37 protein-coding genes and 2 riboswitches are annotated in these 47169 nt (G+C 74.0%); of the genes, 19 read left to right on the top strand and 18 right to left on the bottom strand.

Annotation, left to right across the window (positions count from 1 at the left end):
• Positions 1 to 84 precede the first annotated feature (84 nt).
• From ACWGKI_RS12080 to ACWGKI_RS12065, 4 genes are all read right to left on the bottom strand, one after another.
• Positions 85 to 375 (bottom strand): WXG100 family type VII secretion target, encoded by a 291-nt coding sequence (locus ACWGKI_RS12080; RefSeq protein ID WP_380245418.1) that lies wholly within the window; start codon positions 373 to 375, stop codon positions 85 to 87.
• Positions 376 to 481: 106 nt separating this feature from the next.
• Positions 482 to 1195 (bottom strand): HD domain-containing protein, encoded by a 714-nt coding sequence (locus ACWGKI_RS12075; protein WP_452187229.1) that lies wholly within the window; start codon positions 1193 to 1195, stop codon positions 482 to 484.
• Between the two features lie 101 nt (positions 1196 to 1296).
• Complete coding sequence (locus tag ACWGKI_RS12070; protein ID WP_452187227.1) at positions 1297 to 2937, bottom strand: sensor histidine kinase; 1641 nt, start codon at positions 2935 to 2937, stop codon at positions 1297 to 1299.
• Entirely contained in the window at positions 2934 to 3668 is a 735-nt protein-coding gene (locus ACWGKI_RS12065; RefSeq protein ID WP_380245415.1) for a response regulator transcription factor, read from the bottom strand. The genes ACWGKI_RS12070 and ACWGKI_RS12065 overlap by 4 nt, the downstream gene beginning before the upstream one ends.
• 128 nt (positions 3669 to 3796) lie before the next feature.
• On the opposite strand from ACWGKI_RS12065, the gene ACWGKI_RS12060 reads away from it, so the two are divergent.
• Entirely contained in the window at positions 3797 to 5035 is a 1239-nt protein-coding gene (locus tag ACWGKI_RS12060) for a winged helix DNA-binding domain-containing protein (RefSeq protein WP_452187224.1), read from the top strand.
• A 7-nt stretch (positions 5036 to 5042) separates the two neighbouring features.
• Here the strand turns inward: ACWGKI_RS12060 and ACWGKI_RS12055 are convergent, their stop codons facing one another.
• The 5 genes from ACWGKI_RS12055 to ACWGKI_RS12035 all read right to left on the bottom strand — a co-directional run bounded on the left by ACWGKI_RS12055 (position 5043) and on the right by ACWGKI_RS12035 (position 13168).
• On the bottom strand, positions 5043 to 5657 hold the full coding sequence (locus tag ACWGKI_RS12055; protein ID WP_380243967.1) for an NYN domain-containing protein: 615 nt from the start codon (positions 5655 to 5657) through the stop codon (positions 5043 to 5045).
• 210 nt (positions 5658 to 5867) lie between these two features.
• The gene (locus tag ACWGKI_RS12050; protein ID WP_380243968.1) at positions 5868 to 6623 is read right to left on the bottom strand and encodes a PspA/IM30 family protein; all 756 of its coding nucleotides are present in this window, start codon (positions 6621 to 6623) and stop codon (positions 5868 to 5870) included.
• A 118-nt stretch (positions 6624 to 6741) separates the two neighbouring features.
• Positions 6742 to 8820 (bottom strand): TPM domain-containing protein, encoded by a 2079-nt coding sequence (locus tag ACWGKI_RS12045; RefSeq protein WP_452187222.1) that lies wholly within the window; start codon positions 8818 to 8820, stop codon positions 6742 to 6744.
• Between the two features lie 122 nt (positions 8821 to 8942).
• Complete coding sequence (locus ACWGKI_RS12040; protein WP_452187220.1) at positions 8943 to 10622, bottom strand: DNA repair helicase XPB; 1680 nt, start codon at positions 10620 to 10622, stop codon at positions 8943 to 8945.
• Positions 10623 to 10726: 104 nt separating this feature from the next.
• Entirely contained in the window at positions 10727 to 13168 is a 2442-nt protein-coding gene (locus ACWGKI_RS12035) for a helicase-associated domain-containing protein (RefSeq protein WP_452187218.1), read from the bottom strand.
• Positions 13169 to 13426: 258 nt separating this feature from the next.
• Here ACWGKI_RS12035 and ACWGKI_RS12030 point away from each other — a divergent pair, with 258 nt between their 5' ends.
• The 3 genes from ACWGKI_RS12030 to ACWGKI_RS12020 all read left to right on the top strand — a co-directional run bounded on the left by ACWGKI_RS12030 (position 13427) and on the right by ACWGKI_RS12020 (position 18055).
• On the top strand, positions 13427 to 13810 hold the full coding sequence (locus ACWGKI_RS12030; protein WP_380243972.1) for a cold-shock protein: 384 nt from the start codon (positions 13427 to 13429) through the stop codon (positions 13808 to 13810).
• Between the two features lie 64 nt (positions 13811 to 13874).
• Entirely contained in the window at positions 13875 to 14786 is a 912-nt protein-coding gene (locus ACWGKI_RS12025; protein WP_452187216.1) for a DUF3027 domain-containing protein, read from the top strand.
• The gene (locus ACWGKI_RS12020) at positions 14783 to 18055 is read left to right on the top strand and encodes a sacsin N-terminal ATP-binding-like domain-containing protein (protein ID WP_452187214.1); all 3273 of its coding nucleotides are present in this window, start codon (positions 14783 to 14785) and stop codon (positions 18053 to 18055) included. Before ACWGKI_RS12025 ends, ACWGKI_RS12020 begins: the two co-directional genes overlap by 4 nt.
• A 44-nt stretch (positions 18056 to 18099) precedes the next feature.
• Here ACWGKI_RS12020 and ACWGKI_RS12015 read toward each other — a convergent pair whose 3' ends face one another.
• Positions 18100 to 18357, bottom strand: coding sequence for a DUF2530 domain-containing protein (locus ACWGKI_RS12015; RefSeq protein ID WP_380243975.1), 258 nt, complete (start codon positions 18355 to 18357; stop codon positions 18100 to 18102).
• A gap of 226 nt (positions 18358 to 18583) precedes the next feature.
• Here ACWGKI_RS12015 and ACWGKI_RS12010 point away from each other — a divergent pair, with 226 nt between their 5' ends.
• The 8 genes from ACWGKI_RS12010 (at position 18584) to ACWGKI_RS11975 (ending at position 28950) form a co-directional block, all read left to right on the top strand.
• Positions 18584 to 20092, top strand: coding sequence for a sugar transferase (locus ACWGKI_RS12010; RefSeq protein WP_452187213.1), 1509 nt, complete (start codon positions 18584 to 18586; stop codon positions 20090 to 20092).
• An 83-nt stretch (positions 20093 to 20175) separates the two neighbouring features.
• Positions 20176 to 21639, top strand: a complete 1464-nt coding sequence (locus ACWGKI_RS12005) for an NCS2 family permease (protein ID WP_452187211.1) — start codon at positions 20176 to 20178, stop codon at positions 21637 to 21639.
• A gap of 142 nt (positions 21640 to 21781) precedes the next feature.
• Positions 21782 to 22177: a glycerol-3-phosphate cytidylyltransferase gene (gene tagD / locus ACWGKI_RS12000; protein ID WP_380243978.1), complete on the top strand. Its 396-nt coding sequence runs from the start codon at positions 21782 to 21784 to the stop codon at positions 22175 to 22177.
• 199 nt (positions 22178 to 22376) lie between these two features.
• Entirely contained in the window at positions 22377 to 24266 is a 1890-nt protein-coding gene (locus tag ACWGKI_RS11995) for a glycosyltransferase family protein (RefSeq protein ID WP_452187209.1), read from the top strand.
• A 13-nt stretch (positions 24267 to 24279) separates the two neighbouring features.
• Positions 24280 to 25527, top strand: coding sequence for a UDP-N-acetyl-D-mannosamine dehydrogenase (gene wecC, locus ACWGKI_RS11990; protein WP_452187207.1), 1248 nt, complete (start codon positions 24280 to 24282; stop codon positions 25525 to 25527).
• 122 nt (positions 25528 to 25649) lie between these two features.
• Complete coding sequence (locus ACWGKI_RS11985; protein ID WP_452187205.1) at positions 25650 to 27104, top strand: glycosyltransferase; 1455 nt, start codon at positions 25650 to 25652, stop codon at positions 27102 to 27104.
• On the top strand, positions 27091 to 28095 hold the full coding sequence (locus ACWGKI_RS11980; protein ID WP_452187203.1) for a glycosyltransferase family 4 protein: 1005 nt from the start codon (positions 27091 to 27093) through the stop codon (positions 28093 to 28095). The genes ACWGKI_RS11985 and ACWGKI_RS11980 overlap by 14 nt, the downstream gene beginning before the upstream one ends.
• A gap of 12 nt (positions 28096 to 28107) precedes the next feature.
• Positions 28108 to 28950 carry an ATP-grasp fold amidoligase family protein gene (locus ACWGKI_RS11975; RefSeq protein ID WP_452187201.1) on the top strand — a complete coding sequence of 281 codons (843 nt, stop codon included), beginning with the start codon at positions 28108 to 28110 and terminating at the stop codon, positions 28948 to 28950.
• Here the strand turns inward: ACWGKI_RS11975 and ACWGKI_RS11970 are convergent.
• From ACWGKI_RS11970 to ACWGKI_RS11955, 4 genes are all read right to left on the bottom strand, one after another.
• Positions 28940 to 30520 (bottom strand): DUF6270 domain-containing protein, encoded by a 1581-nt coding sequence (locus tag ACWGKI_RS11970; protein WP_452187199.1) that lies wholly within the window; start codon positions 30518 to 30520, stop codon positions 28940 to 28942. The genes ACWGKI_RS11975 and ACWGKI_RS11970 overlap by 11 nt on opposite strands.
• Entirely contained in the window at positions 30517 to 31659 is a 1143-nt protein-coding gene (wecB, locus tag ACWGKI_RS11965) for a non-hydrolyzing UDP-N-acetylglucosamine 2-epimerase (protein WP_452187231.1), read from the bottom strand. Before wecB ends, ACWGKI_RS11970 begins: the two co-directional genes overlap by 4 nt.
• A 61-nt stretch (positions 31660 to 31720) precedes the next feature.
• Positions 31721 to 32695, bottom strand: coding sequence for an ABC transporter ATP-binding protein (locus ACWGKI_RS11960; protein WP_452187197.1), 975 nt, complete (start codon positions 32693 to 32695; stop codon positions 31721 to 31723).
• Positions 32682 to 33515, bottom strand: coding sequence for an ABC transporter permease (locus tag ACWGKI_RS11955; RefSeq protein ID WP_380243231.1), 834 nt, complete (start codon positions 33513 to 33515; stop codon positions 32682 to 32684). The genes ACWGKI_RS11960 and ACWGKI_RS11955 overlap by 14 nt, the downstream gene beginning before the upstream one ends.
• Before the next feature lie 166 nt (positions 33516 to 33681).
• Between ACWGKI_RS11955 and ACWGKI_RS11950 the strand changes: the two genes are divergently transcribed.
• Positions 33682 to 34995 (top strand): UDP-glucose dehydrogenase family protein, encoded by a 1314-nt coding sequence (locus ACWGKI_RS11950; RefSeq protein ID WP_452187194.1) that lies wholly within the window; start codon positions 33682 to 33684, stop codon positions 34993 to 34995.
• 23 nt (positions 34996 to 35018) lie between these two features.
• On the opposite strand, the gene ACWGKI_RS11945 is transcribed toward ACWGKI_RS11950, so the two are convergent.
• Complete coding sequence (locus tag ACWGKI_RS11945; protein ID WP_452187192.1) at positions 35019 to 36647, bottom strand: glycosyltransferase family 4 protein; 1629 nt, start codon at positions 36645 to 36647, stop codon at positions 35019 to 35021.
• Positions 36644 to 37951, bottom strand: coding sequence for a glycosyltransferase family 4 protein (locus ACWGKI_RS11940; RefSeq protein WP_452187191.1), 1308 nt, complete (start codon positions 37949 to 37951; stop codon positions 36644 to 36646). Before ACWGKI_RS11940 ends, ACWGKI_RS11945 begins: the two co-directional genes overlap by 4 nt.
• A gap of 123 nt (positions 37952 to 38074) precedes the next feature.
• On the opposite strand from ACWGKI_RS11940, the gene ACWGKI_RS11935 reads away from it, so the two are divergent.
• Together ACWGKI_RS11935 and ACWGKI_RS11930 are read left to right on the top strand one after the other, a co-directional pair.
• Positions 38075 to 39154, top strand: a complete 1080-nt coding sequence (locus ACWGKI_RS11935; RefSeq protein ID WP_452187189.1) for an LCP family protein — start codon at positions 38075 to 38077, stop codon at positions 39152 to 39154.
• A 167-nt stretch (positions 39155 to 39321) separates the two neighbouring features.
• Positions 39322 to 40668 carry an MFS transporter gene (locus ACWGKI_RS11930; RefSeq protein ID WP_452187187.1) on the top strand — a complete coding sequence of 449 codons (1347 nt, stop codon included), beginning with the start codon at positions 39322 to 39324 and terminating at the stop codon, positions 40666 to 40668.
• Positions 40669 to 40719: 51 nt separating this feature from the next.
• Here ACWGKI_RS11930 and ACWGKI_RS11925 read toward each other — a convergent pair whose 3' ends face one another.
• Positions 40720 to 41550 carry an MHYT domain-containing protein gene (locus ACWGKI_RS11925; protein WP_380243225.1) on the bottom strand — a complete coding sequence of 277 codons (831 nt, stop codon included), beginning with the start codon at positions 41548 to 41550 and terminating at the stop codon, positions 40720 to 40722.
• Between the two features lie 157 nt (positions 41551 to 41707).
• Positions 41708 to 42892 (bottom strand): phosphoserine transaminase, encoded by a 1185-nt coding sequence (gene serC / locus ACWGKI_RS11920; RefSeq protein WP_452187185.1) that lies wholly within the window; start codon positions 42890 to 42892, stop codon positions 41708 to 41710.
• 143 nt (positions 42893 to 43035) lie between these two features.
• Between serC and ACWGKI_RS11915 the strand changes: the two genes are divergently transcribed.
• The 4 genes from ACWGKI_RS11915 to ACWGKI_RS11900 all read left to right on the top strand — a co-directional run bounded on the left by ACWGKI_RS11915 (position 43036) and on the right by ACWGKI_RS11900 (position 47122).
• Entirely contained in the window at positions 43036 to 43755 is a 720-nt protein-coding gene (locus ACWGKI_RS11915) for a metal-dependent transcriptional regulator (RefSeq protein WP_380243223.1), read from the top strand.
• 114 nt (positions 43756 to 43869) lie between these two features.
• A riboswitch (cyclic di-AMP (ydaO/yuaA leader) is annotated at positions 43870 to 44064 on the top strand.
• A gap of 3 nt (positions 44065 to 44067) precedes the next feature.
• Entirely contained in the window at positions 44068 to 44859 is a 792-nt protein-coding gene (locus ACWGKI_RS11910; protein WP_380243222.1) for a C40 family peptidase, read from the top strand.
• Between the two features lie 217 nt (positions 44860 to 45076).
• A riboswitch (cyclic di-AMP (ydaO/yuaA leader) is annotated at positions 45077 to 45237 on the top strand.
• Positions 45238 to 46044 (top strand): C40 family peptidase, encoded by an 807-nt coding sequence (locus tag ACWGKI_RS11905; protein WP_380243221.1) that lies wholly within the window; start codon positions 45238 to 45240, stop codon positions 46042 to 46044.
• Positions 46045 to 46177: 133 nt separating this feature from the next.
• The gene (locus ACWGKI_RS11900; RefSeq protein WP_380243220.1) at positions 46178 to 47122 is read left to right on the top strand and encodes a universal stress protein; all 945 of its coding nucleotides are present in this window, start codon (positions 46178 to 46180) and stop codon (positions 47120 to 47122) included.
• Positions 47123 to 47169: the final 47 nt, after the last annotated feature.

Raw genomic sequence — 47169 nt, 5'->3', positions numbered from 1 at the left:
GGGCCCCCCGGGGCACACCCTCTCGGGGCGCGGCCACCCCCGGTTGGGTGGCCGGCCCGCCGTCGTCGTCGCCAGGGCTAGAGGTCAGCGGGTGGCGAAGAGCCGCGTGGCCTGGGCCTCGGCGTCGGCGTAGGTGCGCGACGCCGACGACAGTGCTGCCGTCACTGCGTCGAGCGCCGCCTCGACCTGGGTCTGGGTGGCCTGCCATTGACCCATCACGCCCGCGAACTGCGTCGCGGCGCCACCGTGCCAGCTCGCCTGCAGGTCTTGCAGGTGCCGCATCATCGCTCCGACCTCGGAACGGATCGCCGTCACGGACCCGTTCACCGCCGCGCCCGCCTGCGCGACCCGCTCGCTGTCGACCTCGTACCGCACGTGTCCTCCTTCGTCGCCGTACCCCGTCCGGGGATGCCGGGGACGACGCTACGGAGCGCGGAAGGGCGGCCGGACGCGCCGTCCACAGGCTGTGGACGAGGGTGCGTCAGGAGGCGGACGACTCCGCCTGCTCGGGCAGCCGGCGCCGCTCCTTGAGGAGCCGGTGCAGCTCGCCGTCGAGGTTCTGCCGCGCGGACTCCTCCCACGCCGCCCCCATCGGGCTGCGGTAGAGGGACTGCCGCTGCAGCAGCTTCTGCAGCACGCGGATGCGGGCGTCGAGGTAGTCCGGGAGCGGGATGTGCGAGTACTCTGCCCGGACGTTGGCCATGTACTCCTTGTAGCGCTGCGGCTCGGCCGCCAGCATCGCCAGGTCGGCGTCGTTCAGCACGGCCGAGTCGACGTCGTCGGGCAGCGGCTTGTGCCGGTCGATCGAGTCGACGAGACGCGCGGTGCGCTCCACGGCCGCGGCCGGCAGGCCCAGCTCGGACAGCTGGGTTCGCGCGAGGTTCGCGCTCACCGTGGTCTGCTCGCCGCCCTGGGTCGCCTGCGCGACCTTGCGCGTCGCGTCGAAGACGGCGCCGTGGTACCAGGCCGCCAGCCGGACCAGGTCGGGCTCGTGCGTCTCCTGGGACAGCTCGTCCACGCGGTGCAGGACGTCGGCCAGGTGCCGCAGGTTGTGGAAGTGCCGGTCGGTACCGGACCACCGGTCGAGGAGGTCCTCCCCGACGGAACGGATCGCCGCCTCGTCGGCCGTGGCACCCGCACCGTGACAGGTGCGGACGAACGCGGAGAGGAACCACTGGGGCGCGTCGGCGCTCATGACGCCCATCGCAATCAGACCTTCGGTCGCCGGACTCGGACTGTCGTCCTCCGCCAGACTACGACTGCGCGCCGACATCGCACGCGGCCCGTTCGCGCCGGTCAGGCGGACGAGGACGACGCGCCATCGTAGCCGCCCGCCGGCGGGAGCAGAACTCGCACCGTCATGCCGCCGCCCGGGGTCTCCTGCACGGACACGTGCCCGTGGTGCGCGCCGACGATCGCCGCGACGATCGCCATCCCCAGACCGGACCCGCCGGACTCGCGGTTGCGCGACGAGTCGGCCCGGTAGAACCGCTCGAACACCCGGCTGGCCTGCTCGGGCGTGATGCCGGCGCCGTGGTCGCGCACCTCCAGGACGGCGGAGCCGTCGGGTGCGCGGCCGACGGCCAGCTCGGCGGGGGAGCCTGCCGGTGTGTGTCGTGCCACGTTCCCCACGAGATTGGTGAGCACCTGGCGCAGGCGGTCGGCGTCGCCAGTGACGACCAGGTCCGACGGCGGGGCGGCGCCGGGCGCCAGGCCCGTCACGGTGACCGCACGCGTCGGGTCCAGGGCATGCAGGTCCTGGGCGGCGTCGCGGGCCATCGTGACCAGGTGCACAGGCTCGCTGCGCATCGGTCGGCCCTCGTCGAGGCGGGCCAGGACGAGGAGGTCGTTGACGAGCGTGCTCATGCGCCGCGCCGAGTCCTCGATGCGGTCCATGGTGTCGTCGACCTTCGCGGGCGTGTCCAGGGCGCCCAGGCGGTAGAGCTCTCCGTAGCCCTTGACCGTGGCCAGCGGCGTGCGCAGCTCGTGGCTCGCGTCGGAGACGAAGCGGCGCATGCGGCGCTCCGACTCCTCCTGGGCGGAGAACGCCCGCTCGATCTGCGCCAGCATCGTGTTCAGCGACGCGGACAGCGAGCCGACCTCCGTCGACGTCGGGCGCTCGGGCACGCGCTGCGACAGGTCGCCCGCGGCGATCTCCGCCGCCGTCGTCTCGATCTCCCGCAGCGGCCGCAACGAACGGTGCACGAGGACGAACGAGATGGCGCCGCCGAGCAGGACGATGCCGAGCGCCGAGAACATCAGGGAGCGCGTGAGGTACGAGACGGTCTGCTGCACACCCGCCAGGGGCAGCGCGACGTACACCGACTGCTGCGTGGACGGGCTCACGAAGCCGACCGCCTGCCACTGCGCCGGGTCCGTCCCGCCCGAGGAACCGACCGTGAACGGGACCGCCTTGCGGGCGGCGACCTCGTTCAGGTCCTCCACGGGCAGGTCGGGCGAGCCGTAGCGGTCGAGGTTGTGCTCCCAGGCGTACGGGTTGCCGTCGACACGCGTGTCGAGCTTCCCGTCGGCGTCGTGGATGGCGACGTAGTACTCGGTGGGCAGCCGCGGCTCGACGTCGGACGGCTGGTTCACCGCGAGGCTGGCGACGCTCTTCGCCGACTGGCGCAGCTGGTCGTTGGTCTGCTGGATCAGGTAGCCGGAGACCAGGTTCCGCGTCAGGACGGCGGCCAGCATCAGGCCCGCCGCCAGCACGAGGACGGTGATCGCCACGAGCCGGGTGCGCAGCGGCAGCCGCTCGACCCACGTCCAGCGCGACCGCCGGGCGGGACCCGGTCCGTGGTCCGCCGGAGACGCGGCCGTGCGGGGGTCCGCGGGCAGCGCCCGGCCGTCCGCCGTCGTACCGGCCGGACCGGTCGCGACGGCGGGAGTCTGGGCCGTCGTCGCCCTCGGGGCGCCGGGCGCGGGCGACGTCATCGCGCCTGCGGCGCCCGGAGCAGGTAGCCGACGCCGCGCTTCGTGTGGATGAGCGGGGGCAGCGTGACGTCGCCGCCGTCGGGCCCTGCGACGGTGAGGTTGTCGATCTTGCGGCGCAGGTAGGAGATGTAGGACTCGACGATGTTGGCGTCGCCGCCCCAGTCGTACTGCCACACGTGGTCGAGGATCTGCGCCTTGGACAGCACCCGGCCCGCGTTGAGCATGAGATACCGCAGGAGCTTGAACTCGGTGGGGGAGAGCTCCACCTCGAGGCCGGCACGACGCACCTCGTGCGAGTCCTCGTCGAGCTCGAGGTCGCCCACGCGCAGGACCGCGTCGTCCTCGGGCTCGCCCGCGTGGGTGCGGCGCAGCACCGCGCGGATGCGGGCCACGACCTCCTCCAGGCTGAACGGCTTGGTCACGTAGTCGTCGCCGCCCACGGTGAGCCCCTGCACCTTGTCCTGCGTGTCGTCGCGGGCGGTGAGGAACAGCACGGGGGTGTGCCGGCCCGTGGAGCGCATACGGCGGGTCACGGTGAAGCCGTCCATGTCGGGCAGCATCACGTCGAGCACGACCAGGTCGGGCTCGACGTCACGGACGAGCTGCAGCGCCCCGTTGCCGTCGCCTGCGGCGTGCACCTCGAACCCTGCGAACCGCAGGGAGGTGGACAGCAGCTCACGGATGTTGGGCTCGTCGTCCACGACGACGAGGCGTGCCTCGGGTGCGCTCATGATGTCAGTGTGCGACCGAGGTCTGAGCGTTGCCTGGGAACGGCCTCGGACGGGCTCGGACGGGCTCGGACGGGCATCGCGTCCTTCGCGCGGGCCGTCGTGTGGGTGGCGCACCCGACGATGGGAGGGTGCGGATCACGGGAGAGCAGCGGCGGCGGCGCCTGGTGGTGCGGCAGCTCGCGCTCGGGGGAGACGGGCCGGGAGCGGCGCGGACGCCGGAGGACGTGACGCGCCGCCTGGTCGCGCTGCACGCGACCGAGGCGCCCAGCGTCCACCTCGCCGTGCTGGCCAGGGTGCCGGGGCTGGGGCTCGACGACGTCCGGGAGGCGCTGTTCGTGCGGCGCAGCCTGGTCAAGGTGCTCGGCATGCGCCGCACGATGTTCGTCGTGCCCCGGGACGTCGTGCCGGTGGTCCACGCCGCGGCGGCCGCCGCCGTGGCGCGGAGGCTGCGGACGCGGCTGCTCAAGGAGCTCGCGACGCTGCCCACCGACCCGGACGTCGACGACCCGGTGGGGCTGCTCGCGGCGGCAGAGGCGCAGGTGCACGCCGCCCTCGCTCAGGGGCCGCTCGACGGTGCCCAGCTCTCCCGGGCGGCGCCGCTGCTGCGCACCGCGTTCCTGCCCACCACGGACAAGTCGTGGGACGTGCGCCGCACCATGACCTCGCAGCTGCTGTCGGTGCTGTCGGCCGAGGGCACCGTCGTGCGCGGGGAGCCGCGCGGCGCCTGGACGTCGCCTCGGCACGTGTGGTCGCCGATGAGCGACTGGTTCCCGGACGGTGTCCCCGTGCTGGACGAGGACGCCGCGCGCGTGCAGCTCGCGCGGGCGTGGCTGGAGGCGTTCGGACCCGCCACCGTGGCCGACCTGCGGTGGTGGACCGGCTGGAACCTGGGGCAGGCGCGTCGCGCCGTCGGCGCGCTCGACGTGCGCGAGGTGCAGGTGGAGGTCGGCGCCCCCGGGGCGGACGCCGTCGTCGCCGACGGCGTGATGCTGCGGTCGACCGACCTGGACGCGGACCTCGACCCGGCGCTGGACGACGTCGTGGCCGGGCACGCCGCGCTGCTGCCCACGCTCGACCCGACCACGATGGGCTGGACGGCCCGGGACTGGTACCTCGGCCCGCACCGGCCGCGGCTCTTCGACAGTGCCGGCAACGCGGGCGCCACCGTGTGGTGGCAGGGCCGGGTCGTCGGGGCCTGGGCCGTGCGGCCCGACGGCGACGTCGTGTGGCGTCTGCTCGAGGACGTCGGGGCCGACGGCGAGGCTGCCGTCGCCGCCAAGGGCGCGCGTCTGCGCGCAGCCCTCGGCGGCAGCAGCTTCCGGCCGGGGTACGTGACCCCGCTGTACCGGGAGCTGCTGGCCGGGTGACCTGCCGTCAGAGGTAGCGCAGCGGGTCGAACTCGTCGAGCGGGATGATCCGGACGCGCGGGAGCGACGTGGTGAAGGCGTCGGCGTCGCCCTCGAGGTCGAACATCTCCAGCCCGCGCTCCGTGAGCTGCGTGAACTGCCCGTTCACGAACTCGCGGAAGGCCAGCAGACCGACGCGGCGCTCGTCGCCGAGCAGCGCCTCGATCTGCGGCAGGAAGTCGCCGTCGTGGCTCGCGAGGAGCACGTCGCCGTCGCGGTCCGCCAGCGCCTCCAGCGTGCGCTGGATGCCGACGTCGACCACCTTCTCCGTGCCCGACGACGCCAGCGGGATGGGCTTGTAGCCCATGGCCAGCAGCGCCTGCACGAACGCCATCGGCATCTGCCCGCTGCTCGCGTTGAGGAAGAACAGCGGGACGACGTCCTGCTCCCACAGCTTCTGAGCGAACGTCGAGATGCGGTCCCAGCGCGGGCGCTCCTCCGGGTTCGGTCGCCGGCCCAGCACGTTCATGCCGAGAGTGGCGTCGATGTTCTCGCCGTCGACCAGGAGGTAGGTGCGGCGCGCAGCGGGCTCGACGGGGGAGGGCACGCTCGCCGGGCCCGGGGCGGTGAAGGCGGGGGACATGCTCCTCAGCGTATCGGCACCACCCGCCCCGCCGAGGTAGTTCCGGAAGTGCCGAGGTAGTTCCGGCCCGCAGAACTACCTCGGCTGGGGTTGAACTACCTCGGCGAGGTTCGAACTACCTCGGCAAGGGTGGGACTACCTCGGCGAGGTTCGAACTACCTCGGCAAGGGTGGGACTACCTCGGCAAGGCTGGAACTACCTCGGCAGGGGTCAGGCCTGGCCGGTCGAGGGGTTGATCTGCGGTGCCGGGGCGCTGCCGGCCTTGAGCGCGGCGAGGCGGGCCTCGAGCTCGATGTCGGCGTCCGACGCCTCCAGCTCGGCGAACTGGGCGTCCAGGGACGACGCGGCGACCTCCGCCTGGCCCATCGCCATCGCCTCTTCGCGGCGGACGGTCTCCTCGAAGCGGGAGATCTCGCTCGTCGGGTCGAGGACGTTGATCGAGCTGATCGCGCCCTGCACGGTCTGCTGCGCCTGGGCCGCCTTCTGGCGGGCCACGAGCTGGTCGCGCTTGGACTTCAGCTGGCCCAGCTTGTCCTTCATGGCGGCGAGGCCGGCCTTGAGCTTCTCCACGGTGACGCGCTGCTGCTCGATCATCGGCTGGGCGGTGCGCACCTCCGTCTCGGCGTCGAGCTGCTTGCGCAGCGCCACCTTGGCGAGGTTGTCGAACTTGTCGGCGTCGACCGGGTTTCCGGCGGCGCGGTACTCGTCGGCCTTGCGCGACGCGGCGAGCGCCTTCGTGCCCCACTCGCTCGCGGCGGCGACGTCCTCGTTGTAGTCCTGCTCGGCCAGGCGCAGGTTGCCGATCGTCTGGGCGATGGCCTGCTCGGCCTCGGCGATGTTGCTCGTGTAGTCGCGCACCAGCTGGTCGAGCATCTTCTGCGGATCCTCGGCGCGGTCCAGCAGTGCGTTGATGTTCGCCTTCGCGAGCTGGCTGATGCGCCCGAGGATGCTCTGCTTCTGCGTCATGGTCGTGCTTCCTTCCGTCGCCCTGCTGAGGTGGTGTTCGAGGTCACGTGCCTGCCAGAACGCCTGCCGCCCTGGCCGAGTTCCGTCGGGGCAGAAGCCTCCCCGGCGCCAGCCTCCGTCAGAACCTGCCGCCCCGCGAGCGCCCGCCGCGGCCGCCTGCCCCACGACCCGCCCCGCCGCCGCCGAAGCCGCCGCCGCCGAAGCCTCCGCCGAACCCGCCGCCGTAGCCGCCGCGGCGACGCCCGCCACCGAGCCCGCCACCGAGCCCGCCGCCGATGCCACCCCCGGAGCCGCGCAGGACGGAGTCGAGCAGGATGCCGCCCAGCACCATCCCGCCCACGTTGGACCCGCCCGGGCGGCCGCCCTGGCCCATGTCCCACGACGCGGTGTCCTGCTCCGCGGCACGTGCTGCCTGCGCCGCGTACCGCTCGGCCTGCTGCGCGCGCTCCAGGGCCGCCGCCGGGTCCTGCGCCTGGAGCGACCGCGCCTCGGCGACGAGCCGTGCGGCCTCGGCGAGCCGGGTCCGTGCCTCGGGCCCGACGGCGCCGCGACGGGTGTCGACGTAGTCCTGCGTCGCACGGACCTGCGACTCCGCGCGACCCAGCGTGTCGCGCAGGAGCGCACGGGCGCGGGCGTCGGACTCCGCCTTCTCCCGGGCGGGCGCGAGCGCGGCGTCGAGCGCCGCCTCCGCCGCGGTGAGGCGGTGCAGCGCAGCGAGCGGGTCGCCGCCGGTGCGGGCGTCGCGTGCCTGCGCCATCGCCGCCTGCGCCTCCGTCAGCGCGGCGGCGAGGGCGCCGCCGTCCGCCCCGCCGTCCGGCCCGCTGCCGGCGGGGGCGAGCCGGGCCGCGTCGGCCACGTCCTGACCGATCGAGGCCAGCCCCTTGTCGAGGTCTGCTCCCGCCGACGCGAGCTCCGCGCCGGCGCGGTCGACGGCGTCGAGCAGGGTGGCGGCCTGGCCGAGGGCGTTCTGCGCCGCCCGGAGGTGCGCGACCGCCGTCGCCCGGGTGCGGCCGGTGAGCGCGGCGCGCCCGGTGGCCAGCGCCTCCCGCGCGTGCGCCACCAGGGCCGTCGCCTGGTCGGGGTTGGCCCGGACCGACGCCAGCGCCGACGTCGGGTAGGTCGCCGCGAGCCCGGCGAGGGTCTCGCGCGCGAGGGGGACGCGGGCCTCGATCTCGCCGGAGCGCTGCTCGGTCCCGTCGAGCAGCTCGGGCGCGCGCTGCTGGAGGGCTCGTAGCTCGTCGAACGCGTCGGTCTGCGCGTCCAGCGACGTGCCGGCGCGCTCGCACAGCCGCAGGATGCCGGTGAGCAGCTCGCGCCGGCGGGGCTCGTCCTCGGGCTGGTCGTCGTCCAGCTCCTGGCGCAGCCGGAACGCCTGTGCGACGTCGCCCTTGGCGGCCTCGAGCGCGGAGGCGAACTCGGTGGTGGCCTCCAGCCCGAACTCCGCCTGCGCGAAACCGAGCTCCTGCTCCGAGGTGCGCACGGCGTCGTCGATGCCGACGAGGGCGGCGCCGACGCGACGCTCGAGCTCGTCGGTCGGCAGGGCGGCGGTCTCGTCCGCCGGGGCGGCCGGGCCGGTCCGGGCCCCTGCGGCGCGGCGCGAGCGGAACCAGAGCCAGCCGCCCACGAGGACCAGGGCGAGCACCCCGAGGCCGAGGACGGTGCCCCAGGGCACGCCCCCGCCGGACCCCGAGGTCGCCCCGGTGCGCACGGTGTCGGCCGCCGCGACCGCCGCGCCCGCCCAGTCGCCGTCGCGCAGGTGGTCCTCGACCGTCTCCTCGACGGCGTCGAGCTGGGCGTCCGTGACACCGGCGTTGTTGTCCACCGACAGGCCGTAGACCTCGTCCTCGGTCGCGACGGCGAGCAGGAGGTCGTCCGCGCCCAGCGCCGCGTGGTTCGCGGTGGCGTTGGCCCAGCTGGGTCCGTCGGCGCCGTCGAACGAGTCCACGTACACCACGAACAGCTGGTAGGGGGTCTCGTCCGCGAGGCTGTCGAGCGCGGACTGCACCTCGGCCTCGTCACCGGCGTCGAGCACGCCCGCGGCGTCGGTGATCTCGTCGTCGAGCTGGGTCAGGGGAGGGACGGCGGAGGCGCTCGTGGCGGGCAGCGTCGCGCCGGCGAAAGCCAGCAGGACGGCGGCCGCGCACGCGCCGACGGCCGCGACGCCGCGGCGTCGACCGGCGGGAACAGGGGGATGCACGACCCGATCGTGTCGCGCCGACCCGGGCGACGCAATCGCGGTCCGGGTGCGACGGACGATCGACGGCGACGAGCGACGAGGACCGTCGATCCGCGAGACCGGACCGGCCACCAGCACCGAGGTCAGGCCACGGTGTCCAGGTCCTCCGCGTCGAGGATGCGGTACGCGTACCCCTGCTCGGCGAGGAACCGCTGCCGGTGGGCGGCGAAGTCCTGGTCCACGGTGTCCCGGGCGACCACGGCGTAGAAGTGCGCCGTCCGCCCGTCGGCCTTGGGGCGCATGACGCGGCCCAGCCGCTGCGCCTCCTCCTGGCGGGACCCGAACGAGCCGGAGACCTGGATCGCGACCGACGCCTCGGGCAGGTCGATGGAGAAGTTCGCCACCTTCGACACCACGAGCCGGCTGATCTCGCCGGAGCGGAACGCCTCGAACAGCCGCTGGCGCTCGCGGACCGTCGTCGCGCCCGTGATGAGCGGGGCGTCGAGGTGCGCGCTGAGCTCCTCGAGCTGGTCGAGGTACTGGCCGATGACGAGCACCTGGTCGTCCGGGTGCTGCGCCACGATCCGCTCGACGACACGGTTCTTGCCCGGCGCGCAGGCGGCGAGACGGTACTTGTCCTCGGGCTCCGCTGTCGCGTACAGCATCCGCTCGTGCTCGGGCAGCGTGAGGCGCACCTCGACGCAGTCGGCCGGCGCGATGTAGCCCTGCGCCTCGATGTCCTTCCAGGGCGCGTCGTACCGCTTCGGCCCGATGAGGCTGAACACCTCGTCCTCGCGCCCGTCCTCCCGCACCAGGGTGGCGGTGAGGCCGAGGCGACGACGCGCCTGCAGGTCCGCCGTCATGCGGAAGATGGGCGCGGGGAGCAGGTGCACCTCGTCGTAGAGGACGAGGCCCCAGTCGCGCGCGTCCAGCAGCTCGAGGTGGCTGTACACGCCCTTCCGCTTCGTCGTGAGCACCTGGTACGTCGCGATCGTGACGGGCTTGATCTCCTTGCGGGAGCCCGAGTACTCGCCGATCTCGTCCTCGGTGAGGGTGGTGCGTCGCACCAGCTCGTCGCGCCACTGGCGGGCGCTGACCGTGTTGGTCACGAGGATGAGGGTGGTGGTGCCGCTCTTCGCCATCGCGCCCGCGCCGACGATCGTCTTGCCGGCGCCGCACGGGAGCACCACGACGCCGGAGCCGCCGTGCCAGAAGCCGTCCACCGCCTGTGCCTGGTACGGGCGCATCTCCCACTCCTTGGGCTCCTCCGTGGGGGTCCGGGGGTGGGTGGGGGAGGCGAGGGCGATCTCGTGCTTCTCGCCGTCGACGTACCCGGCGAGGTCCTCCGCGGGCCAGCCGAGCTTGACCAGCACCTGCTTGAGGTGGCCGCGCTCGGACGGGTGCACGACGACGGTCTGCTCGTCGATCCGTTCGCCCACCAGCCCGGCGGTGCGCTTGGACTTCAGCACCTCCGCGAGCACCGCGCGGTCGCTGGCCTCCAGCACGAGCCCGTGCGTCGGGTGGGTCGCGAGCGTGAGCCGGCCGTAGCGGCCCATCGTCTCGGCGACGTCGACGAGCAGGGCGTGCGGCACCGGGTAGCGGGAGTACTCGATGAGCGTGTTCACGACCTGCTCCGCGTCGTGCCCGGCGGCGCGCGCGTTCCACAGCCCCAGGCTCGTGAGCCGGTAGGTGTGCACGTGCTCCGGCGCACGCTCCAGCTCCGCGAAGGGCGCGATGGCGCGGCGCGCGTCGTCGGCGCGGGGGTGGTCGACCTCCAGCAGGATGGACTTGTCGCTCTGCACGATCAGCGGACCGTCGGTCATGCGGTTCCTTCCGTCAGCCTGCCGGGCACTGCCGAGCACGGGTCGCGATCGGTGTCCGGCATCCAGGCGTTCCTAACACCGTGCTCGGCGGTTTCTGTTCCGGCTCAGCCGTCCGCCGGCTCGACGGCGGCGATGCGGTGCACGGCGACGGTGAGCTCCGCCTCCCGTGCCGGGTCCAGGGCGCGCAGCCGACCGCCGTCGAGCCGCAGCGGCCGCAGCGCGCGCCGCTCCAGCGTGCCCGACGCGCCGACCATCTCGATCCAGACGAGCCGGCCGTCGCGCAGGGCGTCGTGCAGGGTGGCGAGCGCGTCCCCGGGCTCGACGGTGCGGCGCCGTCCTGCGCCGTCGGGGCGTGGCGCCGGGGGGCCGGCCGCCGCCGGGGCAGGTCCGGGCCGGCGCCCGGCGAGGCGGTCCACCGCCGTCTCGTCGCCCGAGTCCGCAGCGCGCAGCCGGGCGACCAGGTGGGCGCGGGCGTCGTCCGTCGTCACCTCCGGCTCGGCCGACGGCCCGCGGCGCGCGTCGCGGGGGCCGCGGTCGAGCCGCGGCGGGCGACGCAGGCGGGTGCTGAGCACACGGCCGTCGGGGCCTTCGACGGCGGACAGCAGGCCGCGGGCACGCAGCGCGTCGTGCAGCTCGGCGGCGGGCACGGACGAGGCGAGCACCGTGGGGGCGAGCCGGACCAGCCCGAGGTGCGCGAGCCGGGGGTCCGCCGCGAGGCCAGCGAGCACCGTCGGGTCGGCCGCGCGCACGTACGACCCGGCCGAGCCGACGCGCAGCGACTCGTGCCGTCGGGCCGTGTCCCGCACCAGGTACTCCAGCGGCTGCGGCACCGGCACCCGGGACCGCCGGGCCAGCGCGTCCAGCAGCTCGTCGGCCGTGGTGCCGTGGTCCAGCGCCCGCGTCACGGACGACGGCGAGAAGCGCACCGTCGTCGCCGCGCCGCGCGACTCGACGTCCGCGGACCGCTCCAGCAGCAGCGCCAGCGCCTGCGACGGACGGCCCGGCACGATGCCGGTGAGGTCGCCCTGCAGGAGCACCTCGTCCACCTCTGGCGGCAGCGCGCCGCGCATCGCCTCCGCGAGGACGCCGGGCGGGTGCGGCACCCCGGCAGGGCCAGGGCCGTCCGGGTGCGCGAGGAGCGCCGCCCCGGGGCCGGACAGCGCGCCTGCCCCGGTCACGCCGAGCAGCGCCGCCTCCGCGAGCAGCCCGGCCACCGCCTGCTCGGGCGGCACCGTGCGCGGGGCGTGCCAGCGCAGCACCGCCATCACCGCCCCGGAGTCCAGGGCCGTACCCGGCTGGGCGGCGAGCACCTCCAGCACCTGCCGCCGCAGCCGCGGCACCCACCCGCGGTGCAGGTCGGGGGACAGGGGCGCCCGCAGCGTGCCCTTCTCGTCGCGCGACCCGACCAGCCACGGCGTGCGGCGCGACCCCGCCCACGCGGCGGCCAGCACGGCCCAGCGCTCGGCGTCGTCCATCGGCTCCCACATGTCGGCGACGGTCGTGGGGCGGTACGACGGCGGGGCGTCGCCGTCGTCGGCCACCACGCCGGCGGCGGCAGCCAGCTCGACGACGAACGCCGCGTCGCCCTCGTCGGCACCGATCGCCTGGGCGGTGCGCCGCAGGTCGCGCACGCCGAGCCCGCCGCTGCGCAGCACCGCGGGAGCGGTGTCGTCCCACGCGGCGACCAGGAGGTCGACGCGGCGGACGAGGTCGAGGGCGGCGCTCGCCGCCTCCGCGTCGGCCACCTCCTGCGGGACGTCGCGCCCGTCGGGCCGCGGCGCCGACAGCTCGGGCGAACGGTGGGTGCGGCCGTCGCGCAGGGCCAGGCCGACGTCGCGCGGCAGGGCGACGTGCCGGGCGTCCGTGCGCAGCAGCAGGCGTGCGTCCACGAGGGCGTCGACCGCCGTCCGGGCCGGCGTGCCGGGCGCGGGGACGAGGCCGATCGGCGGCCCCCACGCCAGCGCGTCGAGCACCTCGCGGCTGCCCCGCGGCAGGTCGGGCAGCGGCGTCCCGTCCCCGTCGGGTCGGGACGCGCCACCGTGCCGGACCGGGCCGAGGCCGGCGGGGTGCGGGCCGAGCACGTCGTCCAGCCCGGGGGCGGGGCGCAGGTCCGGGTGCCCCGGCGCGCCGGCGTCCCACAGGAGCGCGGCGGTCAGCGCGTCGTCGAGGACGCGCTCGACCAGGGACCCGGCGTCGTCGGATCCCTGCGCCGCGGCGTCGTCGGCCCCGACCGCGTGCCGCACGTCCCCGGGTGTCACCGGACCGCCGGGGGCGAGGGCCACGACCGCCTCGAGCACCTGCAACGTCTGCGCGTCCGCGTGCGCGAGCGCCCGTTCCAGGGCGGTGCGGCTGGACGCGCGGGCGGCGAGGGAGCGCAGGGTGGACGGCGACGGCGTGGCGAGGTCCGGGCGCGCTCGGAGCAGCGCGAGGAGCGCGTCGTCGTCGCGGGTGCGGACCGCCTCGGTGAAGGTGCGGGGCGCTGCCGGGTCGCCGGCGCCGTCCGCGACGTCGGCCTCCGCGGTGCTCCGGGGCGACGTGGTGGCCATCTGATCGATGCTACGCGCCGCCCCACGACGCCGAGCAGGCGGTTCAGCACGGAATGCGCGGTGAGAAGGTGGACAACCACCTGTTCGGCGGCGTGGCGCGGGCGTCCGGCGGCGGGTCCCGGACCGATGCGGCGGTCGGTCGCACCGGCCGGTAGCCTGAGCCTCTGGCTCGGCGCCGTCCACGGACGGGCGCCGGCCGGATCAGGCTCCGCGCACCGGCGCGGCGTCGCAGTCGACGACGAGCACGAAGAGGTTGAGGTGCCCACCGGCAAGGTCAAGTGGTACGACGCGGAGCGCGGGTTCGGCTTCATCGCCAGCGAGGACGGGGGAGAGATCTTCCTGCACGCCTCCGCGCTGCCGACGGACGTGAGCGGCGTCAAGCCGGGCGCCCGGGTCGAGTTCGGGGTGGCCGACGGCCGCCGCGGACCCTCGGCGCTCGCGGTGAAGCTGCTCGACCCCGCACCGTCGGTGGCCAAGGCCAGGCGCAAGGCGCCTTCCGAGATGGCCGGCATCGTCGAGGACCTCATCAAGGTCCTCGACCACACGGGCGACCAGCTGAAGCGGGGCAAGTACCCCGAGGCCGCGACGGGCAAGCGCGTCGCGACGCTGCTGCGCGCCGTCGCGGACGACCTCGACTCCTGACCGGCACGCCCGCCCGGCCGAGGGCCCGAGACGAGGACATGACGAGCACGAAGAGGACCACGACATGGTGACCGCCGCCGCTGACGCCCCTGCCCGCACGACGCGGGTCAGCTCCCGCGCGCGCAAGGACGCGGTGCTCCTGGGCGCCGTCGACCAGGCCCGCGAGGCCGCGCAGGAGGGCGCGTCGTCGCCGTCCGACGTCGGCGAGCACCTCGGTGCGGTCGCCGAGGGCGAGCGCCTCATGTCGCACCGGTTCGCCGCCACGATGCCGGGCTACCGGGGCTGGCACTGGACCGTCACGCTGGCGCGCGTGCCCCGCGGGAAGGTCGCGACCGTCTGCGAGGTCGAGCTGCTGCCCGGGGACGACGCCCTGCTCGCGCCGGCCTGGCTGCCCTGGTCCGAGCGCCTGCGCCCGGGCGACATCGGCCCGGGCGACACCCTGCCGTTCCGGGCCGACGACCCGCGTCTCGAGCCCGGGTGGAAGGCCACCGGCGACGAGGAGCTCGACTCGGTCGCGATCGACGAGCTCGCCCTCGCCCGCGAGCGGGTGCTGTCGCCGCAGGGCCGGGACGAGGCCGCGGAGCGCTGGTACCGCGGTTCGCGCGGCCCGACGGCGCCCGGCGCGGTCGCGTCCCCGGCGGAGTGCACCACGTGCGGCTTCCTCGTGCCGCTGCAGGGGCCCCTCGGCCAGCTCTTCGGCGTCTGCGCCAACGCGTGGTCGCCCGACGACGGCAAGGTCGTGTCCCTGGACCACGGCTGCGGCGCGCACTCCGAGACGGACGCGCCGCACCCGCCGAGCGACTGGCCGGCCGACGCGCCCCTGATCGACGAGCTCCGCGTGGAGGCCGTCGCGGTCTCCCGCCGCACGCCGCGGGCCGACGGGGCAGCCGCCGGAGACGGCACGACCGACGCCGCGGAGGCGACGGCAGAGGCGACGGAGGCGGAACCCGCCTCCGGACGTCCCGACACCGAGTGACGGGCGACGTCTTCGAGACCTCCGCCCTGCGGCGCGCGGTCACGGAGGCGTGGCTCGGCTCGGGCACGCGCTTCCGGGAGGACGCGAACGCGGAGGAGGACCACGCCCGCGGCTACTACCGCGACCGTGTGGTGGTGGAGCTCGCGCAGAACGCCGCGGACGCCGCGGCCCGCGCGGACGAGTCGGGGCGGCTGCTGCTGCGGCTCACCGAGCTCGGTGACGACGACCCGCGCGGGGTGGCGACGCTCCTCGCCGCGAACACCGGCGCCCCGCTGACCGCCGAGGGCGTGGCCTCGCTCGCATCCCTCCGCGCGTCGGCGAAGGCGGCCGAGGGCCCGGAGGTCGGCCGCTTCGGCGTCGGCTTCGCGGCGGTGCGCGCGGTGGCGGACGAGATCACGGTGCGGTCCCGGACGGGGGGCGTCCGGTTCTCGCTCGACGCGACGCGCGACCTGCTGGACGACGTCGCGCCTCCGGGGACACCCCTGCACGACGCGGTCGCGGGACGCGGCGACGACCTGCCCCTGCTGCGGCTCCCGTTTCCGGCGCCGGCCCTGGCGGACGACGCGGGCCTCGATGCCGACCTCGACGTCGGCTCCGTCGACAGCGCGGGCGACGGACCGCTCGCCACCGTGGTGGAGCTCGTGCTGCGGGACGCGGACGCGCTCGCGTCGGTGCGTGCGCAGCTCGACGCGCTCGACGACGCCCTGCTGCTCGCCCTGCCGGCGCTCGCCTCGGTCACCGTCCGCAGCGACGACCGGACGCGCGTCCTCGCCGACCTGGAAGAGCGGTGGGCGGTGCTGCGGCGCACGGGCGCGGTCGGCGACGGCGACGTGGCGGACCTGCCGCGCGAGCAGCGCCGTCCGCGCTGGTCGATCGCCTGGGCGGTCCCGCGCCCCGACCGTTGTGGGTACGAGAACGGCGAGAATTCCACCGCCGATTCCGACCATTTCCGTACCCACAACGAGGCGGGGGGCGTGCTGCACGCGCCCACGCCGACCGACGTGCCGCTGTCGTTCCCGGCGCTGCTCGTGGCCTCGTTCCCCGTGGACCCGGGCCGCCGCCGCGTGCTGCCGGGGCCGCTGACCGACCGGCTCGCGGCCGAGGCCGGGCGGGCGTACGCCGACCTGCTCGCAAGGCTCGCGCCCGAGCGCGGTGCCGACGTCCTGGACCTCGTGCCGGGCGGCATGCCCGCCGGCGACCTGGACGCCGTCGTCCGCGACACGGCCCTGGAGGCGCTGCGGTCCGCCCCGCTGCTGCCCGCCCCGCGCGGCACCGACGAGACCGACGAGACCGACGAGACGGTCGACGGGAGCGTCGCGAGCGCGGTCGCCCCGGCCGACGCCACCGCCCTGGTCGGCGCGGCCGGCGACGACCCGCGCCTGGTCCGGGTGCTGGCCGGGGTGGTGCCCGGCCTCGTGTCGCTCACCACCGCGCAGCAGGGCGTGGCCCGCCGCCTCGGCGCGACGCCGACCACCCTCGCGGACGTCCTCGCCGAGCTGCCCGGGGGTCTCCCCCCGACACGCTGGTACACGCTGTGCGAGGCGCTCGAGCCGTACACCGGCGACGCGGGGGTGCTCGAAGCCCTCGCGGGAGCACGGGTGCCGCTCGCCGACGGGCGCACCGCCTCGGGGGTGCGGGGCACGGTCGTGCTGCCGGAGGACGACGACGACCCGGCGCTCGCCGCGGTCGCCCGCACCCTCGGCGTCCGGGTGGTCCACCCCGACGCGGCGCACCCGATGCTGGTGCGGGCCGGGGCCACGTCCACGAGCCCGCGCGACCTGCTGGACGACCCGGGCGTGCGCGCCCTGGCGCTGGCGGCGTCGGAGGCGCTGCTCGACGGCGCGGCCGACGTGCCGCAGGCGCCGGGCGCCGTCGGCGTGCCCACGCTGGTCGGGCCGGTGGACGTGAGCCCGGGGGAGGTGGTCCAGAACGTGTTGGCGCTGGCCAGGCTCGCGCTGGCGACCGGTGGCGACACGTTCCCGTTCTGGCTCGGGGAGCTGCCCGTGCCCACCGAGGACGGCATGCGCCCCGCGCGCGAGGCCGTGCTCCCCGGTTCGTGGGCGGCGGAGGCGATGCCGGGCCTGGCACCCGTGACGCGCGCTGCGCTGGCCTACTACACCGCACCGTTGCTGTCGGCCGTGGGCGTGCGGGCCGACGTCGGGGTCTACCGCGTCGCGGACGTCCTCACACCCGACCCGGTGGACCCGGAGGCGGAGCACGGACCGGACGACCCCGCCGGGTGGCTCTCGGGCTGGGACGACTACCTGCGCTTCCTCGCCGACCGCGTCGGCCCCGGCGTGGACGTCGGCGACGTCGACGCGGTGCCCGACCTCGACGCCGTCGACCCCGGCGAAGCCGACGACGACGACGCCGACGACGCAGGTGCCGACGGTGCCCCGGACGACGTCGCGGCACCCGACCCCTGGGCCGACGTGCTGGCCGCGCTCGTCGCGGACCCCGACGCGCGCCGCGCCCTCGTCACGCCGGTGGCGGGCGCGCCGTCCTACACGGCCTGGTGGTTGCGCGACCGCCTCGGCGCCCCGTTCGCCGCGCACGACGGCGTGCCGCTGCTGCCGCCGACGCCGCCCGCCGTTGCCACCCTCGACCCGGAGGCACGACGCGCGCTCGGCGTGGTCGACGGCCTCGACCGGCTCGACCCGCTCGACTGGCCGGCCACGCTCGACCGCCTGCCCGAGGCCGGCACCTCCGTCCCCCTGCCGGTCGCGCTGGGCGTGTGGCGCGGGCTCGCGGGGGTGGCGGTGCGGCTCGCGCCGGGCGCACGGGCCAGCGCGCTCGACCCGCTGCCGGACCGGCTGCCCGCACTCGACGCGAGCGACGTCGTCGTGCGCCGGGCCGACGACATCGAGGTGGCCGGCACCGCGCGCTGGGCCGTGCTCGGGGCGGTGCTGCCCGTGCCCGAGGCCGAGGTGGGGGCCGTCGCCGACCTCCTCGACCTGCCCGTCGTCGGCGAGGACGGGCTGCCCGCGCCCGACGGCCCCGGCCGGGAGCGGGCCCTCGACGAGCGTGTCGCCGCGCTGGACCCCCGGCTGCCGCGCGTGTGGTTCGAGCACGGTCGGCTGTCCGTCGCCGGCGGCCCGGTGCCGTGGTGGGTGGACGCCGAGGGGCGCGCGCACGCCACCGACCGCGCCGGGCTGGCCGCGGCGCTCGCGGACCTGCTGGGGCGGCCGGACCGCGCCGCGCTGCTCGCCACCGTGCTCGCCGCGCCGGAGCGCGCCGCCGAGCTGTGGGTCACCACCGCCTGGGGCTGACCAACCGAGGGCTGACCAGGACCGAGGGCCGGCCCGGACCGGGCTCAGCCCTCGCCGCGGTACTCCCCGCGGTGCCGGCGCTCCCAGACCAGGCCGGCGCCGCCGAGGAGGATGCCGGCCACGCAGGTCACGACCGCCTCGACGGTGCCGCGGTCGAGCATGAACATCGCGAGCGTCGCGACCAGGGCGACCGCCCACAGGCCGATGCCGCCGAGCATCACGCGCCGCAGGTCCACGCGCAGGGGCGGGGGGCCGGGACGGCGCTCCTCAGGATGGGTCAGCAGGCGGACGAGCGAGGGCACCCGCCCAGTCTATGGCCCCGGGCGGCGATGTCCCGGGGCACCCTCGCCATGACGCGGACCGACGGCTGAATTGCGGGTGAAACTGCAGGTCAGAGGGTGAAAACGCGACGGGTGAAAGGCGGGGTGAAAGGGCCCGGAAAAGGGATCCGCGGGCCGCTCGACGCTCCTACCTTGGTGACGCCGCCGTGCGAGGGCACGACGCGCAGCCCGGAGGGAGGAGGCCGCCGTGATCACCGTCCCGGACACCGGCCAGCCCGTCCGGTCGCGCGCCGCGGCAGCCCGGGCCGCGAGCCTCAAGGCGGTGCGGGACTCGTTCCGCGCCGGGTCCTGGCAGGCCTCTTACCGTCGCCGCCTGGTCCGGACCGACGTCGTCGTGGTGGTCGCGACGGCGGCCGTCGCCGCCACCGCGCGAGGCCTCGCCGTGCACGACAGCATCACGCCGTGGGTGCTCGGCGACCAGGTGCTGTCGGTCGTCGTCCTCGTGACCGCGTGGCTGGCGAGCCTGTGGATCGCCCGCGCCTACGACGTGCGGGTCTTCGCGTCCGGGCCCGCGGAGTACCAGCGGGTCTTCGACGCGTCGTGGCGTCTCGTCGCGCCGCTCGCGCTCCTGGCGCTCCTGGTCGCCCGGCCCGGCATCTCCACGTTCCTCCTCGTCGCCGTGCCGACCGGCGTCATCGCCCTGCTGACGGGCCGCTGGCTGTGCCGCGGCTGGCTGCACCGGCAGCGGCAGAAGGGCGGGTGCGTCACCCTCGTCCTCGCCATCGGGCTCAAGGACCAGGTCGAGCGGCTCGTGCACGAGCTCAACGACCGCACCTCCGGCTACCGTGTCGTGGGCGCGTGCACGCCGACGTCCGACGACCTGCGGCCCGGTGAGGAGATCCTCGGCGTCCCGGTGGTGGGCGACCTGCGCACCGCCGGCACGATGGCGGCCCAGGTCGGCGCGGACTGCGTGGCGGTCAGCGGCTCGGACGCCATCACCGCCGACGTCGTGCGCCGCCTCGGCTGGGAGCTGGAGCCGGTGGGCGTGGACCTCATGCTCACCGCCGAGCTGGCCGACGTCGCGGGTCCCCGCATCACGATCACGCCCGAGCAGTCCGTGTCGCTGCTGCACGTCGACGCGCCGCGGTTCACCGGCCCGCGGTACGTGTTCAAGTCCGTCGTGGACTGGACGGGCGCCGCGCTCATCACGATGCTCCTGCTCCCGGTGATGGCGGTCGTCGCCGTCGCCGTGCGTGCCACCAGCCGCGGACCCGTGCTGTTCCGCCAGGCCCGCGTCGGTCGCGACGGCCGCACCTTCGAGATGCTGAAGTTCCGCAGCATGCGCCTGGGTGCTGACCGCGAGCGGACCGTGCTCACCGGGCCGAGCGACGGCTCGGGCGTCCTGTTCAAGCTGCACGACGACCCGCGCGTCACCGCCGTCGGACGCGTGCTGCGCCGCCTGTCGCTGGACGAGCTGCCGCAGCTGTTCAACGTGCTCGCCGGGCAGATGTCGCTCGTCGGGCCTCGACCGCCGCTGCCGGCCGAGGTGTCGCAGTACGAGGCCCGCGTGCGGCGGCGGCTGCGCGTCAAGCCGGGACTCACGGGCCTGTGGCAGGTAGGCGGCCGCTCCGACCTCTCCTGGGAGGAGGGCGTGCGGCTCGACGTCTTCTACGCCGAGAACTGGACGGTCTTCGGCGACCTCCTCATCCTGGCCCGCACGGCGAAGGCCGTGGTCACGGGCCGCGGGGCGTACTGAGGGCTCGACCCGCACTGTGAAATCCGTGTCACCAGACGGTTTCCGTGCCGGAGGCCTTCACAGGATCTGGCACGATTCTGCCCATGGCGAACCAGACCACCGCGCCGCCGCAGGGCGAGCTGAGCGCGATCGACCGCTTCTTCAAGATCACTGAGCGAGGCTCCACCATCGGCGGGGAGATCCGCGGCGGCCTGGTGACCTTCTTCGCGATGAGCTACATCATCGTCCTCAACCCGCTGATCATCGGCACGGTGCAGGACGGCACCGGGCAGGTGCTCGGCGGCGGCGCCGACGCGACGCCCGAGACGCTGGGCATGGTCGCCGCCGCGACCGCGCTCGTCGCCGGCGTCGCGACGCTCGTGATGGGCGTGTTCGCGAACTACCCGCTCGGCCTCGCCGCCGGCCTCGGCCTCAACGCCGTCGTCGCCTACTCGATCGCCAGCATCGACAAGGTCACCTGGGCCGACGCCATGGGCCTCGTCGTGATCGAGGGCATCATCATCCTGGTGCTCGTGCTCACCGGCTTCCGGGAGGCGGTGTTCAAGGCCGTCCCCGTGGAGCTCAAGACCGCGATCAGCGTCGGCATCGGCATGTTCATCGCGCTCGTCGGGCTGGTGAACGCCGGCTTCGTCGTGCCGGGCGAGGGCACCGTCGTCGAGCTCGGCGACCTCGGCACCTGGCCGATCCTCGTCTTCGTCGTCGGTCTCGTGCTCACCATCGTGCTGTTCGTGCGCAAGGTGCGCGGCGCCATGCTGGTCGCCATCGTCACGGCCACGGCGCTCGCCGTCGTGCTGGAGAACACGCTGCACATCGGCACCAAGGCGGGCGGCAACCCGCACGGCTTCAACCTCAACGCACCCACGTTCAGCGGCGTCGTCACGACGCCGGACCTCGGCCTGATCGGCCAGTTCTCCCTGCTGGGCTCGTTCCAGAACATCGCGGCCGTGTCCGTGGTCCTCATCGTGTTCTCGCTGCTCATCGCGGACTTCTTCGACACGATGGGCACGATGGTCGCCGTCGGGGCCGAGGGCAAGCTGCTCGACGACGAGGGCAACCCGCCCCGGACGCGCGCGATCCTCGTCGCCGACTCGCTCGCCGCGGTCCTGGGCGGCGTCGGCAGCACGTCGTCGAACACCGCGTACGTGGAGTCGACGACGGGCGTGGGCTCCGGCGCGCGCACCGGGCTCGCGGCGGTCGTCACCGGCGTGGCGTTCCTGCTGGCGACCTTCCTGTCGCCGGTGGTCGCCCTGGTGCCCTACGAGGCCGCCGCGCCCGCCCTCGTCTTCGTGGGCTACCTCATGATGGCGCAGGTCGCCGGCATCTCCTGGCGCAACGTGGAGATCGCCATCCCGGCGTTCCTCACGATCGTCCTCATGCCGTTCACCTACTCGATCTCCGACGGCATCGGCGCCGGCTTCATCGCGTTCGTGATCATCAAGCTCGCGCTCGGCAAGGTGCGCCAGATCCACCCGCTCATGTGGGTGGCCGCGGCGATGTTCGTCGTGTACTTCACGCTCGAGCCGATCCAGCAGGCGCTGGGCCTGTAGCACCGCAGGCCGCCCGACGTCTCGGCCCCGGCCGGTCCCACGACCGCCCGGGGCCGCGGCGTGCGCCAGCCCCCACGCGTTCGGACTACGCTCCTGGCAGACCCGGACGCCCCGCATCGCCGCTACGACCAAGGACGAGTTCATGAAGAGAGTCATCACCTACGGGACCTACGACCTGCTCCACTACGGGCACATCGAGCTGCTGCGGCGCGCGAAGGCGCAGGGCGACTACCTGATCGTGGCGCTGTCCTCCGACGAGTTCAACGCCGGCAAGGGCAAGAAGTCGTACTTCACGTACGAGGAGCGTCGGCGCATGCTCGAGGCGATCCGCTACGTGGACCTCGTCATCCCCGAGGACACCTGGGAGCAGAAGACGACCGACGTCGAGAAGTACCACGTCGACACCTTCGTCATCGGTGACGACTGGGAGGGCAAGTTCGACTTCCTCAAGGAGCAGTGCGAGGTCGTCTACCTGTCGCGCACGCCGGAGATCTCGACGACGCAGATCAAGGCGGGGCTGTCGCGCGCGGACGGATGACGTCCCGCTGACGCGGCCGCGCGGAGCCCCCCGATGATGGCGGCGTAAACCGGGCGAGCCCGTCATCGCGGAAAAAACGCCCCCGGCGGGGTGGCGGGCCTGTGGTTAGAGTGCCGGCGCCGAGGTCGGAGCGACCGCTCGGCCTCCGCGCAGACCTCGCCAGGTCGTCGTGCGGTGACCCCGAACGAGGACGGCCCGCATGCCCGCTCGCGCCCCCCGGTGGTCGCTGGCGGCCGTGCGGACGGCCGCGTGGCACCTGCGGCGCGGGGGACCGGCGCAGCTGCGCCGGTACCTGCGCCGACGGCGCGCCGGCGGCGACCGGACGTCCGCCGCGGCCCGCCCGAGCCCGGACGGCCTGACGTACGACCCCTGGCCGCTGCCCCGTCGCGGACCGGGGCGGCCGCTGCGGGTGGGCGTCGTCCTCGACGAGTTCTCGCGTCTGGCGCTCGGGTACGAGTGGGAGCAGGTGCTGCTCGACCCCGCGTCCTGGCGCGCGCAGCTCGACGGCCTGGACCTGGTGTTCGTGGAGTCCGCCTGGCACGGGAACGGCGGCGCGTGGCGGTACCACCTCACCGGCCCGTCCGCGCCACGGCCCGCGGTCGTCGAGCTGCTCGACGCCGCCCGGGAGCGCGGCGTCCCCACGGTCTTCTGGAACAAGGAGGACCCGGCCCACTTCGAGGACTTCCTCCCCACGGCCGCTCTGTTCGACCACGTCTACACGACCGACGTCGGCCGCGTCGGCGCGTACCGCGAGCGGCTGGGGCACGACCGCGTCGGGGTGCTCGAGTTCGCCGCGCAGCCGGCGATCCACAACCCGGTCCGGACGCACGGCGCCGGGCCGCGGCGCGACGTCGCGTTCGCGGGCACGTGGTTCGCGCACAAGTACCCGGAGCGCCGGGCGCAGGCGGAGATGCTGCTGGGCGGCGCGCTGGACGCATCGCCGCGCCTCACGACCGGGCTCGAGATCTTCTCGCGGTTCCGCGGGCAGGACGACCGGTACGAGTTCCCGGAGCCGTACGCGTCGCGCGTCGTCGGCTCGCTCGACTACCCGCAGATGCTCACGGCGTACCGCGACTACAAGGTGTTCCTCAACGTGAGCTCGGTGGTGGGCTCGCCGAGCATGTGCCCGCGCCGGGTCTTCGAGCTCACCGCGTGCGGCACCCCGGTCGTCACGGCACCCGGCGCCGCGGCCGGCGAGCTCTTCGCCCCGGACGAGGTCTTCACCGTCACCACCCGGGCCGAGGCCGCGGACACCGTCCGTGCCCTGGTGCGCTCACGGGAGCTGCGGGACCGCGCGGTGCACCTCGGGCAGCGGCGCATCTGGCGCGAGCACACCTACGGCGCACGGGTGCAGCGGGTGCTGCACGACGTCGGGCTGGGGGACTCGGCGACGGTGCCGCGACCGTCGGTCACGGCGCTCGTGTCCACGAACCGGCCGCACCGTCTCGACGACGTGCTGCGCACCGTGGGCGCGCAGGCCGAGGTCCAGGTGCAGCTCGCCCTGCTCACGCACGGCTTCGAGGTGGACGAGGCCGACGTGCGCGCGCGGGCGGCGCGGGCCGGCGTCGAGGACCTCGTGCTCCTGCACGCCGACGCGGGCGTGCCGTTGGGCACCTGCCTGAACCGGCTGGTGGACGCCGCGGACGGGGACGTCGTCGCCAAGATGGACGACGACGACCTGTACGGCCCGCACTACCTCTCCGACCAGCTGTACGCGATGTCGTACAGCGGTGCCGAGGTGGTGGGCAAGCAGGCGCACTACCTCTATCTCCAAGAACGTGACGTGACATTGCTGCGCTTGCAGGATCTGCAACACCGGCATTCTGACCGGGTGATGGGTCCTACGATCGTCGCGCGTCGAGAGGTAATGGCCGCCGTGCGGTTCGGAGAATTGGCTCGGGGTGAGGACACCGAGTTCTTGCGCCAGGCCGTCGAGGCCGGTGTGCGGATCTATTCCGCGGACAGGTTCAACTTTATCCAGGTGCGGTCCGCCATGGGCGGGCACACGTGGACCGTGGCCGATTCCGAGCTGCTCGCGGCGAGCGACGTGATCTGCTACGGGCGCGCCGACCGGCACGTCTTCGTATGACGAGGAAAGAGCTATGGAGATCAACACGGTCGGCGTGATCGGTCTGGGCTATATCGGCCTCCCGACGGCCGCGATCCTGGCGTCCCAGGAGATCAAGGTGATCGGCGTGGACGTCAAGGAGTCCACCGTCGAGGCGATCAACCGCGGTGACGTCCCGTTCGTCGAACCTGACCTCGCCACCTACGTCGCCGCGGCCGTGCGACGAGGAAACCTGCGGGCCGCGGACACCCCCGAGCCCGCGGACGCCTTCATCGTCGCCGTCCCGACACCCTTCCAGGGCGACTACGAGCCCGACCTGTCGTACGTCGAGGCGGCGGCCAGGGCCGTGGCTCCCGTGCTCCGGGGCGGCGAGCTCCTCATCCTCGAGTCGACGTCGCCCCCCGGCGCGACCCGGAAGATGGCGGACTGGGTGCTCGAGGCCCGCCCCGACCTCAGCCTCGACGGCTCCCAGGGACGCCCGACGATCCACGTGGCGCACTGTCCGGAGCGCGTGCTGCCCGGCCGCGTGATGATCGAGCTGGTCACCAACGACCGCATCGTCGGGGGTCTGACGCCCGAGGCCGGCCAGCGCGCCAAGGACCTCTACGCCGTCTTCTGCCGGGGCGAGATCCTGCTCACGGACGCGGTGACCGCGGAGATGGCCAAGCTGGTCGAGAACGCCTTCCGCGACGTGAACATCGCGTTCGCGAACGAGCTGTCCCTCATCGCCGACAAGCTCGACATCGACGTGTGGGAGCTCATCCGCCTCGCGAACCACCACCCGCGCGTCAACATCCTGGAGCCGGGCCCCGGGGTCGGCGGCCACTGCATCGCCGTCGACCCGTGGTTCATCGTCGACGCCGACCCCGAGCAGGCCCGGCTCATCCGCACCGCACGCCACGTCAACGACAGCAAGCCGCAGTGGGTCGTCGACCAGGTCGTCGCGGCCACCGAGGGGATCGAGTCGCCGACGATCGCGGCCCTCGGCCTCGCGTTCAAGGCGGACATCGACGACCTGCGCGAGTCGCCCGCGCGCCGCATCGTCACCGATCTCGCGGACCGCCTGCCGCAGGCGGACGTGCTGGTCGTCGAGCCCCACATCGACGCGCTGCCGGGCGACCTCGCCCAGCGCCACAACGTGGGGATGGTCGAGTACGCGGACGCGACGGCGGCCGCCGACGTCGTCGTGGTCCTGGTGGACCACCAGCAGTTCAAGGCGAGCGCTGCCGGCGGGGCAGCCGTGGACGGCACGGTCATCGACACCCGGGGAGTCTCCCGTTGATCTCCAGGAGCAGCGACCGCCGTGCTCCGCTGCGCCGGCACGCGGCGGGCGCACGACCCGGCACGACGGCGCAGACGGACGCGACGGACGAGACCGGGGCGGCATCCTCGCCAGGAGCCGGCATGACCCCCGTGGCCGACGTCCTGGCCCACTACCTGGTGGGTCCCGGCGACCAGGTCGACCTGCGGATCGGCGCCTTCCGGGACCACGACGTGGACCGTGCGGCACTCTTCACCATCGAGTTCCGCGACGAGCACCGCGAGGTCGTGGCGCCCGCGGGGGACCTTCCCGTCAACCCCAGGTTCGGACCGTACATCTACCTCCCGGACGGCGAGCAGCCGCTGGCCACGCTGGAGGTGTCGCTCCAGGCGCCGCCCCGGGCCCGCATGATCACCATCCGCGGCCACCAGTGGCGCAAGGGGGTGGCGAACCACGTCACGGAGCTCGAGGTCAGGCGGGCGCCGTCGTCCGCCACGGACCACAGCCTGGAGGACGCGCTCTCGGGCCTGGCGGTCGACGACACCGTCGTCATCATCTACTCCACCGCGCCGCCCGTCGGTCACGAGACGCTGTCCCTGCGCCCCAACCGGCTCGCCCGCGAGTACGCGGCGGCGGGCCATCACGTGATCTTCATGCCGTTCGGAAGTCTCGGCGACTACCCCGAGCAGCCGGACCCCCGCATCCTCCAGGTCGAGGGCAAGCAGCTCTCGGCCCTCTTCACGGCGCTGGCCCACCGCACGGGCCCGAGCACGGTCTTCATCTGTTCGTCCTACCCCGACGTGCGGACGGTGCTCGCCATCGACACCGCGAAGGCGCGCCGGTGGCGCACCGTGTACGAGGTGCGCGACGAGATGGAGGAGTTCAACCGGGTCGGGTACTCGAAGTGGTTCCGGCCGATGCTCGAGTCGCGGGTCGCCCGCGCCGCGGACGACGTCGTGACCGTCAGCCCTCGCCTCGCCGAGAAGATGAACGCCATCTCCGGCAGGACCGACGCGATCGTCGTGCCCAACGGGGTGACGGACGACCTGCTCCGGTCGACCGCCCACCTGCGGACGCTGGACTCCGTCACGGGGAGACCGCGGGACCCGGTGGTCGTCGGGTACATCGGCCATCTCACGCCGAGCTGGTTCGACTGGGAGAGCGTCGTCGACGCGGCGGTCGCCATGCCCGACGTGCGGTTCGAGATCGTGGGGCACGGCATCCCCGACGGCCTGCGGCTGCCGGAGAACGTCGCCGCGCTGGGACCGAGGACGCACGACGAGTGCCGCGCCATCGCCGCGGGCTGGACGGTGGGCATGATCCCGTTCCGTCCGTCGCCCCTCACCACGGCCGTCGACCCGAACAAGCTCTACGAGTACCTGGCGTTCGGCCTGCGGGTCGTGTCCGTGGAGATGGGGTCGGTCACGGAGTCTCCGCTCACCTTCGTCTACCGGCGGAGCGACGAGCTCGCGGAGACGCTGCGGGTCGCCCTGGCGCACCAGGTCGACAAGGCGGACGTCCAGAGCATGGAGCGCTACCTGGCATCGGTGCGGTGGTCTGCCAGGGCAGAGGAGATGAGGCAGCATGTCGGGTTCTGACGCGTCCGTGACGATCTCCGTCTACACGAACTGCTCGCTCGGGGGCATGGCGACGGTGCTCCGCAACCGCGCGCTGGCGGAGCCGGAGACCCGCCACCTGCTCTACTTCTCGAAGGACTCCGGCGGCCGTCCGTCGTTCGCGAACATCCCGCACGTGGACGTCCGCGTCATCGAGAAGGGCCGCCTGATCAACTCGGTGCTCTACGGCGCGGGGCTGTACGACGTGAACGAGATCTCGGTGACGTCGATGCCCAAGATGGCGGAGGCGATCGCGGCGACCGACCTCCGCGAGGCGCTCGTCTACGAGTTCCACACGTCGGACCTGCCGACGATCTCCCGCGAGGTCGGGGAGCTGGCGCTCACCTTCCCGGAGCGGGTGCGGGTCCCCAGCAACTTCGCGGCCGGGCTGGTGCGGAGCGCCATGCAGTCCGCGGGGGTGGACGCCACGATCGAGGTCGTCCCGAACCTCGTGGACCTGTCGACCTTCCAGCGCGGCCGGACGGTCGCGGAGCGTCCGCTCCGGTCCGCGTCCCGCCCCCTGGTCTGGGTGGGCCGGCTGGACAAGGGCAAGAACCCGAACGACTTCGCCCGGATGCTGGCGCAGCTTCCCGAGGAGTTCACGGGGGAGGTGGTCCTCAGCCTGGAGGACGGCCCGGACCGGATCGAGCGCTACCTCGGGATCGCTGGTGACCTCGGTGTGCTCGACCGCCTCCGGTTCCACTCGAACTTCTCCCAGGCCGAGATGGCCAACCTCTATCGATGGGCGGCGCGGCACGGGGGCGCGTTCATCTCGACGTCGCTCGCCGAGTCCTTCGGCTATGCGCTCGTGGAGTCTGCCGCGTGCGGGCTCCCCACGGTGGGCTACGAGGTGGGTCCGCTGGGCGAGCACGACATCTGCGGGGGCGAGCTCGTCCCGGTGGGCAGCATCACCGAGCTGGTGGCGGCGGTGCGGCGGGTCTGTGGGAGCGGCTCCGACCCCGTCCACGTCTGAGGAAGGAGAACCATGGACTACCTGGCACGGATGAGGCGTCGCATCGAGGGCAAGGAGCGCGGCGTCCCGGGCCGGCTCGGGGACAAGCTGGTGGGACGGGAGCTCGCGACGCTGATCGGGGTGCGCTCCGCGACGATCGTCGAGCGACGCACCGGCGTGGGCCTGCCGGACGACCTGTCGTCCCTGCCCACCCGGTTCGTCCTCAAGCCGGTGTTCGGGTCGACGAGCATGGGGGTGCTGCTCCTGGAGCGGGCGGCCGACGGGTTCGTCGACCTGACGACCGGCGCAGGCCTCGCGCCCGAGGACGTCGTCGACGTCCAGAAGAAGGTCGCGGACCACTTCACGAAGGCGCACGACACGGCCGAGTTCCTGGTGGAAGAGCTGCTGGTGTCGCCCGACGGTGAGATCCCTCCCCAGGACGTCAGGTTCTACGCGTTCCAAGGCGAGATCGGCCTGATCCTCAAAGAGGACCACATGCACGAGGTGACCCGGGCCATGTACTTCGGCTCCGACTTCTCGCCGCTGCGCGACGTGCGGTCCAAGTACGGGGTGCACGCCGGGGTGGCGCACATGGAGGAGATCGTCGACGCCGTCGTCCCCGAGCGCGCGGAGGAGCTCCTGTCGGTGGCGCGCCGGATCTCCGTCGCGGTCCCGTCGCCGTTCGCGCGCATCGATCTCCTGCTCGCGACGGGCGGGGTCTACCTGGGCGAGATCACGCTCTACCCGGGCACGTTCTACTACGGCAACCGGAAGCTCATGTCCCCGGGAGAGTCGGAGCGGCTGGGTTCGCTGTGGGAGTCCGCGGAGCGCAGGCTCCTGGGATCGGCAGGGTTCCAGGCCGAGGTCAGCGGTTGATCTCGGCGAGGTGGTCGACGTCCCGCCACGAGGACAGGTCGCGTCCAGTCAAGGACTCGACGTACTCGATGTCCGGTCGGTAGAGCTCGACCAGGATCTGCAGCTCGGCGGGCGAGAAGGGTGCGGCGCTGCGCATCAGGCGCGCGCTGGTGTTCCGGTTGACCGGCGAGGACGAGGCGGCGTCGAGCGCCGGACGCCCCGCCGCCGGCAGGCCGAGCGCGTCGAAGGCCGCGTCGAGGTAGGTCGCCGGGTCGGATGCGAGGTCGTCGTAGAGCAGCACCGAGATGCGGTCCTCCCCGACGGTCGTGGCCCAGTGCCGGTGGAGCTGCCGGTAGAAGCCGACGCCGAGGATCCCGCGCAGGCTCCCCGCCGCGAAGAGGCTCGTGGTCGGCGGGACGGCGCCCATCGCGACCGACTGCCAGTAGGCAGAGATGGCGCGCGAGACGGGGTCACGCAAGGAGAGCAGGTACCGGGTGTCCTCCGGCAGGTGGTCCCGGGCGATCACCGCGCTGTCGTCCCGGCCTCGGCCGAAGGGGCCGTCGGCCACCGGCCAGAAGAAGAGGTGCGAACGCTGCCCGCGCAGGCGGGCTTCCGCCGCGCCGTCGAAGACCCTGGCGTAGGCACGACGTTCGGCCGGGTCGGCGATCTTCTCGGCGCTGGTGAGGACCGTGGCCGCGGTCGACGGCGCGACGAACACGTCGTCATGGTCGTTCAGGCGCTCCTGCAACCACGCCGTGCCGGAGCGGTGGGCGCCGAGGATCAGGAAGTTCGGGCCGTCGGCCAGCCTCCCCGTCGCCGGGGACCGGCGGTCCCGCTCCGAGGAGAGCACCTGGCGCGTGCCGATCGCACCGACGACGAGGTCGGCGAGCCTGCGGTAGACGCCTGCGGCGTAGTGGAACGGCGCGTCGCCCCACGGGTGCTCCGGGCTCGACACCACGTCCTCCGGGTCGAGCGCGACCCGCGTCGCGTCCAGCGCCTGCGCGGCCGCGGCCGCGTAGCGGCCGAACAGCGCGTTCGCCTCCCGCGCTTCCGTGCCGTAGCTGCTCGGGGTGGCCGCCCCGGCCTCGGACCGCTCGGCCCAGGGCACGTCGAGGAGCAGCACCGCAGCGTGCGGCATGTGCTGGCGGACGAGCGCCCCGACCGCGGCGATGCCCTGCACCCAGTACTGGTAGTGCTGCTCGCTGCCGAACGGCAGGTGCTGGGAGCCGGCCGGGAGGTGGTGCTCCGCTCCCGAGCCGACGAGCTCGGTGGAGCGGGTGACCACGGAGCCGTCGGGGAGCACGTACGCGCCGAGGCGCTCGTCGACGAGGTCGACCAGCACGACGTCGGTCTGGTGCGCCGCCTCGGGGACCAGCGTCTGCAGGCTGGACGCGAAGTCCCCCGAGACCATCCGCTGCTGGAAGGGGGAGTCGAGCCGAGGGGGGTCGACCAGGGTGACCGGGCGGGTGTAGGCGCTGAGGGCGGACTGCCGCGCGACGTACTGGACCAGCTCGAACCGGTCGGGGTCGAGGTGCTCGAACGTGTCCCGGGAGACGCACGACCCGTAGACGAAGACGCGATGCCTGCTCATCGTGGCGCGTCGCCCTGCCAGTCCGTGGGCCGAGGACCCCCGTGGAGGAGGTGCTGGATGGCCTCGACCGAACGTGCGGCGCTCGACCCGTCGCCGTACGGGTTGGCCGCGCGGGCCATCGCCTCGTAGGCGTCCTGGTCGCGCAGGAGCGTGCTGACCTCGTCGACGATGCGCTGCTCGTCGGTGCCGATGAGCTTGACGGTGCCCGCCTCCACGGCCTCGGGGCGCTCGGTGTTCTCCCGCATCACGAGCACGGGCTTGCCGAGGCTGGGCGCCTCCTCCTGGACCCCGCCGGAGTCCGTGAGGACCACGCTGGACAGCGCCAGCATGCGCGTGAACTCGCCGTAGGCGAGGGGTTCGGTCACGGTGACGTTGTCGAGCCCCTCGAGCTGCGGCAGCACGGCGTCACGGACCACGGGGTTGCGGTGGGCGGGCAGCACCACGTGGACGTCGGGGAACGCCGTCGCAAGGCGCGCCAGCGCCCGCCCCACGCCTTCCATCGCGCCGCCCCAGTTCTCCCGGCGGTGCGTGGTGACGAGGAGGATGCGGCTGCCGGAGTCCGCGAGGTCCTCCAGCGCGGGGTCGCTGAACGGCGTCTTCTTGTCCACCGTCATGAGCAGCGCATCGATGACGGTGTTGCCGGTGACGAGGATGGCGTCGCCCGGCACCGACTCGTGGCGCAGGTTGGCCTTGCTGGTCGCGGTGGGCGCGAGGTGCAGTGCGGCGACCTGCGAGGTGATCCTGCGGTTCGCCTCCTCGGGGAACGGCGACAGGATGTTTCCGGAGCGGAGCCCCGCCTCGACGTGCGCCACCGGGATGCCGCGGTGGAACGCGGCGAGCGCGGCGGCCGTCGAGGTCGAGGTGTCGCCCTGGACGACGACGGCCGCGGGCTGCTCCGCCGCCAGCACCGGGTCGAGGCGCTCGAGCACGCGGGCCGCGATCTGCGACAGGGACGCGCCGTGCTCGAAGATGTCGAGGTCGTGGTCGGGCGTGATCTCGAAGATCTCGTTGACCTGGTCCAGCATCTCGCGGTGCTGGCCGGTGACCACGGTGACGGAGTCGAGCTCGTCGCTGGCCTCGAGGGCCTTGATGACGGGGGCCACCTTGATGGCTTCCGGGCGGGTGCCGTAGACCGTCATGATGCGGGGCCTGGTGCTTGCCACTCTCACGCCTTTCTCTCGCTGCGACGACGGGACGTCGTCAGCGGCTCCACGGGACCGGCCGAGATCGACGGGCCGGCCCTCCTTCGTCCACCCGGACGATGGTCTGTGTGTGTTCCTGGAACGAGGTCTCGAGGATCTTGTTCGCCTCCTCAGGGCGGTCCTTCGCCTTCGCCCAGGCCCACCTGCGGTAGCGCAGCGCCACGTCCTGCGCGGGGCCGTCGGCCACCAGCCGGCCGTGATGCAGCCAGAGGGCCCGTGTGCAGGTCTCCTCGATGGTCTGGGCCGCGTGGGACACCAGGAACACGGTCCCGGCGCCGTCGCGCAGCCGTTGCATCCGTGCCTCGCTCCGTTCCTTGAAGGCCGCGTCGCCGGTCGCGAGCGCTTCGTCGATGAGCAGGATGTGCGGGTCGGCCGCCGTGGCGATCGCGAAGCGCAGCCGGGCGCCCATGCCGGAGGAGTACGACCGCATCGGCAGGTAGATCGACCTGCCCAGGCCGGCGAGCTCCGTGACCTCGGGGACGGCGGCCTCGGCCTGCGCGGGCGTGAGCCCCATGGCGAGGCAGCCGAGGCGGATGTTCTCCTCGCCGGACAGGTCGGGCACGAGGGCGGCGCTCACGCCGATGAGGAGCGGGGTGCTCGTGGCGAGGACACGACCCTTGCCGGGGCTCTCCAGCCCCGCGATGAGGCGCAGCAGCGTGCTCTTGCCGGAGCCGTTCTCCCCGACCAGGCCGACCTGCTCGCCCGACCGGGCCACGAGCGAGACGCCCGACAGGGCGCGTACCCGCACCTGGGGCTCGTTGCCCAGCACGGCGCGCGCGGCCCGGACGACCGGACGGGCGCGGCGTGCGCGCTCGGCGACGTCCGTGGACGGCACCCGGTAGGAGACGCTGACGTCCTGCACGGCGACCGTGGCCGGAGCGAGAGCGGTGCCGCCGCGCCCGGACACGGCAGGACCGGAGAGGGGGCGGGCCGGCACGGTGCGGTCAGACACGGTGCGGTCAGACACGGCCATAGGAGTCCTCCGCCTGCCAGAACACGAGAAAGCCGACGACGAGGGTCCCGACGGCCCAGGCGCCCAGCCCGAGCCAGGTCGACAGCCCCGGGACGACGCCGTACAGGAGGGTGTCGCGTGCCGCGTCGATCACCAGGAACATGGGGTTGGCCTGCATGACCCCGACGACCTGCGGGTAGCTCTCGAACCGGTCGATCGAGAAGAACACGGCGGACCCGTAGAGCCAGAACCGCATGAGGACGCCGATGAGCTGGTTGAGGTCGGGCAGGGCCGCGGCGACGCGGGCCAGGAGCAGCGACAGGCCGGTCACGAAGACGACCTGGAGCACCAGGACCGCGGGGAACAGCGCGGCCGCCGGGGACCAGTCCTCGGCCTCGGGCAGCACCAGCAGCAGGAGGAACATGGCCGCGAGGGTCGGGACCAGGGTGAGGACGCCCCTCAGGACCACCGAGACGGGGAGTGCCGCGCGCGGAAAGCTGAAGGCACGGACGAGGTTGCGCCCGCCGGCGACGGAACGTGCCGCACCGGTGACGCACGTCGTCGTGAACTGGAAGAGGAAGACGCCGATGATGAGGTACCCGACGAAGTTCTCGATGCCGGCCCGGGCTTCGAGCACCACCCCGAAGATCACATAGAAAGCGAGCCCGTTGAGAATGGGGTTGACGATCAGCCACGCCTGCCCGAGCAGGGTCTCTCGGGTGCCGCTGGCGACCTTCGCCCGTGCCTCTGCCCACAGAAAGTGCCGCCGGTCCCAGAGCTCTGCGACGTACGCCGCCACGGGTGGTCGAGCACCGACCGGGAAGAGTCGTTCCGTCGACACGACCTCCACGGTGGACCTGAGCGGTGCGGAGCTTTCTTCGTCCAGGTCATCGGCGCGCGTCGCGCCCTTCGAATATTCAGCCTCGTGCGCCATCGCCCCGCATCCTAGGGTGCATAAGAGCACTATGACGCGTTGGCATCTGTCGCTCTGAAAGAGAGGATGGAATATGAAAATATCGGTTGTCGGACTGGGGTACTTGGGTGCCGTTCACGCCGCGAGCATGGCGAAGCTGGGGCACGAGGTCGTGGGTGTCGACGTCGACGTCGACCGGGTGGACGCGCTCGCCGCGGGCAAGGCTCCGTTCTTCGAGCCCGGGCTCGACGACCTGCTGACCGAGGTCACGGAGACGGGCCGGCTCACCGTGTCCGCGGACCTGGCCGACGCGGCGGGTGCGCACGTGCACTTCGTGTGCGTCGGGACGCCGCAGCGCCGCGACGGCCCGGCGGCCGACCTCACCGCCGTCGACGGCGCCTTCACCGACCTGCTGGCGCACCTCGCGCCCGGTGCCGTCGTCGTCGGGAAGTCCACCGTCCCGGTGGGGACGGCGCAGCGCCTCGCGGACCAGGTGGCGGCCGCACGACCGGACGCCGTGCTCGCGTGGAACCCGGAGTTCCTCCGCGAGGGGTTCGCCGTGCAGGACACGCTGCGCCCCGACCGGCTCGTCTACGGCGTCGCCGACGGCGCGGCCGGGGAGCGCGCGGCGGCCGCGCTGGACGACGTCTACGCCGCGCTGCTGGCCGACGGTGTGCCGCGCATCGTCACCGACTACCCGACGGCCGAGCTGGTCAAGGTCGCGGCCAACTCGTTCCTCGCCACGAAGATCTCGTTCATCAACGCGATGGCCGAGCTGTGCGAGGTCGCGGGCGGTGACGTGGCGCGGCTCGCCGACGCGATCGGGTACGACGCCCGCATCGGACGTCGCTTCCTCAACGCCGGTCTCGGCTTCGGCGGGGGCTGCCTGCCCAAGGACATCCGGGCCTTCCGGGCCCGCGCCGACGAGCTCGGCGCGGGCGACGCCGTGGCGTTCCTCGGCGAGGTGGACGCGATCAACACCCGGCGGCGGGCGCGCATGGTCGACCTCGCCGTGGAGGTCCTCGGCGGGATGGTCGAGAGTGCCGAGGTCACGGTGCTGGGCGCCGCCTTCAAGCCGGACAGCGACGACGTGCGCGACTCGCCCGCCCTCGACGTCGCGGCCCGCCTGGCCGAGCTGGGCGCGGTCGTCACCGTGCACGACCCGCAGGCCATCGACAACGCCCGCGCCAAGCAGCCCGGCCTGCGCTACGAGCGGGACCTGGAGGCGGCCCTCGCCGGCGCCGACGCGCTGCTCGTCCTCACCGAGTGGAAGCAGTACCGCGACCTCGACCCGGAGCGGGTGGGCACGCTCGTCGCGCAGCGCACCGTGCTCGACGGGCGCAACGCGCTGAGCCGCACCGCCTGGACGGAGGCGGGCTGGCAGTACCGCGCCCTGGGGCGCCGCTGACGCTCCGCGCCGTCGGGCCCCGCTCAGCCGCGGGCGACCGCGAGGGCGGCGTAGACGTCGGCATACCGGCGCACGACCCGCTCCCACGTCCGCCCGGCGGCGACCTGCCGCCCCGCGTCGACGAGGGCGGCACGGTGCGTGTCGTCGGTCAGCACCCGGCCGACGGCGTCCCCCCACGCGGCCACGTCGCCCGGGTCGACGAGGACGCCCGCGGGGGAACCGCCGCCGGGTCCCGCCGGCTCGAGCGGCGAGAGCACCTCCGCGAGGGCGGGCAGGTCGCTGGCGACGACGGGCCGGCCGAGCGCCATCGCCTCGACCGGCTTGAGCGGGGTCACGACGCGGGTGACGCGGTCGGGACGCCGGGGCACGAGGACGACGTCGAGCGCGGCGAGGTAGGTGCGGGCGACGTCGCGGGGCACGCGGCCCGGCAGCAGGGCGTGCTCGCCCAGCCCGAGCTCGGCGGCGAGGCGTAGCAGCCGCGGCCGGTCGACGCCGTCGCCCACGACGAGCGCCGCCACGTCGACGCCGCGCGAGCGCAGCAGCGCGACGGTGCGCAGCACGGTGTCCAGGCCCTCGTAGCCCACGACGCTGGTCACGGCCCCGACGACGAACGGCGCGGTCCGGAGCCCGAGCACGGCGCGGGCCTGCGCCGACGCGGGCGCGGGGCCGAGCAGGGCGGCGTCCACGGCGTTCGGCACCACGGTGACGCGCGCCGCGGGGACGCCGCGGGCCACGAGCTCGTCGCGCATCGTGGCGGACAGGGTGACGACCTGGTCGGCGGCGAGCGCCAGCTCCGTCTCCTTGGCGCGCAGCAGCGCGAACCGCTCCGAGGAGGCGGCTCGCTCGCGCGCCTCGGGCGTGGGGTGCGACGCGGCCCAGGTCTCCTCGGGCAGGCCGCGCACCTCGTACACCCAGGGCAGGCCGAGGCGTGCCGCGGCAGCGCGCGCGGCCTCGCCGGTCGTCCAGGGCGTCGTCGCGTGCACGACGGCGGGCTGCGCGGTCTCGAGCGCACGCACCAGCAGCTCGACGCCGTCGCGCGCCCGTCGCCCGTGGTCCGAGGGCAGCGTGCGGGGCACCAGACGGCCGTACCGGACGCCGTCCACGACGTCCGTGCCGCGCGCGCCCAGGGCGCCGACCGTCAGCGGGTAGCCCGCCCGTGTGGTCGCGGTGACGTGGTGTCCTGCGGCACGCTGCGCCGTGAGGACGGCGTGGGTGCGCAGCGTGTACCCGCTCTGCGTGTGCGGCAGCGAGTTGGTGAGGTGGTGGTGCACGGCCGGGGGCGCGGACGGCCGCACCGGCGCGACGGGCGTGGGCTCGGGGCCGCGAGCAGGTCGCGGCGGGGTGACCGCCTCCAGCAGCGCGACCTGACCGAGGAGCGCCGCCCGCACCCGACGCCCCGCACGCGTGGACGGGGCGGCCCCGCGCACGGCGGCGACGTCCCCGGCCTGCCACGCGGCACGCAGCCGCCCCGCCTCGCCCGAGGTCCCGTCGCCCAGGACGCGTTCCACCCAGGGCACGACGACGGCGCTCACGCGCGGGGACGTGCGGCGTGCGGCCTGCAGCACCAGCCACGCCGGGTCGGTGGCCAGCGCGCCACCGACGAACGACGCGGCCAGCCGGGCGTCGCGGGCCAGCGCGCGCAGCCGGCTCAACGGGTGCCCGCCGTCGTGGGGGTGAGCTCGCGCAGCAGCTCCACGTACCGCTGGGCGAGCGCGTCGTCGTCGGCGTTGCGCGCCACCCACCGCGCGGCGCCCGGGTCCGCGCCGGGCACCTGGCCGGTCGCCGCCCAGCCCGACCACAGGGCGGTGAGCCCGTCCACGTCACCGGGCGCCACGACCGTCCCCGCGCCGGACCGCCGCACCAGCGCCGCCGCCTCGCCCGCGACGCACGCCGTCGCGTACGCGCCGGAGGCCATCACCTCGTACAGCTTGGACGGGACGGTCCACTCCAGCGGCTTCCAGTCGCGCAACGACACGACGACGGTGTCCGCCCAGGCGTAGTAGCGGCGCACGTCGTCCGGTGGCACCGCGCCGACGAAGGTCACCGGTGCGTCGATCTCGGCCGCGAGCTCCGCCAGGAACGGCAGGCGCGCCCCGGTGCCGAGGATCCGCACGTCGAGCGGGAGCCCGCGCCGCGCGACCCGCGCGGCGGCCCGCACCACCGACTGCAGGTCCTGGGCACGACCCACGGTGCCGGCGTAGACGGCACGCAGCGGGCGGTCCGGCGGCAGGCTCGCGTCGCCGTGGACGGGCACGTCGTCCGCGGTCAGCGGCCGGAAGGAGGTGCCGTTGCGCACCACGGCCACGCGGGGCACACCCCGTTCGCGGAGGACCTCGGAGAACGCCTCGGTCGTCGTGACGACGGCGTCGGCGCGGGCCTGCAGGCGTGTCACCGCGCGGTGCACGAGGGCGCGCACGCCCGCCAGCAGCCGGGCGGGCAGGGGTCGGTGGGTGTCCAGGACGCCGCTGGGCTCGATGAGGTCGGGCCAGGCGTCGCGCATCTCGATGACGAGCCGGGCGCGGAACAGCCGGGCCAGCAGCCACGCCGCGACCATCGACGGGATGCCGGGCACCGTGCCGACCACGACGTCGGGCCGCTCGGCGGGTCGCCGCAGGTGCCGCACCCCGAGCGCGACGGCGCTCGCCGCCGCCACCGTCTGGTCGAGGGTGCGGGAGACCAGGTCGGCGCCGTGGGGCCGGAACCTGGTGCGGACCACCAGCTCGCCGTGCCGACCGCGGGAGACCGCGCCGGGCCGGTATGCGTTCTGGTCGTCCTGCAGCCGCCCGGTCGGGTGGTGCGGGGGCGGGGCGAGGACGGCGACGTCGACCCCGGCGGCGAGGAGCCGCGGCGTCAGGGTGTCCCAGCGGCGTTGCGGCGCACCGTGCTCGGGCGGGTAGTGGTGCGTGACGAGCAGCATCCGGGGGCGCTGCGACGGCGTCGCCGTGGTGCCGCGCATCGTCCTGCCTCCTCGTGTCGCCGTCGCACCGCGGGCCATGCGGTGCACGGGGCGGGCGCCTCGGCCGGAACCGGCACAAAACGGCACCCACGGTCGTTCGCCCGGATCCTAGGATCCCCCACTGTGAGCAGAGCGCCCGTCGACCCCCCGCCCGCCTCGACGGACCCCTCCTCGCGTCGTCACGGGCGCGCCGGGGCCCGCGGCACCCGACGCGCGCTCGCCGTCCTCGGGGCGCTGGTGCTGCTCCTGGCCGCCGGCAGCCTCGGGGCGGCCTGGTGGTTCCAGCACCGGCTCGACGCCAACATCGAGCGGCTGGGCGACCCGTTCGCGGCGATCGGGGACGGTCCCGACCGCGAGGACGCGGCGGCGCAGACCGAGGCCGTCAACCTTCTCGTGCTCGGCTCGGACAGCCGCATCTCCGCCGGCGACCCGGAACGGTGGGAGGAGGGCGCGCAGCGCACCGACGCGATCATGCTGGTGCACCTGCCCGCCGACCGGGAGAGCGCGCAGGTGATCTCCGTCCCGCGCGACTCGTGGGTGGAGGTCCCCGGGCACGGCGAGGCCAAGATCAACGCGGCGTTCTCCTACGGCGGCCCCTCGTTGCTGATCCAGACCGTGCAGGACCTCACCGGCGTGCCGGTCGACCACTTCCTGGTCACGGACTTCGACTCGTTCACCGCGATGACCGACGCCCTCGGCGGCGTGCGCATCCGCGTGCCGGAGGACATCGGCGACGGGGACCAGGTGTTCTTCACCGAGGGCGTCCACACCATGACCGGCGAGGAGGCGCTCGCGTACACCCGCCAGCGGCACGGCCTCGTGAACGGCGACCTCGGGCGCGTGCAGCGCCAGCAGAACTGGATGCGCGCCATCCTCGCGAAGGTCAACAACCACCGGAACGACGTCGGCACGATGACGTCGTTCCTGACCACGGTGAGCAGGTCGGTCGCGGCGGACGACGGCTTCACCGTCGACCGCATGCGCGAGCTCTTCCTGAGCGCCCGGGGGCTGAGCACCCACGACGTCACCTTCCTCACCGCGCCGAGCTCGGGCACCGGGCGCAGCGCGAACGGCCAGTCGATCGTCGTGCTCGACCGCGAGCGGTTCGACCCGCTGATGAAGGCCGTCGCGAGGGACCGGGCGGCGGCGTACGTGGACCAGCACGCCGACGACCTCGACATCCTTCCCGCCACCGTCCGGTAGCCGGCCGCGACCCGGGAAGGGTGCGGGGCGCAGGATGCGTGGCGCGAGTCACCGCCGAGCAGGGAATAGAACGATTCGATACCCTGTTGCCCAGGTCGACTACCCGACCCAGGAGTAAGGAGATCCGTGGCCCCCGCGAGCGACGCGACCGTCGGGGGGCCTGCCTGATGAGTGCCACCTTCTCGTCCCTCAAGTACACGAACTACCGCATCTGGTTCGCCGCCGCCCTCGTCGCCAACGTCGGCACGTGGATGCAGCGCATCGCGCAGGACTGGATCGTCCTCACCGACCTCAGCGACAACTCCGGGATCGCGGTCGGCCTCACCACGGCGCTCCAGTTCCTCCCGTTCCTCCTGCTGTCCCCGTGGGCCGGCGTGCTCGCCGACCGGCTGCCGCGCCGACGCCTCCTCATGGCCACCCAGGGAGGCATGGGCGTGCTCGCCCTCGGCCTCGGCGTGCTCGTGCTGTCCGGCCGGGCCGAGCTGTGGCACGTCTACGTGTTCGCCCTCCTGCTCGGCGTCGTGTCCGCGCTGGACAACCCTGCGCGCCAGACCTTCGTCGCCGACATGGTGCCCGCCGACAAGCTGCCCAACGCCGTCGGGCTGAACAGCGCGTCGTTCAACGCCGCCCGGCTGATCGGCCCGGGCGTGGCCGGCCTGCTCATCGCGGCCGTCGGCGCCGGCTGGGTCTTCCTCATCAACGGTGTCACCTTCGGCGCCACGATCGCGGCGCTCGCGCTGATGCGCGTCCGGGAGCTGCGCCCGCAGCCCGCACCCCGCCGGGCCAAGGGCCAGATCCGCGAGGGCGTGGCGTACGTGCGCCGACGCTCCGACATCGTGGTGATCATGGTCGTGATGTTCGTCGTCTCGACGTTCGGCCTGAACTTCCAGCTGACGTCGGCGCTCATGGCGCGCGTCGAGTTCGGCCGAGGCGCGGGGGAGTACGGCATCCTCGGCTCGGTGCTGGCGATCGGCTCGCTCGCGGGGGCGCTGCTCGCCGCACGGCGGGACCGCCCGCGCGTGCGGCTCGTCATCGGGTCGGCGTTCGCGTTCGCGCTCTCGACCGCGGTGCTCGGGCTCATGCCGACCTACGCGTCGTTCGTCGTGGCGTGCATCCCCGTGGGGCTCGCGTCGCTCACGATGATGACGGCGGCGAACAGCGCGCTGCAGGTCTCCACCGACCCCGCCATGCGCGGACGCGTCATCGCGCTCTACGTGATGATCTTCCAGGGCGCGACGCCGATCGGGTCGCCGCTCGTCGGGTGGATCGGCGAGGCGTGGGGTCCCCGCTGGTCCATCCTCGTCGGCTCGATCGCGACCTTCCTGGTGGCGTCGGGCGCGACGGTGTGGGCCGTGCGCCGGTGGCACCTGCGCGTCCGCTACCGCGTGCGCACCCGCCCGCACCTCGAGGTGGTCTACCTCGACCGCGAGGCGCTGCAGGGGGCCACGACCCGCGACGGCGTGCGTCGCGAGCTCAGCCGGGCGGACGCCGAGCGGCTCCCGACCACGGCCTGACCGCGTGCCGCGCGGTCGGCTGCCTGGTGGGTGGCGCGGTCGGTGGCGCGGTCAGCGCGGGAGCGTGTCCCGTCGCGTGGCGTGCCGGGTGGCCCGGTCGGCGGCGGCCTGGTCGCGGCGGCGCAGGCGGGCCTCGAACTCCTGCTGGTCGCGCATCTCCTCCTCCGTGGGCCACATGAGGACGACGAAGACGAGCGCGACGGTCAGGGCCGCGATCCCGAGGATGAGCGGCCCGAGCAGGTCGACGGCGGTCGTGCCGCTCGTGGGGACGCCCGGCGTCCCCGTGATGGTCAGTGCGGCCATGCCCGTGTAGTGCATGCCGCTGACGGCGACGCCCATGATGAGCGCGGCCCCGAGGGTCGCGCTCCTGCCGCGCACGTTGACCGCCAGCCACAGGGCGGCGGTGGCTGCGACGATCGCGATGAGGACGGACAGCCCGACCACCGGCAGCGAGAACTCCTTGTGGCCCGTCATGCGCATGGCGGCGATGCCCATGTAGTGCATCGCGGCGACGCCGAGCCCCGCGACGATGCCGCCGGAGACCAGCCACAGGGGGCGGTCGCCGGCGAAGCCGACGATGAACAGCCCGATCGCGACGACGACCACGGCGACGAGGGCGCTGAGGATCGTCTGCGGCACGTCGTAGTTGATCGGCATGTCCGTCACGGTGAAGCCGAGCATGGCGATGAAGTGCATCACCCAGACGCCCGTGCCGCCGATGGCGAGGGAGCCGACGAGGAGCCAGACGGCGCGCGACTTGGCGTCGGTCGCCGCCCGGGCGCGGGACGTGGCCGACAGGCCCGTGGCTGCGCCCAGGCAGGACGCGACGTACGCGAGCACCGGGGTGACGATCCCGTAGGTGAAATGGTGCATCTCCGGCATGTGGGGCCTCCCGGCATCCTCGCCCGAACAGGACGAGGCGGCACGTTATCAGCCCGTGATCTGATGGGTGAAACGTGCCGCCTGACCTGGGACGATGCTGCCCTCCTCGGGAGGGACCTCGGGCGGGCCGGTGCGGGTCGCCGGGAGCCCGGGCGGGTCAGCCCAGGTGCTCCACCACGTGGTCGACGCACGCCGTGAGGGCGCGCACGTCGTCCGGCTCGACGGCGGGGAAGACGCCCACGCGCAGCTGGTTGCGGCCGAGCTTGCGGTAGGGGAACACGTCGACGACACCGTTCTCGCGGAGCGTGCGCACGACGGCCGTCGCGTCGATCGCGCCGTCCAGGTCGATCGTGGCGACGACGGTCGAACGCTCGGCCGGGTCGGCCACGAACGGCGACGCCCACTCGCGCGCGCCCGCCCAGTCGTACAGGACGCCGGCCGACTCGGCGCAGCGCGCGCTCGACCAGGCGAGACCGCCCTGCTCGAGGAGCCACTCGACCTGGTCCGCCAGGAGCACGAGGGTGGCGACGGCAGGCGTGTTGAGGGTCTGGTCCAGGCGCGAGTTCGCGAGGGCGGTCGTCAGGGAGAGGAACTCTGGCACCCAGCGGCCCGTGCCGGTCCCGGCCGTCGCCTCGACCCGCTCGGCCCGCTCGACGGCGGCGGGGGAGCAGACGGCCAGCCAGAGGCCGCCGTCCGCCGCGAACACCTTCTGCGGGCCGAAGTAGTAGACGTCGGTGTCGGCGACGTCGACCGGCAGCGCACCCGCGCCCGAGGTCGCGTCCACCAGCAGCAGCGCGCCGTCGGCCCGCGCGTCCTGCACCTGGCGCACCGGCGCCATCGCGCCCGTCGACGTCTCGTTGTGCGGGGTCGCGTAGACGTCCACGCCGTCCGACCGTCGCAGGTGGGCCACCGTGCCGGGCTCGGCCTGCACGACGTCGGGGTCGGCCAGGAAGGGCGCCCGTGTCGTGGCCGAGGCGAACTTGCCGCCGAACTCGCCGAAGACGGCGTGCTGCGCGCGCCGCTCGACGAGGCACGCGGCGGCGACGTCCCAGAAGGCGGAGGAGCCGCCGTTGCCCAGCGCCACCTCGTACCCGTCCGGGAGTGTGAACAGCTCCCCGAGGCCCTGTCGCACACGGCGCACCAGGTCCTTGACGGGGGCCTGCCGGTGCGACGTCCCCAGCACGGGGGCGGCCGGGTCGCCGGCCGCGGCCAGGGCGGCGACCTGCGCGGCGCGGACCTTGGACGGGCCGGAGCCGAACCGTCCGTCGCCCGGCAGGAGCGAGGGCGGGATGACGAGGGTCGGCTGGTTCGGCACGGTCGGCACGGTCGGCGCGGCGGGCATGGTGTCTCCGGTTCCGGGCAGGGGAGCGGTCGTCGGTGGGGCAGGGCAGGATGGCGCCGGGGGTGCGCGCGACGGCGCCGCGCGACCCCGCCTGCGTCCACGCGTGCGAATAGACTAGGCCGCGCCGAAAGACGGGAGTGGACGTGACCGACCTGATCGACACGACGGAGATGTACCTCAAGACGATCTACGAGCTCGGTGAGGAGGGCATCCCGCCGCTCCGCGCCCGGATCGCGGAGCGCCTGGGGCACTCCGGCCCCACCGTGTCGCAGACGGTCGCGCGGATGGAACGGGACGGGCTCGTCGTCGTGACGGGCGACCGGCACCTCGAGCTCACCGACGCCGGGCAGGCCAAGGCGACCCGCGTGATGCGCAAGCACCGCCTCGCGGAACGGCTGCTCACCGACGTGATCAAGCTCGACTGGGAGCACGTGCACACCGAGGCGTGCCGCTGGGAGCACGTGATGAGCGACCTCGTGGAGAAGCGGCTCGTCACCCTGCTCGACCACCCGCACGCCGACCCGTACGGCAACCCGATCCCGGGGCTGTCGGAGCTCGGCGAGCAGTACCAGGACGTCCCGTTCCTCGAGGGCGTGCAGTCGCTGCCCACCGTGCTCGCCGCGGCGCGGCTGGCCGGTGGTGGCGACGGCGGGGACAAGGAGCTGGTCCTCCAGCGCATCGCCGAGCCGCTCCAGGTGGACATCGAGCTGCTGGCACGGCTCGCCGAGTCGGGGATCGTGCCCGGGGCGCAGATCACGGCCCGGGCGTCCGGCGACGAGGTCACGGTCGAGGTCGAGGGGTCCGGCGTCGTGCTGGACCTGCCGGAGGAGCTGGCGCGCCACCTCTTCGTCGCGAGCCGCTGACCAGCACAGGGACGTCCGTGCGCGGCCGGTGCGCCAGATCGTGACCGCAGCGTGACATCGCCCGGGGTCTTCCGGTACGGTCGGGGTCGCTCGCCGGTGCTCATCCGGGGAGCGCTCGACCGGACGCCGAATCCTGCCACCGGGCGAGCTCCACGGACATCCGCACGGCAGGAGCGGGGGACCCACTTCGGGCGTCGGTGACGACGTCCTTGGGGTGAAGCCGGACGGGCCTGGTGACGGGCGCGGACGGCCGGGTGTTTCTCCCACCCGAACCCGACAGCTGACCTCGCAGGCGACAGGAGAGGTAGACACGTGACCGCACGCACGAGCAACGGCCGGCACCGCGCCGCCCGTCGTCCGATCGCCATCGCCCCGACCGGTGCCGCCGGTCGCCGCGCGGCCGTGGTCGCCGCCGCCGGTGGCCTCCTGGTCTCGACCTTCGCCAGCGCGGGTGCCGCGCAGGCCGCCCCGGTCGACACGGACGCCGCCCAGAAGCTCAGCACCGTCGACCTCGGTGCCCTGACCGACCAGGCACGCCAGGCCCTCGAGGCCGCGCCGGTCGTCACCGTCGACGCCAAGGCGAAGGTCGACGTCGAGAAGGTCACCGCGAAGATCGCGGCCGGCGCCGAGATCACGCCGGCGCCCGAGCCGGAGCCCGAGCCCGTCGTCGAGCAGGTCGCGACCACGACGGACGACTCCGCCCGCTCGACCGACACCGTCTCCCGCTCCGAGGAGCGCACGGCCGTCGAGACCGCCGCCCCGGCGTCGGCCAACGGTTCGGCCGTGGTCTCCATCGCGATGCGCTACCTGGGCGTCCCGTACGTCTCGGGCGGCAGCAGCCCGTCCGGCTTCGACTGCTCGGGCCTGACCCAGTACGTCTACGCCCAGGTCGGCATCAACCTCCCGCGCACCTCCTCCGCGCAGCGCTACGCGGGCACCGTCGTCTCCGCCTCGGCCGCGCAGCCGGGCGACCTCATCTGGACGCCGGGCCACGTCGCGATCTACGCCGGCGACGGCATGCAGATCGACGCCCCGAAGCCGGGCGACGTCGTGAAGTACCGCGCGATCTGGCAGTCGAACCCCACCTTCATCCGCGTCGGCTGAGTCCGTCCGACACGTCACGACGACGCCCCGTCACGCCTCGCGTGACGGGGCGTCGTCATGTCTCGGGGAACCGGTTCGACCTGGGCCGACGCGGGTCTCCGGACCCCGCTCCGAGGCCCTGTGATCGAAACGTGACATTGCCGTCCCGGTCCGCTACGGTGTCACCCAGTCGGCGGTCGTCCGCCGATTCTCGACCGGAACGCCGAGCCCTGCCGCCGGTCGAGTACCGCAACCTCCTGGCAGGGGCGGGGGACCCAATTTCGGGCATCGGATCACGGTGTCCTTGGGGTGAAGTCGCACGGACCTTGTCCACGCGGCCGGGTGTTTCTCCCACCCGAACCCGACAGCTGACCTCGTAGGCGACAGGAGAGGGAACACGTGAACGCACGCACCACGCGCGCCCGGCACCGTGCCGCGCGCCGTCCGCTCGGTGGCTTGGTCCAGAGCGTCAGCTCGACGACCACGGGTCGCCGCGCCGCCGTCGTCGCCGCCGCCGGCGGCCTGCTCGTCTCGACCTTCGCCAGCGCGGGTGCCGCGCAGGCGGCCCCGGTCGACCACGACGCCTCGAAGAAGCTCAGCACGGTCGACCTCGGCGCCCTGAGCGACCAGGCGCGCGAGGCCCTGGAGGCGGCGCCGGTCGTCACCGTCCAGGCCAAGGCGAAGGTCGACGTCGAGACGCTCAGCAAGAAGGCCATCTCGTCCGCGAAGATCACCCCGGCCCCCGAGCCCGAGCCCGAGCCGGAGCCGGCGCCCGTCGTCGAGACCCGCACGGAGACCGTCTCGCGCAGCACGGAGCGCACGGAGGTCCCGACCGAGGCCGTGGCGCCGTCGAGCTCCTCGGTCGGCGCCCAGGTCGTCTCGATCGCGCACCGCTACATCGGCACCCCGTACGTCGTGGGCGGTTCGACGCCGTCCGGGTTCGACTGCTCGGGTCTCGTCAGCTACGTGTACGCGCAGGTCGGTGTCAGCCTTCCGCACCAGTCCAGCGCCATCCGCTACGCGTCGAACGTCTCGGTCGTCTCCGCGTCCGAGGCGCAGCCGGGCGACCTCATCTGGTCCCCGGGTCACATCGCGATCTACATCGGCGGCGGTCAGCAGATCGACGCCTCGCGTCCCGACGGCTGGGACACGCGCATCCGCGACATCTGGCAGTCCAGCCCGGTGTTCCTGCGCGTCCAGGCCTGACGCACCGCAGCGGCGCCCCGGTACCTCGGTACCGGGGCGCTTTGCTGTGCCTTGCGGCTGCCTTTCGCTACTCTTGAACCAGACGCCCTCGACGACGAGGGCGGGCTCCTCGCCAGCGGACAGGAGGCGCAAGATGACACGGCCTGAGGTCGTCCTGGTAGGTGTCGACGGGTCTGCAGCGAGCCTGCACGCTCTCGACTGGGCCGCCGCGTATGCGCGGCGCGTGGGGTGGGGGCTGCACGTGGTCTGTTCCTACTCGCTGCCGTCGTTCACCGCGGCGTCGCTCGACGGCGGGTACGCAGCGCTGGACGACACCGCGATCCAGGAGGGAGCCAAGGCGGTCCTGGCCGAGGCGGAGGAACGCGTGGCCGCCGCCGGGGTGCCCGTGCAGGGCACGGTCGCGACGGGCGACGCGGCGGGGGTGCTCGTCGAGATGTCCCGAGAGCACGCGCTCGCCGTGGTGGGCACGCGCGGCAAGGGCGGCTTCACGGAGCGGCTCCTCGGCACCGTCTCGTCGGCGCTGCCCGCGCACGCCCACTGCCCGACCGTCGTCGTGCCGTACCGGGGCTCCGACGGCGGGACGGAGGTGACCGAACGTCGCGACGGCGACGTCGTGCGCGAGGTCCGGCGCATCGTGGTGGGGGTCGACGGCTCGCCCTCGGCCGAGGTCGCGCTGAAGCACGCCGTCGCGCAGGCGAAGGCCTGGGACGCGGAGCTCGTGGCGGTCGCCGGTGTCCCCCTCGGCGGGGGTGCGGGCATCCTGGCGTGGCTCCCGTCGCAGATCGACCACGAGACCGTGCTCGCCGACGTGAAGGCCGGCCTGGACGTCATGGTCGACCGCGCCGAGGCCGCCAACCCGGGCGTCACGATCAAGCGGCACGTGCTCGACGGCACCGGCGCAGAGCTCCTCACGGAGTTCTCCACCGGAGCCGACCTCGTCGTCGTCGGCTCCCGGGGCCGCGGCGGCTTCCGCGGCCTGCTGCTCGGCTCCACCAGCCAGGCGGTGCTGCACCACTCCGCCTGCCCGGTGCTCGTCGTGACGCGCAAGTGCGACGAGGAGCTCAGCCAAGCCGCCTGACAGGGCGTTGTGGGTACGAAAACGGCGGGAATTCCTGACGGAATTCC

It is taken from the genome of Isoptericola sp. NPDC055881 (assembly GCF_053615895.1).
This window is presented reverse-complemented; position numbering and strand designations above follow the sequence as displayed.

What these genes read in the sequence shown, in the direction of transcription:
- ACWGKI_RS12075 (WP_452187229.1), bottom strand. Translation starts at nt 1,195, where the DNA reads ATGAGCGCCGACGCGCCCCAGTGGTTCCTCTCCGCGTTCGTCCGCACC.
- ACWGKI_RS12070 (WP_452187227.1), bottom strand. Translation starts at nt 2,937, where the DNA reads ATGACGTCGCCCGCGCCCGGCGCCCCGAGGGCGACGACGGCCCAGACT.
- ACWGKI_RS12065 (WP_380245415.1), bottom strand. Translation starts at nt 3,668, where the DNA reads ATGAGCGCACCCGAGGCACGCCTCGTCGTCGTGGACGACGAGCCCAAC.
- ACWGKI_RS12055 (WP_380243967.1), bottom strand. Translation starts at nt 5,657, where the DNA reads ATGTCCCCCGCCTTCACCGCCCCGGGCCCGGCGAGCGTGCCCTCCCCC.
- ACWGKI_RS12050 (WP_380243968.1), bottom strand. Translation starts at nt 6,623, where the DNA reads ATGACGCAGAAGCAGAGCATCCTCGGGCGCATCAGCCAGCTCGCGAAG.
- ACWGKI_RS12040 (WP_452187220.1), bottom strand. Translation starts at nt 10,622, where the DNA reads ATGACCGACGGTCCGCTGATCGTGCAGAGCGACAAGTCCATCCTGCTG.
- ACWGKI_RS12035 (WP_452187218.1), bottom strand. Translation starts at nt 13,168, where the DNA reads ATGGCCACCACGTCGCCCCGGAGCACCGCGGAGGCCGACGTCGCGGAC.
- ACWGKI_RS12025 (WP_452187216.1), top strand. Translation starts at nt 13,875, where the DNA reads ATGGTGACCGCCGCCGCTGACGCCCCTGCCCGCACGACGCGGGTCAGC.
- ACWGKI_RS12005 (WP_452187211.1), top strand. Translation starts at nt 20,176, where the DNA reads ATGGCGAACCAGACCACCGCGCCGCCGCAGGGCGAGCTGAGCGCGATC.
- tagD (WP_380243978.1), top strand. Translation starts at nt 21,782, where the DNA reads ATGAAGAGAGTCATCACCTACGGGACCTACGACCTGCTCCACTACGGG.
- ACWGKI_RS11995 (WP_452187209.1), top strand. Translation starts at nt 22,377, where the DNA reads ATGCCCGCTCGCGCCCCCCGGTGGTCGCTGGCGGCCGTGCGGACGGCC.
- wecC (WP_452187207.1), top strand. Translation starts at nt 24,280, where the DNA reads ATGGAGATCAACACGGTCGGCGTGATCGGTCTGGGCTATATCGGCCTC.
- ACWGKI_RS11985 (WP_452187205.1), top strand. Translation starts at nt 25,650, where the DNA reads ATGACCCCCGTGGCCGACGTCCTGGCCCACTACCTGGTGGGTCCCGGC.
- ACWGKI_RS11980 (WP_452187203.1), top strand. Translation starts at nt 27,091, where the DNA reads ATGTCGGGTTCTGACGCGTCCGTGACGATCTCCGTCTACACGAACTGC.
- ACWGKI_RS11975 (WP_452187201.1), top strand. Translation starts at nt 28,108, where the DNA reads ATGGACTACCTGGCACGGATGAGGCGTCGCATCGAGGGCAAGGAGCGC.
- ACWGKI_RS11970 (WP_452187199.1), bottom strand. Translation starts at nt 30,520, where the DNA reads ATGAGCAGGCATCGCGTCTTCGTCTACGGGTCGTGCGTCTCCCGGGAC.
- wecB (WP_452187231.1), bottom strand. Translation starts at nt 31,659, where the DNA reads ATGACGGTCTACGGCACCCGCCCGGAAGCCATCAAGGTGGCCCCCGTC.
- ACWGKI_RS11960 (WP_452187197.1), bottom strand. Translation starts at nt 32,695, where the DNA reads ATGGCCGTGTCTGACCGCACCGTGTCTGACCGCACCGTGCCGGCCCGC.
- ACWGKI_RS11950 (WP_452187194.1), top strand. Translation starts at nt 33,682, where the DNA reads ATGAAAATATCGGTTGTCGGACTGGGGTACTTGGGTGCCGTTCACGCC.
- ACWGKI_RS11940 (WP_452187191.1), bottom strand. Translation starts at nt 37,951, where the DNA reads ATGCGCGGCACCACGGCGACGCCGTCGCAGCGCCCCCGGATGCTGCTC.
- ACWGKI_RS11930 (WP_452187187.1), top strand. Translation starts at nt 39,322, where the DNA reads ATGAGTGCCACCTTCTCGTCCCTCAAGTACACGAACTACCGCATCTGG.
- ACWGKI_RS11925 (WP_380243225.1), bottom strand. Translation starts at nt 41,550, where the DNA reads ATGCCGGAGATGCACCATTTCACCTACGGGATCGTCACCCCGGTGCTC.
- serC (WP_452187185.1), bottom strand. Translation starts at nt 42,892, where the DNA reads ATGCCCGCCGCGCCGACCGTGCCGACCGTGCCGAACCAGCCGACCCTC.
- ACWGKI_RS11900 (WP_380243220.1), top strand. Translation starts at nt 46,178, where the DNA reads ATGACACGGCCTGAGGTCGTCCTGGTAGGTGTCGACGGGTCTGCAGCG.